Genomic DNA, 57,671 nt, shown 5'->3' with positions numbered 1-57,671 from the left:
TCATCGGCGGCGACGGTCTCGCCGTGCACGCCGGGGCAGTCGGTGGTCTCGGCCAGGACCTTTCCGGACTCGCGCTCCAGGACCTGGACGGTGTTGCGGCCCTCTTCGGTTCCCTGCGTGGTGAGCAGGCTGCCGTCGGTCAGCTCCAGAGCCACGCCGTGGTGCGCGTTCTCGGTGGAGGTCTCCACGGCCACTCGGACAGGGTGCAGGATGGACCCCATGACTGAATCGCGTCCTGCCCCGTCCGGAACCGATGCCGACGGCGGGGTCAAGGCTGTTCTGCACTGGTATCTGCGGAGGTCGCGGCAGACCCTGCGGTGGAAGCTGGAGGGTCTGACCGAGCGGCAGCTGCGGATGCCGATGACCCCCACGGGCACCAACCTGCTCGGAGTGCTCAAGCACGTGGCCTCGGTGGAGGTCGGCTATTTCACCGAGTGCATGGGGCGACCTACGTCGATCGAGGTGCCCTGGTTCGCCGATGACGCCGAGCCGAACGGGGACATGTATGCCACCGCAGAGGAGTCGCTTGAGCAGGTTCTGGCCTTCGCCGACCGGTGTGCCGCTGAAGCGGATGAGGCGATCGAGGCGCTGGACCTGGATGCATCGGGTCGTGTCCCGTGGTGGTCTCAGCCGGACGTCACGCTGGGCCGTCTGCTGACGCACATGGTGGACGAGTACGCGCGGCACCTGGGGCACGTGGACATCGTTCGAGAGCTCCTCGACGGCCAGGCTGGACTCATGCCGGGGAACTCGAACCTGCCCAGCGGCCACGATTCCGATGATGAGCGGTGGTGGTCCGACTTCACGGGCCGACTGCGTCAGATCGCCGAGCAGTTCTGAGGTCCTGTGGTGAGTGATGGTGCGGTGATCAAGGTCTCCGCCGTGGTGGTGCGGCGCGCGGACGGACAGGTGCTCACGGTGCGCAAGGCCGGGACGGTGATGTTCATGTTCCCCGGCGGCAAGCACGACGACGGCGAGTCACCTCTGCAGACGGCTCGCCGTGAGCTGGTGGAGGAGACGGGCCTGGCGGTGGCGCTCGAGGAGCTGGATCACCTGGGGGCCTGGGACACGGCCGCGGCCAACGAACCCGGCCGCCTGCTGCACTCCGAAGTGTTCATGGTGCGCCAGCCGCTCACCGAGAGTGAGCGCCCTGTCCCCGCCGCCGAGATCGAGCAGCTGACCTGGATGGATCCGCGCAATCCCGTGGCCCCGGCCGGGTTCAGCATCGCTCCTCTGCTGCTGGAGGTCTTCGAGGACCTGTCTTCTGCCTCCCGCTGACCACGCTCAGGGTCTGAAGACCCTGTTGCGCTGGGGTGTCTGGTGGGGGTCGAGCCAGGGCTCAGGGGTGAACCAGGGGCGGCCCTGATCCATGGTGATGCTCCAGGCGCCGGCGTGAACGGCGTGATGGTGGTGGGAGCAGAGCAGGGCCCCGTTCGCCAGGGAGGTGGGGCCGTCATGGATCCACTCCTGGACGTGGTGGGCTTCGCACCAGGGGGCGGGGATGCGGCACCCCGGTGCGGTGCAGCCGCCGTCGCGGGCGATGATCGCCTGCCGCAGGGGCCCGGTGAAGAACCGCTCGGCCATCCCCACGTCCAGGACCTCTCCCTCGCCGCCGAAGACGACGGGGAGGAGGTCGGCGTCGCAGGCCAGTGCCCGGATGTGGGTGGGGTGGATGGGTCCGAGGAAGGTGGCCTCACTGATCCCACTGGCCTGTCCTGTGCGCAGCACGGTGGTGGGGGCGGGAAGGTCTGGCGGTGGTGAGCCAGGCGGTGAGATCCCGGGCAGGTCGGCCTGGCCTGGCGGACTGATGGTTCCGGGAGAGTCGGATCTCGGCGCTGCCGGGTGTGGACCCACTGATGCGTGGGTGGCCTGCACCTGACCGAGCAGCTGCTGGTAGTCGATGTGGACCATCACCTGCGGGCGGGTGCCTCCGGTGTTGGGCAGCCCGTTGCCGCTGGTCATGCGCAGCGCCCCCTGGAGCGCGGAGATGAGTCCGTTCATCTGCTTCTGGGCCACGCTGCGTGGATCGGTGGGCAGCTGGTGGATCTCACCGGGGTTCTCCGCATCGGGGTCCGGGTCCATGGCCGCTGCCGTGAAGAGGTCCTCGACCGGATCGAAGGGACCACGAGCCCGGGGGTTGGCGGCCGCTTCGGCCACGGTGGTGATGATCTCATGCTCCAGGTCGTCGGCGGTGATCAGCCAACGGTGCAGTCCCTGCCGCTGGCCTTGGTAGAACAGCCCTCGCCGGTGGTCGTAGTCACCGTCCACCGGCTCGTCTCCGTCTGGGTTGAGCACGGACTCGGCCAGCCGAGCCCAGCGGGCGCAGACCCTGCGCACGCCGTCCGGGTCCAGGGTGCGGGCCTCTCCGGTCAGCATCGCTTCACCTTCGGCCAGCACAGTCTCGATCAGCTCCGGTCCGGCTGGTCCCGCCTCGGCCAGGCCGCGGACCTTCTCCATGATCGAGGTGATGTGGTCCGCCGAGGCCCAGGCCACCGTCTGTTCTGCCGTAGCCCCTGCGAGCACAGGGTAGGTCGGTTCGGTGGCGGGCTGCCCCAGCGCGGCCGGAGCTGCAGTGAGATGCCCGGCCCGGCTCAAGCGGGTGCGGGCGGCCTTCAGCTCGATGTTCAGGCTCTGACGCAGGTAGTCCGCTGGGCAGCGGAAGGCGGTCATCCCGGCTGGCATGCCCAGCACCCGGGGCCGGATCGACTGATCGAGGTAGGCGCGTTCGGCATGGCCGGCCAGCTGCACCTGCACCCGGGTCACCGCTCGGCTGATCCGTTCCACGTGCTGGTTGGCCTCCGGCAGGGACGGGGTGGTCACGGGCTCCAGCGGCACGAGTGCAGGCGATGCCTCGGGCTCAGGTGGCGGCAGGTGGGCGCCCCAGTCCGCTCCCGGGTGCTCGGGCACGGTGAGCTGGCGGAACTGATCCACGGCCTCCGGGGCCTCCAGGCGACGGCCCAGCTCGACCAGCGCCGTCTGCGCGCGGTCCATCAGCTCGTGCAGGGACAGCTCCGACAGTGGGCTCGCTGACTCGATGCTGCGCACGGGGATGACGGCCAGGGGCGCGCGGGAGCCTGAGTCGGTCAGCTGTGCCGTCATCCTCACCACCTCTTCCGTGTGAACACCTGTCCGCTGTTCGAAGATATGTTCGACTATTTCCATTCGACCACGAACCACGGACGGGATAAAGGGCCGGCCGAAATCTGTGGACAGCCACCCGAGACAGGTCACCTGTGCAGGAGTCGACCCCGGGGAATCCACAGGGTGGGGACGGTTTCCGGTGCTCGGCTGGTTCTCCGCCGACGCTCGGTCAGCCACGGATCTTCCCTCTGCCGTCCACCCACCCCACGACCCGCCGGAACGCCACGGGACCAGGAACAATCCACCCCCTCCCGAGGTTGACCACCACCGTGAGATCTCTGGCGCGCATCCTGTCCTTCACCCGCGAACTGACCCCGCTCTACGTGGGGATCGTCGTCGCGGCGGTGATCACGTCTCTGCTCACCCTGGCCGTCCCGTTCATCACCGGCGCCGCCACGGATCAGATCGTCGCCGGGCTCAACGGCAGCCAGACCGTGGACACCACCATCGAGGCCGTCCTCTGGCTGGCCGGGGCCTTCCTGGTGGTCGAGCTGATCTCCACCCTGGTCAGCTCCGTGGGCGGCTACTGGGGCGATGTCATGGCAGCCCGGATGCGCACCATCCTCTCCACCCGCTACTTCGCCCAGCTGCTCGCCCTGCCCCAGCGCTACTTCGACAACGAGCTCACCGGCAAGATCACCTCACGACTGAACCGCTCCATCACCGAGCTGACCCAGTTCCTGAACTTCTTCGCCAACAACGCCTTCACCATGCTGATCACCACGGTGGCAGTCCTGGTCATCTCGGCGATCTACTGGTGGCCCCTGGCGGCGCTGCTGGCCACCATCTTCCCCATCTACATGTGGCTCACCGCCAAGACCTCCGTGCGCTGGCAGGCATTGGAGAAGGAGAAGAACCACGAGGTGGACGTGGCCGCGGGCCGCTTCGCCGAGGTCGTGGCCCAGATGCCGGTGGTGAAGTCCTTCGTCCAGGAGCCGCACGAGCACGCCGGATTCAGCCGGCACTACCACCGCATCATCGGCGTCACCCGCACCCAGTCCCGCTACTGGCACGGGATGGACGCCTGGCGCCGCGCGGCCCTGAACCTGGTGTTCTTCGGCCTGTACGCCCTGATCTTCATCCGCACAGCCACCGGCGAGTTCTCCGTGGGAGACATGGTCATGCTCATCCAACTCATGGCCATGGCCCGCCAGCCGGTCACCTCCATGAGCTACCTCGTGGACGCCTCCCAGCGCGCCATCGCCGGGTCCACCGACTACTTCGAGGTGATGGACCAGCGTCACGACCGCCAGCCCGATCCCCGCATCCTCGCCGCCATCGGTCCGGTGGAACAGACCAACACCACCACCCCGACGACGGCCGCCTCGCCTGACGCATCCGGCTCACCGGAGGCCTCGCCTCACCCGGCCCCCGCCTCCGGCGAGGAGAACGCGTCGGTGCGTGCCGTCGTCGGGAAGCCCTCCTCACCGCGGGCCGAGCTGGAGGTGAGTGATCTGCGCGCGCTGCGGGCCAGCGCAGTGGCCGGGCAGGACGGGCCGGGCAGTCAGGAGGCCGTCCCGGCGGTGGCGTTCCGGGACGTGACGTTCGGGTACGAGGATGGTCCAGACGTGCTGCGGGGCATCTCCTTCCACGTGGGGCAGGGCGAGAAGGTGGCGCTGGTGGGCGAGTCGGGCGGCGGCAAGTCCACGTTGGCCAGCCTGTTGATGGGACTGTATCCGGTGCACTCCGGGGCCGTGGAGGTGTTCGGGGCGGATGTGGACGAGCTGCCCGTCCCGGTCCTGCGTGCAGGAGTGGCCGCCGTGTTCCAGGACCCCTCACTGTTCTCCGGCACCATCCGCGAGAACATCGCCTACGCCCGTCCGGACGCCACGGACGAACAGGTCCGTGCCGCCGCTCGGGTGGCCAACGCGGACCGGTTCGTGGAGCGACTGGAGCAGGGCTACGACTCCCTGATCGGCGAGCGCGGACTGAAGCTCTCCGGCGGCCAGAAGCAGCGGATCGCGGTGGCCCGTGCGGTGCTCAAGGACGCCCCGGTGCTGATCCTGGACGAGGCCACCAGCTCCCTGGACACCCGGTCTGAGCGGCTGGTGCAGGCCGCGCTGGACCAGCTGATGGTGGGCAGGGCCAGCCTGATCGTGGCGCACCGGCTCTCCACCATCGCCGCAGTGGACCGGATCGTCACCCTGCGCGACGGCCAGGTGGATGAGATCGGCGCCCCGGCCGAGCTGGCGGTCTCCGGCGGGATCTACGCGGAGCTGCTGGCCCTGCAGAACCAGGGGACCGAGGCGGCGAAGAAGGCCCTGCAGCAGTACGGGATCGCCGGCTGAGAGCAGTCCGAGGACAGACGGAATCCGGCCGAGTCGCCCGTTCTGGTCGACCCGGCCGGTGTCTTCGGCGGTTGCCCGCATCAGCCCGCCAGGGCCTGCTTCCAGCTGATCCGCTTGCCCGTGCGCAGCACCGAGCGCTCGTACACCCGGGAGGCCAGCCACAGCACCACGGCGGTGGTGGCGAGCAGGATGCCCAGGCTGAGCAGGTGCTCCCACAGCGCGCCCTCACCCAGGTACACGCGCAGCGGCACGGCCACGGGTGCGGAGAACGGGATGAAGGACATGACCCGCAGGATGTCCGGGTTGTTGTTGAACACGATCACCGCGAAGTACGGGAGCATGACCAGCATCATCACCGGAGAGGTGGCCGAGCCGATGTCCTCCGAACGGGACACCAGGGACGCGGCCGCGGCGTACAGGGCGGCGAGCATCACGAAGCCCACGGCGAAGAGCAGCACGAACCACAGGATCGGCATGCCCAGCCCGTCCAGGGGCAGGGTGTCCTCGTTGATCTGCATGCCCAGCAGCGCCGCCGCGGCGAACAGGGCCACCTGACCCAGGGCGATCACCGAGTTGCCGATCACCTTGCCGGCCAGGATCGCCCGGGCCGGCACGGTGGCCAGCAGGATCTCCACGATCCGCGTCTGCTTCTCCTCCACCACCGACTGCGCGATGGTGGCGCCGAACAGGCTCGCCGCCATGAAGAACACCAGTCCGAAGCCCAGCGCGATGAAGTACACCAGCATGGGGTTGGGGGCGTTGGGGTCCAGCAGCTCCACGGCCGGGGACTGCGAGAGCGCCTGCACCAGTCCGGTGGGCACGTCCCGCTCAGCGATCACGGTCAGGCCGGTGGGAGAGTCACCGGAGGGCACGACGGCGGCGCTCGCCTCCCCGGACTCCACGGCGGCTCGCGCTGCCTCGGCAGAGTCGACGGGCATCGCCTCGACGTCGTCGCCCAGGGCGGCCACCTCGGACTGGGAGGCGGTGGTCACGGCCACGGTCTCCGTGGAGGAGAACGCGTCCGAGAGGCGGGGCAGGACCAGCGAGCCCAGCAGGATGCCGCCGAGCATGATGGCGGTGGTGATGATGAACGCCTTGGATGCCAGGCGCACCCGGATCTCGCGTCCGGACACCACCCCGACCGCCTGCCAGAACGGCGTGCGGCGCAGGCCACGGGTGTCGCGCGTGGTGGCGGTGCCGCTCCCGGTGTTCGGCACGTGCGGACTGTTCTGTGTGCTCTGCACTGTCTCGGTGCTCGGTGTCATCACTGGATCGTCTCCTTGAAGATCTCGTGCAGGGTGCGGCTGGTCTGGCCGAAGTGGTGGACGGTGCCGCGGCGCTGGGCCTCGGCGAGGACCTGGTTGGCCTGCTCGGGTGAGCTGGCGGCGAACCGCACGCGGCCGCCGTCGAAGGCCTGGACCCGGACTCCGGTGTCCCGCACCCAGCCGGTGTCCGCATCCACATGCAGCTCCCATTCGGGCTCGGTGGCGCTGGCCAGCAGCTCCTGGCGGGTGCCCTGGGCGTGGACCTGACCGTCGGCCAGGATCACCAGCTCGTCGCAGAGCCGCTCCACCACGTCCAGCTGGTGGGAGGAGAACAGCACGGGTGCGCCGGAGTCGGCCACGTCCCGCAGGACCTCGACGGTGGTGTCCACGGCCACCGGATCCAGTCCGGAGAACGGCTCGTCCAGGATCAGGGCCACGGGGTCGTGCACCAGGGCGGCGGCGATCTGCGCGCGCTGCTGGTTGCCCAGGGAGAGGTCCTCCAGGGGGTCCTTCATCCGCTCGCCCAGGCCCAGCCGCTCCAGCAGGCCCTGGGCGTTGGCGGTGGCCTCCTTCTGGGTCTTGCCGTGCAGGCGGGCCAGGTAGACCAGCTGGTCCAGGATCTGCATCTTGGGGTAGAGGCCGCGCTCCTCCGGCATGTACCCGATGTTCGCGCGGTACCCGGGGGTGATCGGTGCGCCGTCCACCTCCACCGATCCGCTGTCCGGGGTCAGCACGCCCAGGATGATGCGCATGGTGGTGGTCTTGCCGGCGCCGTTGCCGCCCACGAACCCGGTCATGCGTCCGGGGCGGATGTCGAAGGAGATGTCCTTCAGGACCCGGTGGTCCCCGAAGGAGCGGTTCACGTCTCTGAGGCTGATCATGCTTCCACGCTAGGCAGGATCAGGGCCGTGGGCCTCCGGCGTGGGGTGGAACTTCGGCCCAGATCAGGATCGCGTCGATCGTGCTCTCTCTCCACCCTGCGGGGGAGGGACGGGTCCCTGACGGGGCGGTCAGGCCCCGACCAGCCCGTTCTCGTACGCCCAGATCACCGCGTGGATCCGATCTCGGGCGCCCAACTTCATCAGCACATTGGACACGTGGGTCTTCACGGTGGCCTCGCCCACCACCAGGTTCGCGGCGATCTCTGCATTGGACCAGCCCCGTGCCAGCAGCAGCAGGATCTCGCTCTCGCGCCCGGTCAGTGCCCCACCAGGAGGCACCGGCATGCCCGACGGCGGCTCCGTCACCGGTGCCTCGCCGGTCGCCTCAGGCGTGGCCTCACCGGAGGCGCTGTGCTGGGAGGCGACCGTGGGCTGGGAGGTGCGGGAGCCGTCGTCGGGACGCTGTGCAGGAGCGGGTGCGCCCGGGGTGCTGAAGCGGGCCAGGACCCGGCGGGTGACCTGGGGGTCCAGCAGGGCCTCGCCGCTGCCCAGGACCTGGACGGCGCGGATGAGCTCCTCGGCCTCGGCGGTCTTGAGCAGGAAGCCGCTGGCGCCGGCCTGGAGGGTCTGGAAGAGGAAGTCGTCCCGGTCGAAGGTGGTCAGGATCAGGATGGATCCGCCGACCCCCGAGTCCACCAGCTGGCGGGTGGCCTCGATCCCATCCATCACCGGCATCTGCACGTCCATGCAGATCACGTCCGGGTCCAGCTGCGGGGCCAGGGCCAGCGCCTCGGCGCCGTTGGAGGCCTCGCCGACCACCTCCAGGCCCGGCTCGGACTCCAGGATGGTGCGGAAGCCGGTGCGGATCAGCGGCTGGTCGTCCACCAGCAGGATGCGCAGGTGCGGGGCCGAGGTGCTGGTCATGCGGGGTGTCCTTCGGGGGTCGGGGTGGAGGAGTCTGTGGCGGTCCGGCCCAGGGGTGCGGCACCGCGCGCGGGGACGGCGGCGCGGACCAGCCAGCCGCCGTGGTCGTCGCCGGCCAGGCGCGGACGGGGGCCGGCCTCCAGGGTCCCGCCCACCGAGCCCAGCCTCTCGCGCATGCCCTGCACGCCCATCCCGGTTCCGAGGGGGCGTCCGGCGGGCTGGCCGCGGCCGGTGTCGCTGACCTCCACCTCCACCCGGTCCGGGCGTCCGCGCAGCCGCACCTCCACGGCTGCGAGCGGCCCGGCGTGCTTGCGGGCGTTGGTCAGTGCCTCCTGGATCACGCGGTAGACGGTCAGCTCGGCGGCAGGGGAGAGCTCGGGCAGGTCCTCCACGCGGTGCAGGTGGACCTGCTGGCCCCTCTGGCGAGCCTGCCCGATCAGCTCGTCCAGGTCCTCCAGGGTGGGGGTGCGCTCGTCGGAGTCGTCCCCGGAGCGCAGGGTCCGGACCATGGACTGCAGCTCGACGATCGCCTCCCGGGCTGATCCCTCCACCCCCTTGAGCTGCTGTTCTGCAGCATCAGGGTCCCGGGTGATCAGGCGCCGACCGGCCGCGGCCTGGATGCCCATGGCGGTGACGTGGTGGGCCACCACATCGTGCAGCTCCCGGGCGATCCGCATCCGCTCCAGCTCCACAGCGTTGCGCCGCAGCTGGTCCTGCTGGTCGCGGATCTCGGCATGGGCGCGCTCCAGCTCCTCCCGCTCCAGGGCCTGCTGGTACGCGCGGTTGCCGAAAAACCAGGCGGCGGAGAAGTAGGCGATGTTGGTGGCCAGCTGGATGCCCAGCATGGACAGGTACGCGTTGACGCCGCGCTCACCGAACTCCGGGTCATAGAACCCTTGGACAGCCGCGCTCACCAGCCAGGCGGCCATGGCCACGGCGATCACCAGCCGGGTGATGAACGCGCGGCGGCGGTGGGGGTCCCAGGCGCCCACCGCGTAGAAGGTCAGGAAGAGCATCACCTGCGAGGCGTACAGCTCGATCCCCACGAACGTGCCCAGCAGGATGTAGCCGGCCGACATCACCACGGCGGAGGCGGCGGGCCACCGGCGGCGCGTGAGGACGGGCAGGGCCAGCAGGGAACTGCACAGGGCCACCCAGGGGACGTCGAGCTGGAAGATGCCCTCGGTCATGCCGGCCCCGGCCATCAGGTAGGTCATCTCCACGGCGGCCAGGGCCAGGATGACCGTCAGGATCAGGTCCTGACGGAACCAGCTCTCGGGCAGGCTGCGGCGGCGGAGGGCCGCAGGCGTGGACTCCGGCGTCGGTTCAGTCGCTTCGGTGGGCAGATCGGTGACAGCTGACACAGTCCCTGACCCTACCCAGGACCGTGCGCCCGGACCTCCACCGCAGGGCGGAGATGGACCGGGCGAACCCGTCAGGAGGGCAGCTGGACGATCGGGAAGCCGGCGCCCTGGGGGTCCCGGACCACGGCCATCCGACCGTGCGGGGAGTCCACCGGTCCAGCCAGCACCGTGCCGCCCAGCTCCTGGGCCTTCTGCACGGCGGCCTCCAGGTCATCCACTCCGATGTACACGCGCCAGTAGGAGATGGTCCCGGTCGGCAGATAGTTGGTGGCCTCGAGCATGCCGGCGGTGGCCTGCTCCCCGGGGAAGTCCGTGGTGTACCGGGCCGAGAGGTGATCGCCCTGCCACGGGGCCGGCTCCCAGCCGCTGACCTGACGGTAGAAGGAGAGGTGGGTGTCATAGTTCAGGCTCATCAGCTCGAACCACACCGGGGCGCCGTGCCCCGGGCGGGACAGATCCGTGGCCAGCGCCTCGGCGCCGCCGTAGGACTGCCACCAGCCCACCCGGTCGCCGGCCGGGCTGATCGCCACCGCCCGGGCACCCACCTCGCCCACCGGGGTGGGTGCGGTCAGGACCTTGCCGGCCGCAGCCTCCACCGTGGTCATCGTCTCCTGGAGGTCATCCGAGGCGAGGTACACCGTCCAGGTGGGGCGGCCGTCGTCGTGCTGTCCGTTGTGCTGGACCGAGGGCTGGTCTCCCGTGGAGCGCGCCCCGCCCACCACGGCGCCGCCCTCACGCTCGACCACGTGGTAGCCGTCACCGGCCTCGAGATCGCGGAAGCTCCAGCCGAAGAGCTCGCGGTAGAAGTCCTGGTCCGCCGCGACGTCCGGCACCGAGAGGTCGATCCAGACCGGAGAGCCCTCGCGGGGGGCCTGGGCGAGGTCGGTGGTCCCGGAGACCAGGGGTGCTGAGGGGGCGGACTCGGTCATGGCGTGACTCCTGTCATCGGCGGTCGGCGGTCGGCGAAGTGCAGCCTGCTCCCATTGTGTCCACTTCCGTGTCCCAAGTCACAGGTTCAGGTGCGTATGACGGTCCGCCGTCACGCACGAGGGCCGGATGTCCCCGTTCTGAGACATCCGGCCCTCGCAGGCTTCGTGGGAGCGGGTGGGTCAGGCGGTGGCCAGACCCTGGACGGGGGAGAGACGCGTGGCGCGGCGGGCCGGGGCCACGGAGGCCAGCAGCCCGGCGCCCACGGAGACCAGCACGATCACGCCCAGCTCCCACCACGGCACGGTGGGCCAGATGGTCCCGCCCACGATCCCGCCGAGCACGGCCTGACCGCCCATCCAGCCGTACAGCGTGCCCAGCGTGCAGCCCAGCACCGCGGCCACCCCGGCGATCAGCACCGCCTCCAGGGCGAGCATCCCGCGCAGTCCCTTCCGGGTCAGCCCCAGGGCCCGCAGCAGCGAGTTCTCCCGGGTCCGCTCGATCGCCGAGAGGGAGAGCGTGTTGGCCACACCGATCAGCGCGATCAGCACCGAGACCGCCAGCAGCGCGGTGACCACCAGCAGCATGCCGTCGATGATCGAGGTGTACAGCAGGCGCAGGGTCAGCGAGCCGGACACGTTCCCCTGGGAGGTCTCCGCCGCCGTGGTCACCTGGCTGGTGATGTCCTGCGCGGAGTCCAGGGTCAGCCCCTCGCCGGTCTTGACCCACACCTCGTGGGGTGCACCGTCCGCTGTCCGCTCCGCAGTGGAGCCGATCTGGGCCGCATCCTCCACGGTCATCACCGGGGCGATGCCGCCGGAGGTGGAGCGGACGGTCTCCAGCTCCACGCTGCCGGACGGACCGTTCACCGTCAGGGTGTCCGTCTCCACGATCGCCGGCACCAGGATGGTCCCGGGCCGGCCCAGGCGCTGCATCCCGTCACCGTCCAGACCGGCGACGACGGCCCGCAGCTGAGCGGGATCCGCGGCCAGCACGGTGGTCCCGTTCTCGGTGGTCCCGGCTGGGCTGAGCAGGGCGGCATCGGCCACATCCGGCACGGCGGCCACGCGCTCGCGGGCCTGTTCGGCCTGGACCAGGGACTGCGTCTCGTACTGCTCGTCCACCAGGGTGACCTGCAGGTCCACGGGGTACTCGTTGGCCATCATGGTGTCCATCTGGTGCTGGGCGGTGCGTCCGCCGGTCAGCATCATGGCCACCAGTGTGGTCCCGATCAGCAGTGCCGCCGCGGTGGAGGCCGTCCGACCCGGGTTGCGCACGGCGTTGAGGCGGGCCATCACCCCGGGAACACCGGCCGGACGTGCGGCCACACCGGCCACCTTCACGGCGGCGGGCACGAACAGCACCGCCAGCATCAGCACGCCCAGGAAGGACACGGCACCACCGGCCACCGCCACCAGGATGTTCCCGGTGAAGGACCCCCAGACCAGGGCGGCGGCACCGGCCAGCAGGGTCAGTCCCCCCACCACCAGGCGCACGACGCCGGCCCGGTTGCCCAGCGCTGCATCCTCCCGGGGGCGCATGGCCTCCAGGGGAGAGACGCGAGTGGCCAGGGCGGCTGGGGCAAGCGAGGCGAGCACGGTCAGCAGCACGCCCACCCCCACCGAGATCAGCACGGTGCCGGGGTCGATCCCGAAGGTCAGGAAGGAGAAGCCGGGCAGGGCCGAGCCGATGGCGATCAATCCGGCCACGATCCCCGCGGCCAGGGCGAAGCCGATCAGCGAGCCGACCACGCCGATCACTGCAGCCTCCACCAGCACCGAGCCGCGGATCTGGTTCCGGCTGGCCCCCAGGGCGCGCTGCAGGGCCAGGTCGCGAGAGCGCTGGGCCACGAGCACCGAGAAGGTGTTGGAGATGACCAGGGCGGTCACCAGCAGGGCGATCGCCGCGAAGGCCGCCAGCACGTAGACGAAGATGTTCGATCCGGCCATCTGGGCCACGCGGGCCTGGACCTGCTCGTCCGGGGTCTTCACGGTGGCGGCGATGCCCTCCCGGTCCAGGGCGGACTGGACCCGGGTCATCACCGCAGCCGGGTCTGCTCCGTCCTCGACGGCGATCAGCACGTACTCGGCGACGGGCTGGTACGAGATCTCCTCGGTGTCCTCACCAGTCTCGGAGCCGCCCCGGGAGACGGTCTCGATCTGGCGGATCAGCGGGTCGGCCGCACGGATCTGTGAGCTTCCGGCCAGCATTGGGTCCTGGGAGGGCTCGAGCAGGGCTGAGACGCTCACCCGGATGCCGGATTCGGTGTCATCCGGGGAGCCGGCCAGCAGGAACGTGGTGTCTCCCACGGTGAGGCCGTGCTTCTGTGCGGTCGCCTGGTCCAGGGCGATCTCGGTGGCGGAGTCGGCGGCGGGCAGCTCACCCTCCAGGAGCTGCTCCGGGACCAGCTCCGGGTTCTGCGGCAGGGTGGTGACGGCGGCGAAGTCAGCGGACTCCGAAGCGGTGCCACGCCCCTCCAGGGAGCCGGGGCGCTGCAGACCCACGTAGGTCGACACCGGCGCGAAGGCCTCCTGCACGCCGTCCACGTCGGAGAGGAGCCCGGGGCTGGAGGCGGTGCCGGCGGCGGCCGTCATCCGCTGGCCTGTCTCCCACGGGTCCTCAGCGGAGTCGCTGGCGGCCACCACCAGGTCCGAGGTGGAGTAGGTGCTGCCCAGGGAGTTGCGCAGGCTGGCGTTGGAGGAGGAGCCGACCATCAGGGCCGAGGCCAGGAAGGTCACGCCCACGATGATCGCCAGCAGCACCGAGATGTAGCGGCGGGGCTGGTCCCGCAGTTGGGACAGTGCGAGCTTCAGCATGGCTCAGGCCACCCCCAGCTTCGCCAGGGCGGCCAGCACGTTGTCCGGGGTGGGTGAGGTGATCTCGCCGACCAGGCGGCCGTCGTCGAGCAGCACCACTCGGTCCGCGTAGGAGGCGGCGGCCGGGTCATGGGTGACCATGATGATGGTCTGGCCCATCTCCCGGGTGGAGCGGCGCAGCAGGGAGAGCACCTCTGCGCCGGTGGTGGAGTCCAGGTTGCCGGTGGGCTCGTCCCCGAACACCACGTCCGGGCGGGTCAGCAGGGCTCGGGCCACGGCCACGCGCTGCTGCTGTCCGCCGGAGAGCTCATGGGGCTTGTGGGAGAGACGGTCCTTCAGGCCCAGGGTGTCCACGATCGAGTCGAACCAGGCCCGGTCCGGCTTCCTTCCGGCCAGCTCCAGGGGCAGCAGGATGTTCTGCTCGGCGGTGAGGGTGGGGACCAGGTTGAAGGCCTGGAAGACGAAGCCCACGCGGTCCCGGCGCAGTCGGGTCAGGTCGGCATCGCCCAGGCCGGTGATCTCCTGTCCGCCCAGGACGATCTGGCCGGTGTCGGCGGTGTCCAGCCCGGCCAGGCAGTGCATCAGGGTGGACTTGCCGGAGCCGGAGGGGCCCATGATGGCGGTGAACTGACCGGCGGCGAAGTCCACGTCCACGCCGTTCAGCGCCTGGACGGCGGCCTCCCCGCGACCATAGGTCTTGAACAGCCCGCGTGCCGAGACCGCAGGGGCAGACGGTGCAGACGGTGCTGTCGGAGAAGCGGGTGCGGTGGTGGGATCGGTGGTCTGAGAGGCATCCATGCTCCTCAGTGTTCCGCGAGAGGGGGTCTCCGGGGATCGGACCGGGGGCGGGACTCATGGCGAGACACGTCATACCAGGGGATGAACGCCGATAGCATGCCAGTACCCGCCGAGCGGGACGGGCGATGTGCCCCAGATCGAGAGGAGTCGCCGTGGATGTGCTCATGGCGGCCACCCCGATCCTGCTGGCCCTGGTCCTGTACCCCACGCGCCTGCCTGGATGGGTACCGCCCGCCGCCGGTGCGCTGGCCGCGCTGCTGCTGGCCCTGACCTGGTTCGAGACCTCCGGGGCGCAGATCCTGCAGACCGTTGGCACCGGGGCGTGGACGCTCGTGGAGGTGATGGCGATCATCGCCGGCGGCGTGCTCCTCTCCCGGGTGATGGACCGTACGGGGGCCCAGGCCCGATTGGCCGGCTGGCTCTCCTCCGGCGGCGGGCCGACGGTCGCCGCCGCCCTGTTGATGGTCCACGGCGTGGTCCCGTTCATGGAGACGGTCACCGGGTTCGGGGTGTCCGTGATGATCGGGCTGCCCCTGCTGTTGGGCTTCGGGTTCACGCCCTACCGGGCTGCCCTGCTGACCCTGCTGGGCCTGATGATCGGCCCGTGGGGCTCCATGGGACCCGGCACGCTGCTCGCCTCCCAGGACGCCGGGGTCACGCTCCAGGAGATGGGCCTGGCCTCTGGCGTGGTGAACGGGGTGGCGTTTCTGGCTTCGGGCCTGGTGGCCGCCGTGATCGCCGGAGGGGGCACCGCCCACGGTGCCGACGCGGACGGCCGTCCCGTTCCCCTGCGCCGCATCCCACCCGCCGCCGTCCTGACCTGGCTGGGGGCCGGCGTCGTGTCCGCTGTGGTCCTGTGGGGACTGGTGCTGGTGGCCAACCTGGTGCTGGGCACCCCCGTGGCAGGTGCGGTGGCCACACTGGTGGTCTCCCTGCTGTGGCTGCTGGTGCTGCGCCGGGGTCGGCTGCGGCCGGGACCGGGACGGCCGCTGGTGCCGTACCTGGTGCTGATGGGCGGGACGGTGGCCGGCCAGATGCTGAACCGTTCTCTGGAGCTCGGACCTGTGGGCGAGGTCATCAGCTCGCCGGCACTGTGGTCCTTCACCGCGGCCCTGACCGCCGCGTGGCTGCTGCACCTGGCGCGGAACCAGCACAGCGCCGTGCTGCGTGACGCCGGACGGCTGTGGATGCAGGCCGGACTGCCGACCGCCCTGTACATGGTGCTGGGCGTGATGGTCGCCGGCGGCGGACTGGCCGCGGTGATGGGCCAGGCCCTGACCGGACTGGGCCCGGCCTACCTGTTCCTGGCGCCGTTCGTGGGCGGGCTCAGCGGGTACATCACCGCCTCCGGCACCGGGGCCAACGCGATGGTCGGGTCCATCCAGGTGGCCGCGGCGCAGTCCCTGGGCGTCTCACCGCTGTGGCTGATGGCCGTGCAGAACTCCTCGGCCGGCTGGGGGATCATCGCCGGTCCGGCCCGCATCGAACTGGCCTACCGGCTGGCCATGCCGCACCAACGTCCGGAGCACCGTGGCCTGACCGCCACGCGGCGGAACCTGCTGGTGGTACTGCTGCCCACTGTGCTGGTCTCGCTCGTGGTCTACGGACTGATCGCGGTGCTGGTCCTGCCCGCTACGGGGTGACCAGGCCGGAGCGGTAGGCGGTCACTACGGCCTGGACCCGGTCCCGGGCGGCCAGTTTGGCCAGCACTCGTCCTACGTGGGTCTTCACGGTGGCCTCGGAGAGGAACAGCTCCGCGGCGATCTCCTGGTTGGAGTCTCCCCGGGCCATCAGCACCAGCACCTCGCGCTCGCGGGGGGTGAGGGACTCGACGGCGGCCCGCTCAGACTGGCTTCCCGCGTCCTGGGCATTGCTCTGGCGCAGGCGCGGGGCCATGTGGTCCAGCAGGCGGCGCGTGGTGGAGGGGGCGATCACGGCGTCCCCGCGGTGCACCGTGCGCACCGCGCCCAGCAGCACCTCCGGCGGGGCGTCCTTGAGCAGGAACCCGGAAGCGCCGGCCTCGATGGCCTCCATGACGTACTCGTCCAGGTCGAAGGTGGTCAGCACCACGATGCGCGGACCGGCTGGGCGTTCGGACTCCGGATCGGTGGGAGATGACGGCTGCTCGCCCAGCAGGGCCCGGGTGGCGGCGATCCCGTCCATCTCCGGCATGCGCACGTCCATCAGCACCACGTCCGCACTGCGTACGGCGTTCGAGGCCACGGCTGCGCGCCCGTTGTCCGCCTCGGCCACCACCTCCAGGTCCGGCTGGGAGTTGATCAGCATGGCCAGCCCGGACCGGACCAGCTGCTGGTCATCCACCAGGGCCACGCGGATGGGGCTGTCTGCAGGAGTGCTCATGGCTCCATTCAAGCAGGCAGGAGCGATCAGACCTCCTGGTAGGGCAGGGTGGCGAAGACCCGGAAGCCGCCGCCCTGGCGGGGACCGGCCTGCACGGTCCCGCCGAAGATCGCGATCCGCTCCTTCAGCCCGATCAGGCCCTGCTGGGACCCCTGCGTCTCCTGGGAGGCCGCGGCGCCCCGGCCGTCGTCGAGCACCTCGATCTCCAGACCGGACGGAGTCCAGCGCTGCGTGACCCAGGCCCGGGCCCGGGGCCCGCCATGGCGGACCGTGTTGGTCAGGGACTCCTGGATGGCGCGGTAGGCGGCCAGCTCCGAGCCCGCCGGCAGGGCCCGCCGCGGCTGGCCCTCCACAGTGTGCTCCACGTCCAGTCCGGTCAGGCGGATCCCGTCCACCAGCTCCGCCACGTCCGCCAGGCTCGGCTGGGGCCGCAGCTCGGTGGCCTCCGGTCCGCGCAGCACGCCCAGGAGTCGGCGCATCTCGCCCAGGGCCTGCCGACCGGTCCCGGAGATCGTCTCCAGGGTCTGCACGGCCACCTTCGGGTCCGCCGCACCGGCATACCGGCCGCCGTCGGCCTGGGTGATGATGACCTGGAGGGAGTGGGCCACGATGTCATGCATCTCCCGGGCAATGTGGTTGCGTTCGTCCGCGGCGGCCAGCTCCCGTTCCTGGGCGGCCTCCACCTCCAACTGCCGTGCGCGGTCCTCCAGCTGCTGCAGCGCGATCCGCCGGGTGCGGGCGAGGTCGCCGAACGCCCAGGCGGCCAGGGCCACCGCCGAGCACATGATGGACATGATCAGGAACGCGGTGACGTCGCCCGGGGTGGCGCTGATCTGCGTCCCGTCCGGGGCCAGCCACGGCCGGGGCCACAGCCACACCTTGAACCCGTTGGCGAGGGCACCGGCCACCGCCAGCCCGATCCCGGTGAATGAGGCCCACACCGGGCCACGGACCGCCAGGTTGTAGACCGTCATCGGCACGGCCACGAGCGAGCCCAGGAACTCCGGACCCCAGAACAGCTGGATCAGGCACGCTGCAGTGATCAGTCCGGCTGAGAGCAGCGGATTCCACCGGCGGATGGCCCACGGCGCGAGCTGGCCCACCGTGAGCATCATGAGCAGGACCTGCTCCTGCACGAACGTGGGGTGCAGCGGCTCCTCATAGAAGCCGAAGAAGCCGACGTTGCTCACGCTGAACAGGAACAGCAGCACCGCCGTGACCAGGCAGTCCACCAGGACCGGGCGGCGGCGGAACCAGGCGTCCATGCGGCGAAGAGGGTTCACGGTCCACCACCGTAGCCGCGCGAGAGCATCCCGGGCGTCCGTCTCCAGGCTGATCCGTGCCGTGCCGGAGGCGGATCAGGGAGTGAGGGTGCGCAGGATCCGCTCGGCCGGTCCGGTCTGGGCCTGGGCCACCCCGACGCCGGCCCACAGGTTGGTGCCCTCCGGGTCACCGGCCGCGGTGGCCGCCTTCTTCAACGGCCCGGTCAGCACGTTCACCTCGGGATAGGCGGCCGGCGCGTCCGTGTGCGTGCGCATGAACGCGTTCTCCAGGCCCCGTGCCCACCGGCCGGAGAAGGCTTGGGTGAGGGCCGTCGTCGGGAATGCCGTGCCGGCGGCGCTGGCGTCCAGCGCCTGCCGATGCACCGGGTTGGTCCCGGCCTCATCCGCGCGCAGGAACGCGGTCCCGCACTGGGCGGCGACGGCGCCGGCCTCCAGCACGCGGCGCACGTCCTCGGCGGTCATCAGTCCGCCGGCGGCCACCAGGGGGACATCCGTCCCGACGGCGTCACGCACCTGGGCGATCAGCTCCAGCAGAGACGCGGTGGGGGGAGTGGCGGCGGGGTGGTGCGTGGAGCGGTGGCCGCCGGACTCCGGTCCCTGCACGGTGAGCAGATCGGCGCCGTGGTCCAGCGCCGCACGGGCCTCCTCCGGGGTGGTCACGGTGACGCCGAGGGTGCAGTCGGCGGCATGGAGGCGCTCGAAGACCTCGCGGCTGGGCAGCCCGAAGGTGAAGGTGACCAGGGGCCAGGACTCGGCCACGGCGGCATCGAGCTTGGCGTCCCAGTCGTCCATCGCGTCCGGGTCCAGGTCGGTCATCTCTGGGAGCGTGACGCCCGCCTGCTCCGCCGGGGTGAGGAGGCTGGAGCGGAACTGGCGCACCTGCTCAGCGCGCCGTCGTCGGGCGTCTGAATCCGCGGAGCGGTCCTGCGCGGGGATGGCCGTGTTGGCCGGCTCCGGCACGAACAGGTTCACCCCGATCGTGCGCCCCGGGGCGGCCTCACGAGCTGCGCGGAGGTCCTCGGTCAGCCTCTGCGCCGAGACCATGCCCCCGGCCAGGAACCCGACCCCGCCCGCGTTCGCGACCGCAGCGGCGAGTCGCCACGTGGACGGGCCGCCGGCCATGGGAGCGGCCCACACGGGGGCCTCGGAGCGGACCTGCCGCAACTGGCGGTCAGTTATCTGCGTCATGGGGCCTCACATCTGGGAATGAGAGTGGTAACTGACCTCTCGATGAGTGGGGGAGGGGGTGCGGGGTGGGCGTCACAGGATGCCCAGGGCGGCGGCGTTCGGGGAGACGCAGGCCATGGGGTCCACATCTCCGACGAGGGAGGGATGGCGGTTGATCAGCGGCACCGTCCACTTCTCCCCGGGCTCCATGGTCTTCTCCCGTCCCTCCACGTTGAGCGTGATGGGATGGGCCGAGCCCTCGAGCAGCTGCAGGGTGATGCAGTACTGGGTGATCCGCACGCTCAACGGCTGCTGGCGGAACCGGATGGTGAACTGCACTCCCGGCAGCTCCAGCGGCAGCAACGGGTGCAGGCGCAGGGTGTCCCCGCGGGTCTCCACCCCGGCGTAGCAGCGGATGATCATGTCCACCGTGCCGGCCATGGCGCCCAGGTGCACGCCTTCACGGGTGGTGCCGCCCTGGGTGTCGGACAGATCGGCCTCCAGCGCCTCCTCGAACAGCTGCCAGGAGCTGGACCGGTCTGTACGGGCGGCCACCCAGCCGTGCACCAGCCGGGAGAGCGTGGAGCCGTGCGAGGTGCGCTCCAGGTAGTACTCCACCGTGTTGGTGAAGTCCTCCGAGGTGAACGCGTAGCCCATCCGCCCCATGATCTCCTGCAGCTCCTCGGAGGAGAAGAGGTAGGCCAGCATCAGCACGTCGGCCTGCTTGGAGAGTTTGTACCGGTTGGTGGTGTCACCCTCGGACTGCAGGATCAGGTCCAGGCGGCCGATGTTGCCGTACTTCTGCCGGTAGTGGTCCCAGTCGAACTCCTCCAGGTCCTCGTACCCGTCGAACTGGGAGACGATCCGCCCGGACTGGATGGGGATCTTCAGCTTCAGACTGATCCGCTCCCACTGGTCCAGCTCGTCCTCGAACACGTCCAGCCACTCGGTGAGGGGATCATCCCGTCCGTCCATCCAGCGGATCAGCCGCACGGTCTCGGAGAGCACCCAGGAGGTGAGCACGTTGGTGTACGCGTTGTTGCGCAGGCCCGAGCCCGGGGTGTCCGGGGAGCCGTCGTGGTACTCGTCCGGTCCCATCACCCCGTGGATCTCATACCGTCCCGACTCCTCGTTGAAGTGGGTCAGCGACGTGAAGAACCGGCAGACCTCCACCAGCATCTCCGCACCGTAGTCCGAGATGAACGTCAGGTCCTTGGTGGCCTCGATGTAGCGCAGCACCGAGTACGCCACCGCCAGGGAGACGTGCCGCTGGTTGTGCGAGTTGTCCGGCATCCACATCTCCGAGCGCGGGTTCCACAGCTCGGTGGGGGTCTCCTCCCGGCCGTCCGACCCCGACTGCCACGGGTACATGGCACCGGCGTAGCCCTCCGCACGGGCGTTGGCGCGGGCCTCCCCGAGCCGGCGGTACCGGTACATCAGCAGTCCCCGGGTCAGCTCCGGCCGGCGCAGGGTGAGCATGGGGTAGATGAACATCTCATCCCAGAAGATGTGCCCCCGGTAGCCCTCGCCGTGCAGTCCGCGTGCGCCCAGACCGGCATCCAGGTCCCGGCGGGAGCCGAACGAGGTCTGCAGCACGTGGAAGGTGTGGAAGTTCAGCGCCAGCTGGTGGCGGTCTCCCGCACCGGAGGGCAGGGCGAGCTCGTCCGTGGCGCCGGTGGTCCCGCCGGCCGGGGCGACCTGGGCGGGGACCTTCTCCAGCTCCATGGCGAAGCGGTTCCAGTTGATCCCCCACATCTCCTCGTGGAAGGTCAGCAGCTGCCGGAAGGACCCGGCCCGCTCCACGCGCTTGGCCGCGTTGTGCCAGACGGTGGAGGCCGCGTGGTCATGGGTGTTGGCGGTGGCGGCGATCTTCTCCAGCACGACGGGCCGGCCCGGCTCCAGGGTGATGGAGAGGTCGTGTCCCACTACGGCGGGGCCGTGCTCCACGGGGGTGCGGATCGGCTCCGGGGCATTGCCGGGGGCCATGAACCGGGTCCGGGCCACGGTGGCGATGTGAATGTCGGACTGGTTGGTGACGGTCTCCAGCAGCACCGTCTCGCCGTCCAGCTCGCGGGACTGGACCACGTCCAGGTGGTCGGCGGCCAGCTCCCGGTCCGCGGCCACATTCTGGTTGGAGACCCGCCCGTCGATCATCGAGCGCACGGTGGCGGTGCCGGTCCAGTCCTCGGCCTCCACGCTCATCTGCAGCGCGGCCAGATGGTGGCCGGCCATGGACTGGAACTGCCGGGTGTGCACCCGGGTGGTGCGTCCGTGGCTGTCCCGGAAGCGCATGGTCCGGGAGAGCAGTCCGCGGCGCAGGTCCAGCTCCTGCCGGTAGGAGATCAGGTCCGGGTTCTCCGGCAGCAGGGGCTGCCCGCCGGTGGGGGTGACGCGCAGGAACGTCCAGTCCGGGCAGTTGACCATGTGCTCGGTCTCCACCTGGCGGCCCTGCACGGTGGAGGTGAGTCGGTTGAAGACTCCGGCGAGGTAGGTGCCGGGGTAGTGGACGGCGCCGGAGACGGTGCCCGGGACCGAGCCGCGGGTGCCCCAGTAGCCGTTGGCCAGGGTGCACAGTGCCTCGCGGGTGCCCTCGTTCTCCGGGTCGAAGTCCTCCCAGACCAGCACCCAGTCCGGGTCGTGCGGGCGAGTGGTGCGCCGGCCCAGGTTCAGGGTGGCGATGTCCTGGACCACCACGTCGGCACCGGCGTTGCGCAGGCGGTCCGGGTCCTGGGCGCGGTCCACGCCGACCACCAGGCCGAAGCCGCCGTCGTGCGCGGCCCGCACACCGGAGGCGGCGTCCTCGAGCACGATCCCATCCGCCGGGTCCACGCCCAACTCGCGAGCGGCCTCCAGGAACATCTCCGGGTCCGGCTTGCCGGGGATGCCGCGCTCCACGGCGGTGTTCCCGTCCACCACCACGTCGAAGAAGTGGGCCACCCCGCCGGCGTTCAGCACGGCGGAGGAGTTGCGCGAGGAGGTGACCAGGGCGGTGGGGATCCGGTCCTGCTTCAGCTGCTCCAGCAGTTCCAGGGTCTCGGGGAACACCCGCACGCCGTCCCGCTCCAGCACGTCCTCGAAGAAGCCCTGCTTGCGCTCGGCCAGCGCGGAGACGGTCAGCTCTCCGCCCTCCTCCGGCACGCTCAGCCCGCGCGAGGCGAAGAAGGAGCGCACCCCGTCCTCCCGCGGCCGTCCGTCCACGAACTGCAGGTAGTCCGAGCCCAGCTCGAACGGGCGCAGGCATTCCGGCGCTGCGGCCACCGCGTCCGCGTTCTGTGGCAGCGCCCCGACCTCGGCCAGGGCGGAGTCGAAGAGGTCCTTCCATGCCTGGGCGTGCACGCCGGCGGTGTCCGTGACCACGCCGTCCATGTCGAACACCACCGCGCGGAAGTGGCGCAGCGAGTGGCGGCGGGCGGGTCCATCCCAGGGGGCTGGGCGGTTCAGGGGATGCATGGGGGGCGGGTCCTGGTCTTCCTGGTCGGGGTGCTCGGTCGCGGTCGCCCGAGTACGGTTCGAGTCCCATGCTATGCACGGCCGGTCCCCTGGGCGCACGCTGAGCCGCGGCCTGGCCCGGGAGGCCGCTGTGCTGTGAGCGGAATCCCGCTCCAGGATGGATCACCTCCGGGCCAGCTGCACCAGCACCTCGTGGTGGCGGTGGGGCCATAGGCACCGTGAGCCGTGCGGATTCGCTGTCGCAGTCCTTGTCGATGTCCGTGTCTGTGCTGCACAGTCTGTCCAGTTCGGACCCAGATCTCGCCGAATCATGCATCGGAGACGAAGCCAGCGACAGGCTGTGCAGCAGAGATCAGGTGATCGACGATCCGTGCATCAGGGATCCAGGCCGGGCCTCGCTCAGCACCCGGTCACTCCCGATCAGACCAGATCAGCGCCGGGCCAGCTGCACCAGCACCTCGTGGTGGGCGGTCTGCGGGAACATGTCCAGCATCCGCGCCTGCACCGCCCGGTAGGTCGGCATCCGGGCCAGGTCCCGCGCCAGGGTGGTGGCGTTGCAGCTGGAGTAGAGCACGTGGGGGATCCCGGAACGCTCCAGCCAGTCCGCCAGGTCCTCACCGATCCCCCTGCGGGGCGGATTCACGACGACGGCGCCCGGCAGCTCGCCGGGCAGGTCGCCTTCCCTGCCCCCTGGCTCCGCCGGGCGGGGCAGGGAGGCGAGGGAGGCACCCGGGTGCGGGGACGTCGTCGGGACCTGGGTGGCGTCTCCCACAGCGAAGCGGACCCGGTCCGCGAGCCCGAGCTCCTCCGCGGTGACCTGTGCGGCGGCCACGGCGTCGGCACTGGTCTCCAGGCCCCAGACCTCGCGCGGGGTGCCCACCGGCAGCGGTCCGCCGGGGGTGCGGACCTCGGCCAGCTGGAGCCCGAACCCGCCCACTCCGCAGTACAGGTCCCAGACCGAGCGGGCGTCGGTGGTGTCCAGCCAGGCCGAGGCGTGGGCGTAGAGCTCGGCGGCGATCGGGGTGTTGGTCTGGAAGAAGCCCTGCGGGCGCAGGTTCAGCGGCAGGCCGTTCACGCGCATGGTCAGGGTGGGGGCGCCGGCCAGGTGGATCTCCTCGGGTCCCTCCAACAGGGCCTGGTGCTCGGGCAGGATGTTCGCGGTGATGACCCGGGCGGGGACACCGGCGGCGGCGAGGGAGTCCTGCAGCTCGGGCAGGGCGCGGCGCAGCTGGGGGAGGGTGTCCGTGGAGCGCAGCACGAAGCGCACCATCAACTCGGCGTCCGGGGAGACGGTGACGATCACGTGCTTGAGCTCGCCGGTGCGGGAGGCGATGTCATACGGGGGCAGACCAGCGGTGGTGACGGTGCGGGCGATCAGCGGCAGGGCCGTGGCGATCCCGGGCTCGTACAGACCGCAGTCGCGCAGGTCCACGCCGGTGCCGTCGTGGTGCCTGGGGTGTTGGCGGGGGTCCAGGATGCCCAGCAGGGGCCGCTGTGCCGAACCGGTCACCACCATCTTGGCCTTGTTGCGGAACCCGGACTCGGGGCCGGCCAGCGGCTCGTGCCAGTGCACGTCCGGGCCGGTCACGGGGTCCAACAGCTCGCGCAGGACGCGCTGCTGGTCCGCCACCTGGACGGGGTGGGACACACCCATCAGCGGGCAGGAGCGGCATTCGCCGGCATCGAAGTGGGGACACTGCATGGCGGGTCCAGCGTACCGGGGCGGAGTAGGCTCATCTGCGCCTGATCCACACCCCCCCCGATCGTCAGGAGCACTCCGTGACCGCAGCATCCATCCCCTCCGTCCCCACCGTCACCCTGAACGACGGCCACACCATCCCCCAGCTGGGCTTCGGGGTCTTCCAGGTCCCGCCCGCCGAGACCCAGAAGGCCGTGGAGGAGGCGCTCGCCGCCGGGTACCGCCACATCGACACCGCCGCCGCGTACCGCAATGAGGACGGCGTGGGCATGGCACTGGCCGCCACCGGCATCTCGCGGGATGAGGTGTTCATCACCACCAAGCTGCGCAACGGCGAGCAGGGTGTGACCCGGATGGCCCTGGAGAACTCTCTGGCAGCCCTCGGCCTGGACCGCGTGGACCTCTACCTGATCCACTGGCCGGTGCCCTCGCAGAACCTGTACACCGAGGCCTGGGCCGAGCTGGTCGCCGCCCGCAAGGAGGGCCTGGCCACCTCGATCGGCGTCTCCAACTTCCTGCCCGAACACCTGGAGCGCCTGGAGCAGAGCTCTGAGGTGGTGCCGACCGTGAACCAGATCGAGCTGCACCCCTCCTTCCAGCAGCGCGCCACCCAGGAGGCCACCCGCCAGCGCGGGATCGCTGTGGAGGCCTATTCACCCATCGGCCAGGGCGTGGACCTCAAGGAGCAGGTGGTCAAGGGGATCGCCGCGGACCTGGGCGTCACCGCCTCCCAGGTGGTGCTGGCCTGGCACCTGGCCCAGGGGACCATCGTGATCCCCAAGTCCTCCCGGCCGGAGCGGATGGCCGAGAACCTGGGCGCCGTGGACGTGCAGCTCACCGCTGAGCAGATCGAGGCGATCAGCGCCCTGGACACCGACAAGCGCGTGGGCGCCGACCCTGCGACTGCCGCCTTCACCCAGCTCTGAGCATCATCCTCCGTCCGGCCAGGGCCACCGTTCGGCGACGGCCCTGCCCGGACGGTCAGAGCACGACGACGGCCGCGTCACCTCGAGGCGTCTGCCTCACGTGGGGATGTGAGCTGAGTTACAGTGTAGTCGACCCCGGCGCAGTGAAAACCGCGTGGGGGGAGCTGCACCACTGAACCCACACGCACCGCACCCCACTGCACTGATGAGGTCACCATGAATTCTCTGGTCCTGGCCGTCGTCGGGGTCTGTATGATCCTGCTCGGCTACTTCCTGTACTCGAAGTTCCTGTCCCAGAAGGTCTACAAGCTGGACCCGGCTTACACCACGCCAGCACACCGCTTCGAGGACGGCGTGGACTACGTCCCCACGAACAAGTGGGTGCTGTGGGGCCACCACTTCACCTCGGTGGCCGGCGCCGCCCCGATCGTGGGTCCCGCTGTGGCCGTGATCTGGGGCTGGCTGCCCGCCTTCCTATGGGTCACGCTGGGCACCATCTTCTTCGCCGGCATGCATGACCTGGGCGCCATGTGGGCCTCCAATCGGAACAAGGCCCGCTCGATCGGCACCCTCTCCGGGCGCTACATCGGCCGGCACGGACGGAACCTGTTCCTGATCGTCATCTTCCTGCTGCTGCTCATGGTCAATGCCGCCTTCGCCGTGGTGATCTCCAACCTCCTGGTCTCCACCCCCACCGCCGTGATCCCCACCTGGGGTGCGATCGTGGTCGCCCTGCTCATCGGCCAGGCCATCTACCGCCTGAAGTGGAACCTGGTTGCGGTCTCGATCGTGGGCGTGGTGGCCCTGTACGGCCTGATGATCCTGGGCGACATGTACCCGATCGAGCTGCCCGAGACCATCCTGGGCCTGAGCGCCAACGCCTTCTGGATCGTCATCCTCTTCCTCTACGCCGGTGTGGCCTCGCTGCTGCCGGTGTGGATGCTGCTCCAGCCGCGTGACTACATCAACGGCCTGCAGCTGTTCATCGGCCTGGGCATCCTCTACGGCGCGATCATCATCTCCTCGCCCACCATCGTGGCGCCGGCGATCAACGAGAACGTCCCGGACGGCACCCCCGGCATCTTCCCGCTGCTGTTCGTCACCATCGCCTGCGGTGCCATCTCCGGGTTCCACGGGATCGTGGCCTCCGGCACCAGCGCCAAGCAGCTGGCCAAGGAGCCCGACGCCCGCCTGGTGGGCTACTTCGGTGCCGTGGGAGAGGGACTGCTGGCCCTGGGCACGATCATCGCCACCACCGCCGGGTTCCGCACCCTGGCCGAGTGGGAAGAGGTCTACTCCGCGTTCAACGAGGGCGGCGTGGTCGCCTTCGTGCAGGCCGGCGGCTCCATCCTCAACTCCGGTCTGGGCATCCCTGAGTCGCTGTCCGCCACCATCCTGGCGACCATGGCCGTGCTCTTCGCCGCCACCACCATGGACACCGGCGTGCGCCTGCAGCGGTTCGTCGTCGCCGAGATCGGCGAGATCATGGGCTTCAAGCTCAAGACCTGGGTGGCCACGATCATCGTGCTCGTGGTGACCATGGGCCTGGCCTTCGGCGCCGGTGCGGACGGCTCCGGGGGCATGGTCATCTGGCCGCTCTTCGGCACCACCAACCAGCTGATGGCCGCCCTGACGCTGTCCATCATCGCCGTGATGCTCATCCAGCTGCGCCGCCCAGTGTGGCCGGTGCTGATCCCGCTGGTGTTCGTGGCGATCGTCAGCGTCTACGCCCTGATCATCCAGCTCGGCACTTTCTTCACCACCCAGAACTGGCTGCTGCTGGTGCTGGACGTGATCATCCTGGTCTGCGCCCTCTGGGTGATCGTGGAGGCCGTGGCCGCCATGAACCGGGCCCGGAAGGCTCCGGCCATCGAGCTGCCCACCGCTGAGGAGGAGGACGCCGACGACCGACTGAGCGCCTCCAGCTCGAAGCTCTGAACATGCCAGCGAGCCGGACGGGGCACTCACGGTGAGCCGAATGGGTGACTGGTGGGCCGCCGTCGGGAGCAATCTCCAGGAGTTCTACGCCGGGCCCTACCGTGAGACCTTCGCGCGGGCCCGGCGGGACGAGGAGGACCTGTTCATGATGATGGTCTTCTCCGACGCCCTGGGCGTGCCCAACCCCGCCACGTACTACACCGTGGAGCTGCTGCCCGTGGTGTACGAACGGTTCCATGAGTGGCACCGCCGGATGGGCATGGAGCGCTCGCCGCTGGACTCGCTCTCGTGCTGCTGAGGGGTGGTGAATGCTGTGGCGACGGAACGGACAGGGACAGGGACTGAGATGGGACTGACCGGGCTGCTGGGGGAGCGCCGCGTGGTGTTCTTCGGGGGCAAGGGCGGCGTGGGCAAGACCACCGTCTCCTCCGCGTGCGCGCTCGCTCTGGCGCGTGCGGGGCGGTCCGTGCTGGTGGTCTCCACCGATCCGGCGCACAACCTCGGGCATCTGTGGGGAGCCGAGGTGGGTGCCGGGGAGACGCTGCTGTGGGGCGGTGATGCGAATGCTGGTGCTGGTGCTGGGGACGCTGGTGGCGCGGAGGCCGGTGCGGGGTCGGTGACCGGGATGGAGATCGATCCGGACGCTGTGGCGCAGGCGCACCTGAGCACCGTGGGCCGGACCGTGAAGGGCATGATGCCCGAGCACCTGCACCGCGAGGTGGACCGGTACTTCGCCCTGGCCCGGCAGTCGCCCGGGACTCAGGAGGCCGCCCTGCTCGAGCGGATGTCCGAGGTGGTGCTGGACGGGCTGGAGCGCTACAACGCCGTGCTGTTCGACACCGCCCCCACCGGCCACACCGCCCGACTGCTCGAGCTGCCGCAGCTGATGTCCGCGTGGACCGAGGGGCTGCTGAGCCGGCGCACGAAGTCCGAGCGGTTCTCCGATGCCATGCGCGGGCTGGAGGGGCGACGGGCGGATGCTGCGCGGTCCTCCCAGGAGGTGCGGGACGCTGAGATCCGCCGTGTGCTGGAGCGACGGCGGGACCTGTTCGTGCGGATGCGCGAGCTGCTCACCGATGCGCAGCGGACCGCGTTCGTCATGGTGCTGGCCGCCGAGCGGATGCCCGTGCTGGAGACCGTGGAGCTGCACGGACAGCTGCGGGGGATCGGCGTGGACGTGGCCGCAGCCGTGGTCAACCGGCGCTCGCCGACCGACGCCGGGGAGTTCCTGGCCGGACGGTCCACCGCCGAGGGGGAGCACGTGGCCGAACTGCGCCGGCAGGTGCCCGGCGTGCCCCTGGTGCAGCTGCCGCTGCTGCCCGGCGAGGTCACCGGGGCCGCAGCCGTGGGGCGGTTCGCCGCGCTGCTGGACTGAGGTCCGCGATCCGACGAGCGTTTCTCACCCCCGGCCCGGAAACTCCTCGCCCTGTAGGGCGGTGGGAGTCCGGGCCGGGGGTGAAGAACGGCGGGAGGGCGTCAGTACTCCGAATCGGGGCGCAGGTCAGGGCGGTCGAGGCGCTCGGCCAGGCGGGCCAGGGCCGTCTCGGCGGCGTCGGCCAGCACCGAGTCCGGGTCCATCATCAGCTGGTCCAACGTGGGCGCCGCGCGGTCGGACCCCACCTCGCCCAGGGCCCGGGCGGCGGCGGACCGGACGTGGGGGACCGGATCCCCGGTGAGCTGGACGAGAGTGTCCTCGGCTCCCCGCACCCCGTGCACCGCGGTGATCTGCGCGCACAGCACCCGCACGCGCCACTCCTCGTCGGACAGCCCCGCCAGCACGGCGGACTCGGCCACGCCCGCCCGGGACGGCCACACGTGCAGCAGCACCCGGGCGCCCCACACGCGGGACCAGTACGGCATCCACCCGGGCACAGCGCCGATCAGTACGGGGTCCGGATCAGCCGGATCGCCCACCCTCGCCGCACCGGTCAGCAGACGCACGGCCCAGTCCGCCAGCCGCGCCTCACCCAGGGTGTCCGCCGCGGCCCGGATCATCGCCGCATCCCGCTCCGCCCCGGACGCCGGCAGGGTCACGTCCCACTCAGCGCGTTCGCTCACGCGTCTCCACCCTCGCCCTGCTCAGCCGAGCCCGCGCTGGGAGCCGACCGCCCGTCGTCGGGACGGCGCTGTTCCAGCAGGTGGTTCGGCAGGCGGTTGCCCTGCGCCCGGCCGCGGATCTCCAGCAGGTCCCGGGCGTGCTGCCACAGGGCACGGTCCTCATCCGAGACCGGCTCCCAGGCGGGCACGGGCACCGCGTCGCCGTCCTCGTTGCGCGCCACCATCACGGTCAGGCAGTACGTGGTCAGGTGCAGCTCGGCGCCCTTGGGGTCCCCGGAGCGCACGTGCACGGCGATGTGCATCCCCTTGTTCCCGGTGTAGATCAGCCGCGCCTCCACCTCCACCAGGTCCCCGATCAGCAGCGGACGGTAGAAGCGGATGCCGCCGGAGAACACGGCCACGGTGTCCTGCCCGGCGTAGCGCGCGGAGCAGAGGTAGGCGGCGGTGTCGATCCACTCCATCACGATCCCGCCGTGCACCTTCCCGCCCCAGTTCACGTCCGTGGGGGCGGCCAGGAAGCGCAGCACCACCCGTTCGGCGGTCCCGGCCTCCGTGTAGGTCTGGTCCTTCATCGCCTCGTTGATCTCATCGCGCACGGCCACGCGGGACAGCGCCCAGTCACGGGCCAGCTCCTGCTCCAGCGAGCGCGGCACGAACTCCGGCACCGGGGTCGGCTTGCCGTCCGTCCCCACCGCCACGAAGATCACCAGGCAGCGGGCCCGCTCGGTCAGCTCGCCGGTCTTGGGATCGCCGGAACGCACCACGGTGTTGATGTGCATCGAGGTGCTGCCGGTGTACAGGACGGTCCCGGTCACCTCCACCATCTCGCCCACGGTCACCGGGTGGCGGAAGTGGATGTTGCCGACATATGCCGTCACGCAGTAGCTGCCCGACCACGCCGTGGCCGCCGCGAACGCCGCCTTGTCCACCCACTCCAGCACGCGCCCGGCATCCACCGTCCCGGAGTGGCCCTGGTCCGTGGGGGCGGCCAAGAACCGCAGGGTCACCTCGTGCCGGCCCGGTGCCGGCGGGGCGGGGGAGGCTCCGGCGGACACCGGATCCTTCCCGACGACGGCCGGTCCAGGGGCGCTGGCAGGTGCAGTGGAGTGGGGATCAGGGCGCATGGCACCATCTTCGCCGATGCGCGCCCGGAACGGACCCCTGATGTCCGCGGGTGGCATCCGTCACACTGCGTCCGTGCGGGGTGCTACGTTCAAGACATGGCCCGTCGCAGTTCCGTTGCTCTCCAGTTCCGTGCGGAGTCGTACGATCATCCGGACGGCACCGTGGACGGCGGCACCGTGATGACGTGGATCGACAAGGCCGCCTACGCCGCCGCCGCGTCCTGGTCCGGCACGAACGTGGTGACCTCCTATGTGGGGAACATGCACTTCGCCCACCCGGTCCCCGTGGAGACCCGGGTGGTGGTGCAGGCCCGCGTGGTGCACACCGGGACCACCTCCATCCACGTCCAGACCCGCGTGATCCTGCCTGATCTGCCGGGCGGACCTGCCGGCAGCGCGGAGGCGGCCGGCGGCGTGGTGGCCGCGGGAGTGGCGGCCGGCTCCGGCGAGTCGAGCACCGAGCCGGTGGTCTGCACCGAATGCGTCATGGTCTACGTCTCGGTGGACGAGCAGCACCGTCCCCAGCCGGTCACCCCGTGGGAGCCCGCCACGCCCGCCCAGATGGAGCGCGAGCGCCTGGCCAAGATCCGCAGCCACATGCGCCGCGAGGTCGAGGAGCTGATCGCCTCCGCACCCCGGCCTGAGGGCTCCACGGCCGAGCGGATCGTGCTGCGCTTCCTGGCCACCACCAAGGACGTCTACCCCGGGGAGACCATCCAGGGCGGATCCGTGATGCGGTGGATCGACGAGGCCGCCGACGTCTGCGCCTCCCGGTGGTGCGGGGAGTCGGTGGTGGCCGTGTTCGGCGGCGGCGTCCGCTTCTATGAGCCCGTCCGGGTGGGTGACCTCGTGGAGCTGGAGGCACGGCTGGTCCACACCGGACCGCGTTCCATGCACGTCTCCGTCCAGGCGCGCGCGGGGGACCGCCGCAACCCGGTCCCCTCGCTGATCGCCCACGGGCTGGCCGTCATGGTGGCCACCGGGGAGGACGGCCGAGCCCAACAGATCCGCCAGTGGGAGCCCACCACGGAGGCTGATCGGGTGCTGGAGCGCCGTGCGGTGGAGCTGGTGGGCCTGCGCAACCGCTCCGCGCACGAATGGGCCGCCGGCTGAGCTGATGGCAGCACCCTCCGGACCCGCGCGCTTCTCCTGGGACGAGTCGGTCCTGTGCGCCACCTGCGGCGTGGAGCACGAGGACACCGCATCCCACCCGCTGCCCGAGGTCTGCGCCATCTGTGCGGACGACCGCCAGTACGTCCCGCCGGCCGGTCAGGAGTGGACCACGGTGGGCCGACTCCGCGCGGACGGAGCGTCCATCGGCCTGCGGGAGCTTGAACCGGGGCTGTGGTCCCTGCCGGTGTCCGGGGGCGCCGGGATCGGACAGCGCGCCAAGATCCTCACCACCGAGCACGGGAACCTGATGGTGGACGTCCCCGCGTACATCGACCAGGAGGCGGTGGACGCGGTGGCTCGGCTGGGCGGACTGGCCGGGATCCTCGCCTCCCACCCCCACATGTACGGGGTCCAGTCCGAGTGGTCGCTCGCCTTCGGCGGTGCTCCCGTCCACATCTCCGAGCCCGACGTCGGCTGGCTGGCACGGCGCCCGGCCCACCTGAACGTGTGGTCCGGCACGCTGCAGCCGCTGCCCGGGGTGACGGCGTCCCAGCCCGGGGGCCATTTCCCGGGCAGCGCGGTGGTGCACTGGACCGCTGCCGACGGTGCGGGCGTGCTGCTCAACGGGGACACGGTGGGGGTGTCCCGCAGTGGGCGCTGGGCCACGTTCATGCGCTCGTTCCCCAACTACCTGCCGCTCTCCGGGGCGGTGGCCCTGCGGATCGCCGACCACCTGGAGCGGTACCGGTACGCGCGGCTGTACGACAACTTCGGCGCGGTGCTCGGCGCCCCCGGGCGGGGTCAGGACGCCGCGGACGTGGTCCGCCGCTCGGCGCAGCGCCACGCGGACTGGGCCGAGGGCCGCAACGACCACCTCACCTGAGCGGGTGAGGGTCAGGCGCCCCGCTCCGCGAGCGTGGACGGGGCGAGGCCGGGCCTCTTCGGCCAGATCGTGTAGCTGGCGGCATAGAGGACGTCGATCGCGAGGATGACCGCCAGGATGCTGAAGTACCCGGCCAGTGCTGCTGTTCGGCCTGCGTCGCCGACGATCGCGATCATCGCGGCGAGGAGGCCGGCCGCGATCCCGACAGCGAGCAGCGTGCGCAGGACATTGCCCCAGCACGCGCGGGTGTGCTCCCAGCCGGTCAGCCGCACGGGCGGCGGGCCGCTGGCGAAGCGATGCCGGAAGCGGAGGTCGGCCCACTGCACCATCCGCCGACCGTAGGCCACGGACAGTCCGATGTAGACGGCGGCCAGGCCGTGGTGCCAGGATGCGGTGGCCCCGCCGAGCAGGTCCACCGTGACCAGGGCCAGCAGGAGGAGGTCGATCACAGGGACCAGTGCGAGCAGGACAGCGCCCAGACGCGGTCTGTGCAGAAGGTACCGAGCGCACAGCCCGGCGAGGATCGCCACCCAGAAACCGATTTCGCAGGCGATGATGGCGGCAAGAATCATGTGCGCTCCCTCTCAGAGATCCTGTCCCGTCCCGGAGAGTGTACTGGCCGGGGCTTGACCCTGACGTGGCGTGAGGGTGTGCACTGGTGACCATGAAGAGATCAGGACCTGCCCGCCCCGGTGAGGGGCCGCCGTCGGGACCCTCGTCCGTCCGGCGCCCCGTCCACCCGGAGGTGGCGCTGATGACCGTGGGGGAGACCGCCGAGGCCACCGGGGTCACGGTGCGCACGCTGCACCACTACGACAGGATCGGGCTGGTCACGCCGCAGGCGCGCAGCTCCGCCGGGTACCGCCTGTACTCGGACGCGGACCTGGACCGGCTGCAGCAGGTGGTGGCGTACCGCCGTCTGGGGATGTCCCTGGAGGACATCGCCGCCGTGGTGGACGCGGAGCCGGGATCCGGTGGGGCCGGCACGCGCCGGGCGCTGGAGCGGCAGCGGGACCTGATCGAGGAGAGACTGACCGAGCTCACGCGGCTGCTGGCCGCTGTGGACACTGCATTGGAGGCAGACATGAAGGGACATCAACTGAGCCCGGACGAGCAGAAGGAGCTCTTCGGCAACGGCTTCAACGACGACTACGCCGAGGAGGCCCAGGAGCGCTGGGGTGACACGGAGGCGTGGGCGGAGTCGCGCCGCCGGACCAAGGGGTACGGCAAGTCCGAGTGGGAGCAGATCAAGGCGGACACGGACCGGGCCAACGAGCAGATCGCGGCCGCGCTGGACGCCGGACTGCCCGCCGACTCCGAGCAGGCCATGGACGCCGCGGAGGCCGCCCGCCTGGTGATCGACACCTGGTTCTACCCGCTGGACGGGGAGTTCCATCGCTGCCTGGGGGACATGTACGTCCAGGATCCACGGTTCACGAAGACCTACGACGACGTCCGGCCGGGTCTGGCGGCCTACCTGCGGGATGCGATCCACGCGAACGCCGACCGCCTGGCCGCGCGGAACTGACCGGCAGGACCGGTCAGCGGGACGGTCCCACCGCCCCGGAGCGTGGTGCACAATGGTCCTCTGACGTTCACCCGCGGCACCCACGTCCGCCCGTAACGTGTCAGCACGCTGTGCTGTGATCCTCCTGGCGGCATCCCGCCCCGAGCCGAACTGATCTGGAAGCGACCCATGCTCTGGAAACTCGTGCGCGAGCACGCGCGCCCCTACACGGGCCACATCATCGCCGTGCTGGTGCTGCAGCTGGTCTCCACCCTGGCCACGCTGTACCTGCCCAGCCTGAACGCGGACATCATCGACCAGGGCGTGGCCGTGGGGGACACCGACTACATCTGGCGCACCGGCGCCGTGATGCTCGGCGTCGCCCTGGTCCAGGTGATCGCGGCCATCTCCGCCGTCTGGTTCGGCGCCCGGGTGTCCATGGCGATGGGCCGGGACATCCGCCGTTCGGTCTACACCCGCGTGGACCGGTTCTCCGCGGAGGAGGTGGGCCGCTTCGGTGCGCCCACCCTGATCACGCGCGGGACCAATGACGTCCAGCAGGTCCAGATGGTCGTGCTGATGGCACTGAACTTCATGGTCATGGTGCCGATCATGTCCGTGGGCGGGATCATCATGGCCGTGCAGGAGGACGCCGGCCTGTCCTGGCTGGTGTGGGTCTCGGTGCCGATCCTGCTGGTGATCGTGGGGATCATCGTGGGCCTGCTGATGCCCCTGTTCCAGCGGATGCAGGACAACATCGACGCCATCAACGGCGTGATGCGTGAGCAGATCATGGGCATCCGCGTGGTGCGCGCCTTCGTGCGGGAACGCCATGAGGCTGAACGGTTCACGGACGCCAACGCCGCCCTGACGGACACCTCGGTGCGGATCGGCCGGCTGTTCGTGCTGATGGGTCCGATCATCACCATGATCCTGCACCTGGCCACCGCCGCCGTCCTCTGGTTCGGCGGACATCGTGTGGACCAGGAGCTGGTACAGGTGGGTTCCCTGACGGCGTTCATGCAGTACCTGCTGCAGATCCTGATGGCGGTGATGATGGGCACCTTCATGTTCATGATGCTCCCGCGCGCGGTGATCTGCGCCCGGCGCATCATGGAGGTCCTCACCACGCCGGCGTCCCTGATGGAGCCGGCGCACCCGCGCACCCCCGAACACCATGACGGGACCGTGGAGTTCCGCGAGGTCACCTTCTCCTACCCCGGAGCCGAGGCCCCCGTGCTGGACGGCGTGAGCTTCACCGCCCCGGCGGGGAAGACCACCGCGATCATCGGGTCCACGGGCTCGGGCAAGACCACTCTGGTCAACCTGATCCCGCGGCTGTACGACGCCACCTCCGGCGAGGTCCTGGTGGACGGCGTCCCGGTGACGCAGATGGACCGGGCCACCCTGACCCGCGCCGTCGGGCTGGTCCCGCAGAAGCCCTACCTGTTCTCTGGCACCGTGGCGGAGAACCTGCGCTTCGGCCGCCCGGAGGCGAGCGAGGATGAGCTCTGGGCCGCCCTGGACACCGCCCAGGCCACCGACTTCGTCTCCGAGCGCACCACCGGGTCTGGGGAGGACGTCAGGACCGGGCTGGAGTCCGGGATCTCGCAGGGCGGCACCAACGTCTCCGGCGGTCAACGCCAGCGCCTGTGCATCGCCCGTGCGCTCGTGGCTCGGCCGCGCGTCTACCTGTTCGACGACTCCTTCTCCGCACTGGACGTCACCACGGACGCGAAGCTGCGGGCCGCGCTCGGGGAGTACACGCAGGACGCCACCGTGATCATGGTGGCCCAGCGCGTCTCCAGCATCACCGAGGCCGATCAGATCATCGTCCTGGACGAGGGGAAGATCGTCGGCCAGGGCACCCACCACGAGCTGCTGGACAGCTCTGAGACCTACCGGGAGATCGTCGACTCCCAGATCACCGCGGAGGAGCTGGCATGAGCGGCAGGCACGCGAAGACCCGCGGTTCGTCCGCGGCGAAGCTGAAGCGCGGCAGCACCAAGAAGCAGGACATCACGACGACGGACCTCACCGAAGAGGAGATCGCCCAGTTCCAGGAGCAGGGCGTGACGGACGAGTGGGGAGGCGGCGCGCCCCGCAAGGCCAAGGCCTTCTGGCCCTCCGCCAAGCGACTGTTCGCGACCTTCGGGGCAGAGAAGGTGGGGATAATCGCCGTGGTGGCGATGGTCGTCGTCGCGGTGGTCTTCAATGTGTGGGCACCCTCCATCCTGGGGGACGCCATGAACGTGATCTTCGGCGGCGTCCTGTCCGCCCAGATGCCCGCCGACCTCACCCGGGACCAGGTGATCGAGGGGCTGCGCGCCACCGGGAACGGCCAGGCAGCGGACATGCTCTCGGGCATGGCCTTCGTCCCGGGGCAGGGGATCGACTTCGGCGAGCTGGCCCGGTTGATCCTGATCGTGCTGGGCATGTACGTGGTGGCCCAGCTGTTCATGTGGCTGCAGGGCCGGGTGCTCAACGACATCGTGATGCGCGTGGTCTACCGGCTGCGTCAGGACATCGAGGCCAAGGTCAACCGCCTGCCGCTGAGCTACTTCGACACCCGTCAGCGCGGCGACCTGCTCTCGCGCACCACCAATGACGTGGACAACGTGCAGTCGGCCATGCAGCAGGCCTTCGCCACCCTGGTGTACTCGGTGCTGACCATCATCGGCATCATCTTCATGATGTTCTGGCTCTCGTGGCAGCTGGCGCTGATCGCGCTGATCGCCCTGCCGCTGTCCGGCGTGGTGATCGGGATCATCGGCACCAAGTCCCAGAAGCTGTTCACCGCCCAGTGGCGGCACACCGGTCAGCTGAACGGGCACATCGAGGAGTCCTTCACCGGGCATGAACTGGTGACCGTGTTCGGCCGCCAGCAGGACATGGGCGAGCGGTTCGACGAGCGCAACGAGGAGCTCTACCAGGCCTCGTTCAAGGCCCAGTTCTACTCGGGCATGATCATGCCGATCATGCAGTGGGTGAACTACCTGGGCTACGTGGGGATCGCCGTGGTGGGCGGACTGCGCGTGGCCACCGGGCAGATGACCCTGGGCGCGGTGACCGCGTTCATCCAGTACTCCCGCGAGTTCAACCAGCCGCTGGGCCAGGTGGCCGGCATGTCCAACATGCTCATCTCCGGGGTGGCCTCGGCCGAGCGGATCTTCGAGCTGCTGGACGCGGACGAGCAGGAGCCGGACCTCACCGAGGGCGCCGGCCGCAACGAGCTGGCCCAGCCGGTGCGCGGGCGGATCGAGTTCCAGCACGTGGCCTTCTCCTACACCCCGGACAAGCCGCTGATCTCGGACCTGTCCTTGACCGCCGAACCGGGGCAGACCGTGGCGATCGTCGGCCCCACCGGCGCGGGCAAGACCACCCTGGTCAACCTGATCATGCGGTTCTACGAGATCGACTCCGGCCGGATCCTGCTGGACGGGGTGGACACCTCCACCCTGGACCGCGGGGTGCTGCGCGGACAGGTCGGCATGGTGCTGCAGGACGCGGTGCTGTTCGGCGGGACCATCCGCGAGAACATCCGCTACGGCCGGCTGGACGCCACGGACGAGGAGGTCATGGCCGCGGCCCGTGCCACCTACGTGGACCGCTTCGTGCACACCCTGCCGGAGGGGTATGACACGGTGATCGAGGACGAGGGCGCGAACATCTCGGCCGGCGAACGCCAGCTGATCACCATCGCCCGCGCCTTCCTGGCCGATCCCGCCCTGCTCATCCTGGACGAGGCCACCTCCTCGGTGGACACCCGCACGGAGGTGCTGGTCCAGCAGGCCATGGCGGCCCTGCGCACGGACCGTACATCGTTCGTGATCGCCCACCGCCTCTCCACCATCCGGGATGCGGACGTGATCCTGGTGATGGAGCACGGGGACATCGTGGAGCAGGGCTCCCATGAGCAGCTGCTGGCCGCCGGCGGTGCCTACCACCGGCTGTACATGTCCCAGTTCACCCAGGGTGTGGACCTGGATGCCCAGGCCGCAGCGGTGGCCCCGGGCACCGGTCCCATCCCGGTCCAGGCAGGCCCCGACGACGTCACACCGGCTGAGCGCGAGGGCACCGGAGATCCTGGGGTCGCCGCCACGGGCGGTCTCGCCGCGCCGCAGGCACCCGGCCAGGGCTCCGTGGAGCCGGACGTGCCCGGGAGTGGTCGTCCCTGACCGACGGCGGTCACTCGCCGATGGTCACCAGTCCCTGCCGGACGGCGAGGACGAGCGCCTGGACGCGATTGGAGGCTCCCAGCTTGTGCATGACCCGGGCCAGGTTGGCCTTGACGGTGGAGTCGGAGAGGAAGAGCCGCTCGCTCATCTCCTGATTCGTCAGCCCCTCCGCCAGCAGGTCCAGCACGCTCTGCTCGCGGGGTGTCAACGGCTCCGCCAGCGGAGCGGCGGCGGGGCGGCTGGCAGGAGCGGAGGTCTCGTGCTCCGGCAGCGCAGACTCCGTGGCACGGTTCTGCACCACCAGGCGGACCAGCTTCTCGGCGACCACCGGTCCCAGCGCCACCGTTCCGGCGGCGACATCCCGCAGGGCCTGCTTGAGCCGGTCGCCGTCGGTGTCTTTCGTCAGATACCCGCTGGCGCCGTTGGCCAGCGCCGGCGCCAGATACTCCTCGGTCGTCATGGAGGTCACCACCAGGATGCGGGCCTGCGGCGAGGAGCCCATGATCTCGGCCGTGGCCTCCACTCCGCTCAGGCGGGGCATCCGCAGGTCCATGATCACCACATCGGGACGCAGTTCGTCATACTTCTTCACGGCCTCACGGCCGTCGCAGGCCTCGCCCACCACTCGGAACTCCGGATCGGCGTTCAGGATCAGGGTGTAGGCCTGGCGCAGCAACGGCTCGTCGTCGGCGACCAGGACGGTGATCTCATGCATGCCGTCAGGATAACGTCGACCCCGGTGACCATGAGGCCAGAGTCAGTCAGGCCGAAAGGGCAGATCTCACTGCCCGAACGGGCATAGTCCCCACCGGCGGACCGAGTCGACCATGGAGCCATGACGCACATCACCTGCACCGCATCCCGTCTCACCCTTCCGATCCGCCTCGGGGCCGTGGCGGCACTGGTCACCGGGGCCCTGTTCGGCTCGACCGTGCCGGCGATCGCGCACGAGACCGCTGACCCGGCCGAGGTCGCGGTCCTGGTCTCCCCGGCCCGGGCCGCGGACGCGCCGGAGGCGGAGGACCCCGACGTCATCCAGGAGCTGCTCTGCAAGGCCTTCCCCCGTGCCTGTCCGAAGAAGCGGTGAACTGAGAGCCTGCCTCTGAGCATCTCCCCCTGACACGCCTGACACAGGCGGTGTTCCAGGCCCTGCACAGGTCATCATGGACCTAGCAGGCGACGAGGGGGAGGACTCATGGGGGCTGTGATCGAGAGGCTCTGGACACTGATCCAGGAAGAGCCGCCGCGCCCAGGGCGACGATTCGTCGTGGCCACCGTGCTGCTGGCCGTCCTCCTGATCGGCCTGGAAGGGGCTCTGGTGGCCCTGGACATCGCCGGGGGACGACCTGCGTCGGAGATCGGCTGGTCCTACGTCGCCGTGACCGGCCAGCTGGCCGTGGCACTGCTCCTGGTGACCGTGAGCGTTCCGGTCATGGTCTTCTCCAGTCTGATCGTCGGCGCGAGTGCCGCCATGGTCGGATCAGCCCTGCTGCCACTGCTGACCGTCCCCTTCATCACCGCCGCCGCCTTCCTGTACCTGCGGCGTCACAGCATCCTGGTGTTCCTCATCGGCCAGGCCCTGATCCAGGCCGTGACGCTCCTGTTCTTCCCGGAGGCAGGAGTGAGCGTGGTGATCGCGCTCCTGGGGCTGCTCGCCGGCGCCTATCTCGGCCTGGCCTTCCGACGCCAGAATGCCGAGACCCGCAGGGCGGCCAGTGAGCGGTCCGAGGAATGGGAACGGCACGACCGGATGGTCGTCGAGGTGCGGCGCAGCATCGCTCGTGACCTCCACGACCTGGTGGCCCACCACCTGGCGGTGCTCGCCCTGCAGGCCGAGGCGTTGAACCATGTGCGTGACGAGGCGGAGCGGACCCAGATGATCAGCACGCTCGGTGCAGTGGCCCGCCAGGCCCACGCCGAGCTCCGAGGGCTGCTGGACGTGCTGTACATCTCCACCGATGACGGCAACCGGTCTGCGGGCCCCGAGGCCATCGACGGTCTCGAGCTGAGGTCGGTGGGAGACATCGTCGTGGGCATCGAGTCAGCGCGTGAGGCGCTGGAGAAGAGCGGGCGGCCCACCCAGGTGCACTCCTCCGTCCACGACCAGGCCCAGGTCCCCGGTTCGGCGCTCGTCGGCCTCCACAGGATCCTCATCGAGTCGACGGCCAACGTGCTCAAGCATGCCCCCCGCGGCGCGCGCTGCGAGATCTTCCTGACCGTCATGGATCACCACCTCGTGCTCCAGGTGGTCAATGACCTGGACGGCGCACCTCGTGAGGGCTCGGCCACTCCCCGCGGCGACGGTGCATGGCCGGCCACGCGTGGCTACGGGCTGCTGAACATCCGCGAGCGCACGCACCTGGTGGGCGGCACGGCCCATGCAGGCGTTCGGGACGGCCGCTGGTCCGTGGACGTGGAGATCCCCCTCACCCGCTGACCCGGACGTCTTCGGTCGCGGCTCACCCCACCCCCCCGTCGTCCTTAAGGTCATCCCGTATGGCCTTTCCGGTCGGTCCAGGAGTGCCTGAATGGGCGTATTCCCTGTATCTTCTCCCGCCTAGATTGTGAATTGTTGAACGGCGGCGAGCCCCGCTCAGCAAACACATCAAGGCATCGCATTTCAATTCGGATCACCGATCTGGAATGAAACTCTCATCAAAGGAGAATGACATGCAGGCAGGATACCTCTTCGGAAAGTGGATCCAGAGGAAGCTGAAGGAGAACGGGACCAACTGGGTGATCAACTGGATCGCCTCCAAGGTCGGCAAGACGCTGGCCAAGGCCATCGTCTCCCGTGTCGCCACCGTCGGTGCCACCGCAGCGGCCGGCTACCTGGCCACGATCCTCGGAGCCAATGCCGCTCTGGCCGGCCCCGTCGGTGCCATCGTCGGTGCAGCCACAGGGTGGCTGTGACCCAGTCATGAGATCAGGTCATGCAGGCCGGGAGGACTGACCTCGGACGGACCTCCCGGCCTGCGTGACCTGATATCGACTCCACAGAAAGGTCATCAGCTGTGACGCATCTTCTTCGGGTCACCATCGTGGCCCACGGACTCGCCAACGCCTGGCTGGGGTGGCGCTCCATGGACGATAGGATCGCCGGAGCCCTCGGCGATCACTCGTGGGCGGTGATGGGCGCCCTGTTCGTGGTGTACCTGATCCCCACCATTCTGGGGGTGGTCATCGTGACCTTCCTCAGCCGGTTCGCCTTCCGACTGGTGGACCGTCAGGCCTGGATGCCCCGCCAGGTCACCACGCTGTTGACCCCGGTGCTGACGACCGGTTTGGCCGCACACGTCGCCGTCGCCTTCCTGAGGCAGTCCGGCGCCGGCCCGGAGAGCGGACTGATCTTCCTCGTCCCTGCGGCGGTGCTGTGCCTCAGCCTGGCGCGCAGCGGCCGATTCCGCACGCTTCCCGGACTCGTGGCCGCCCTGCCGAGTCTGGTGTGGCTGGGGGCCGATGCCGCCATGGTCTCGTTCGGATATGTCGGATGAGCACCGTGGCACTGTCCGCACCCTCGAGCGTGCGATGGAGCCCCGTGTCCACCCTGGGGGAGGTCATGAAGGCCCACATGGCTCTGGCAGCCTTCACGTTCGTCGTCGGCCTGGCGCTGGTCCATCTGGCCGCCGTCGAGCTGGTGCCGGGCCTGTCCACCCTTCTGCAGGGCAACGGGACGATCCAGATCTCCTCGGACCACCGAGAGTTCGCCTTCATCCTCCGGACGAACCTGCTCTTCTTCCTGCTGGTCAGCGTGCTGCCGGTGGTGAACCTCCTGCTGGTGCTGCCCCAGTTCTTCATGCTCGGAGTGACGACGGGCGCGATGCTGAACCTTCCCTTCACCAGCCAGTTCGACCTGCTCTACCGCCATGCCTCCCTGGAGGCCGTGGCCCTGCTCATGTCGGTGGCCCTGAGCTACCGCATGCTCTTCGCCCTGCGGCGATTCACCGACAGCCCACAGCGCGACCTGCCCGTCCTGGGCCGGGACCTGCGCCGGCTGCTGCCGGGCTATCTGCTCATCCTGGCCATCACCCTGGTGGCGGCCATTCTGGAAGGAACCGCCGTTGTTGGAGTTTGATGATCTGAGCTTCCGCTTCCGTGACTACCTGTTCAAGGACTACTCAGACCGGATCGTGGAGAACCGGGTGGGCATCGTCGGGCGCAACGGCACCGGGAAGACCACCCTGTTGAAACTCGTGGACGGTCGGCTTGAGCCTGAGCACGGCGCTCTGAGGGTCAGCGGCGAGACCTACCTGGTCGACTACGACCTCGGGCGCTTCAAGCACTTCCACGCCCGCGACCTGCTGAGCCTGTGCTCGGTCCTGGAGTCCTTCGACACCCGGCGGGCGCTGGAATACGTGGAGCAGCTGGGCATGACGGACTACCTGGACGTGCCGGTGGGGGAGCTCTCCAAGGGGACGGCGAAGAAGGTCTCCCTCGTGATGGGACTGTGCTCTCGGGCGGAGATCCTCCTGCTGGACGAGCCGTTCGAGGGGCTGGACCGCCAGTCCAACGACTACCTGACCGCCCTGCTGAAGACCGAGGACCGCCGGTGCATCGTGGTCAGCCACGATCTGGAGGAGCTGGAGCGCTCCGTGGAGGCCGTCTACGCGGTGACCGGTCGCCGACTCGAGAGGGCAGTGTCATGAGGTTCGCGCTGGCCCTGGCCCAGACCACCCGGCGGCGCCGACCTCGGCGCCGCGGGCGCGAGATCCTCGGTGGGCTGATCCTCGGTGCCGTCCTGGTGGCCGGCATGATCCTGTTCCCGGAGTGGCTGATCCTGCTCGGCTGCGCCTATGTGGGCCTGGTGCACGTCATGTGTCTGTGGGACACCGACGTGTTCCTGCGCATGGACGACCTGCGACGTTTCGGGCTGGAGCGGTTCGGCCTGCAGACCCGGCTGGCCTATCTGGGCCACTACGCGGCATCGGACTGGCTGCTGTCCCACGCGATCGGACTGAGCCTGTTCACCGTGACCGCCCTGGTGTTGGACGAGGCGCAGCTGCTGGCCCTCGTCGCCGGACTCTACGTGATGGCTCTGATGCCGCTGCCCTCCGTGGTCCGGTTCGGTGCGCGCGCACCCGCCCGAGCCGTCCAGGTCTACATCGTCCTGCTGCTCGCCGCTCTGGTCGGCCTGGGCGTGATCGTCGTCCAAGCACCTGACCTGCTGATGGACTCGCCGATGCGGGTGGCCGGGATCCTGGTCCTAGCGGGCGCGCTGCAGACCCTGGCCATGGACGCGATCGCGGTCCGCTCCTCCGGCTCGGGCCTGAGCAGCTCGGATGCCCGTCGGATGCTCGGCTGGCTGGTGAACCGGAAGCCGCTGCTGTACAAGGACCTGATGCTGCTGTGGCGTCCGGCCGTCGGCACACTGCTGTCCTCCGCGGCACTGTTCGCCCTGTTGATGATCTCCACGCCCGCGGCCTGGGCGGTGCCACTGGCTGTGGTCTGCCTGCAGGAGAACGTCTTCATGTCCAAGGACCGCCAGGGGTACCGGATTCTGCAGGACGATCACTTCGGCATGCACATCCTGCACGCTGACCGGACCCGTCTGCGTCGTCACCTGCTGCGCGTCCTGGCGATCCATCCGGTCCTGGCGTGGAGCATCGTCCTGGTCATCGGCCTGCTCACAGCAGCCCCCCTCATCCACCTGCTCCTGGCCGCCCTGGTCATGGTGGCGGTGCACATCGTCGATGTGCCCCGACTGCTCGCAGACATGGGCCGGCTGGGCTGGTGGAGGGTCACGGTGCGCTACACCCTGACCGTGTCCTTCACCCTGGGTGTGGCGATCGGGGGAGCCGCGGTCAGTGCCGTGACCGTGCTCATCATCCTGGTGACGATGCTCTACGCTCCCTCGTTCCGCGCCGCCGCGGCCCTGCACCGCCCGCACTCCAGGACTGCACCCCTTCGGTCAGCCCACTCTGACCGAATGGACGTAGTGCCTGTCCCCGAGGCGGCCCTACGGTGAATCCATCGACACCGCAGCCGTGACTGCACGACCCACCAATCACCACTCACACTCAAGGAGACATGACATGGCCGACTCAGCCACCCTGCGCATCCTGGACGGCGTCGTCCGCCCCGGCGACACGGTGCACGCACTGGACCGCCTGAAGAAGCGCTCAGGCCTGATGAACGTCGTCGACCTGTTCACCTTCGGCATCTTCACCGACGCCGAGCGGTTCTCGAACCTGGATCGGCGCTGGATGCTGGTCACCCAGGACCGGCAGGCCACCCTCGTCGGCGTCCAGGACGGCCGGGTCGTGGAGACCCGTCCGGTCCCGGACTGGGATCCCTCTCGGCTGAAGCTGTTCAAGACCTTCGAGGTCGGTGACTATCGCTTCCGGGTGATGCACCCGCTGAGCTGACCGCTCAGGTGCGTGGCCGTCGTCGAGGCCTTCCCGCCTTCTCCGCCGCGGTCTGGTGACGTGATGACGACACCGGACCGCGGCGGAGCTGTGTGAGGGCCACACTGGAGGGCGTGACACCCAGTACCGCACCGATCCCCATCGTCCACCCGGCTGTCTCAGCTGATCGGGTCCCGGGCCGACGCCTGCCGCGGCTGCGCCGTGTCCCGGCACCGCGCAGCCCCCGGGCCACCGGCGTGATGCTGGTGATCGGCTCCTGCCTCTCGCTGCAGTTCGGGGCGGCGCTGGCCACCCAGCTCTTCCCGGTGTTCGGCAGCTGGGGCACCACGGTGATCCGATTGGGGGCGGCCTCGATCCTCCTGCTGGCCGTGTTCCGCCCCAAGGTGTGGCAGTGGACCCGTCAGCAGTGGCTGGCCGTGACGCTGTTCGGGCTGACCCTGGCCGGGATGAACGGGTTCTTCTACGCGGCCATTGAACGGATCCCGCTGGGGATCGCCGTGTCCATCGAGTTCCTGGGTCCGCTGGCCCTGGCCGCCGCCCTGTCTCGCCGCTGGAGAGACGCGCTGTGGATCGGACTGGCCCTGGCCGGCGTCGGGCTCTTCTTCGTGGACGACCTGCTGGGCACCTCCCGGCTGGACCCGCTGGGAGTGGCGTTCGTGCTGATCGCCGGACTGTTCTGGGCGCTGTACATCCTGGCCGGGCACCGGGTCAGCGCCACCGTTCCGGGCACCGGCGGCCTGGCGGCGGCGGTGACAGTAGGGACCCTGGCGGTGTTGCCGTTCGGGGCCTCCGGGTTCGTGGGAGTGGAGTGGGACGGGCGGCTGCTGCTGCTCTGCCTGGGCGCGGCGCTGCTGGCCTCGGTGATCCCGTACTCCATGGAGTTCGCGGCGCTGAGGCGGCTGCCCCGGCCGGTGTTCGGACTGCTCCTGAGTCTGGAGCCGGTGATCGCGACCATCGCCGGGTGGATGCTGCTGGGTCAGGGGGTCAGCGCCCTGGCGATCGGTGCTGTGGTCCTGGTGGTGTGCGCCAGCGCCGGCTCCACCGCCACGGCCTCCGACCCCCAGCCCGGCTCCCCCTCCCCCTCATGATCACGTGCACGCTCGAGGTCGAGACTCGCCGAGGAAGTCCACATACGTCGTACACGTGATCGGCTGGTGGTGGGCGGGTGGCGGTTCAGGCGGTGCAGAACTCCCACTGGTGTCCGTCCGGGTCCACGATCTCTCGGACGTGCATGCCGGCCTGGCCCATCTCGGTGCGGATCTCCTCGGTCAGCTCGACCTCGGTGGCACCGGCCTTCAGGGCGGTCTCGGCCACCCGATCCACCTCCTCGCGGGTGCCCACGGTCAGGGCCAACAGTGCGGCCGAGGTGGCCAAGGTGTCCGCGCGGGGCCGACCGCCGGTGAAGTTCTCATAGTGCTGGGGCGTGAGGTACATGGCGTAGGTGGAGTCGGTCAGGATCACGCACAGACACATGTCCGTGGCGGTGTACTCCTCGTTGATGTCCGCCCCGAGCGCGGTCCAGAAGGTGCGCATCCGCTCGAGGTCGGAGCTGCACAGGTTGATGAAGACGGGCTGCTGGAACAGTGACATGGCCGGAACGTTACTCCGGCGATCCGCCGCGCAACAGACCACGTGAACGCTGGAGGTCGAGACTCGCCGGGCGGATCGACATCCGTCGTACACGCTATCCCCAGCAGGCGGGGGTCACGGCGATGAGGTCCGGCCCAGACTCGGTGCCTACGATGGAGCGCATGACCACGGACCCGCAGCAGCCGCACGCCCAGCAGCCCGCGCCGTCGAATGGCGGCTCGTACGGTCAGCAGGTCCCTCCGCCCTACGGCCAGCCTCCGCAGCCGTACGGGCAGCCCCCGCAGCCCTACGGGCAGCCTCAGCACCACGGCACCCCGGACCGGTACCCCGCGAACCAGCCGTACCAGGTGCCCGCGCACATTCCGCCGGGCTGGCCCGGCCGGCAGAACCGGCGGCAGATCCGCTCCGAGGCCGGCCCGTTCCGCTGGATGGACCTGGTCACGGTGCTGGCGTACATCGCCCTGATGATCGTCGGACTGGCCTCGCTGATCCTGTTCATCCCCACCGTCCAGGAGATGTTCCGGGACGCCGAGGGCACCCTGGACCAGACCACCGCCGGGTTCGCGGTCAACCTGACGGCCTACGTGATCCTCACAGTGCTGGCCCTGATCGCCTGCTGGCGCCCGTTCGTGCAGTCCCTGCAGACCTTCCGCACTCAGACCTGGCTGAAGATCGGGCTGATCCCGGGGGGCTGGCTGGCCACCATCGCGGTCAACGCGCTGATCGTGACCCTGGCCGGGGAGCCGATCAAGAGCGAGAACCAGCTGGGCATCGAGGCGATGACGCTCTCCGTCCCGTTCCCCCTGATGGCCCTGGTGGCCGTGGTGATGGGGCCGTTCGTGGAGGAGTACCTGTTCCGGCACCTGATGATCGGCAAGCTCTCCCGCCACCTGAACGTCTGGGTCTGCGTGGTGATCTCGATCTTCACCTTCGCCCTGCTGCACTTCGTGGCCACCGGGTTCAACTTCAACCCGGTGGAGGTGCTGCCGTACCTGACCCTGGCCACCGTGATCACCTTGGCCTATGTGTTCACGGGGATGTCCCTGGCGTACGCGTACATCCTGCACGTGTTCAACAACCTGATCGCCCTGACCGTGGCCTACACGCTGCTGCCGCTGGTCAGCTGAGCGCCGGAACCGAACCGACACTGTGAGCACCTCCGCCCCGGACAGTCGTCCGCTCTCCCGCCAGATCCTGGCCCTGGCCGTCCCCGCCTTCGGGGCGCTGCTGGCCGAACCGCTGTTCCTGCTCGCCGACACCGCGATCGTCGGGCACCTGGGGACCGCCGAGCTGGCCGGTGTGGGCGTGGGCACCACGGTGCTGCACACTGCCACGGGACTGCTGATCTTCCTGGCCTACTCCACCACGCCCGCGGTGGCCCGGTACCTGGGGGCGGGGAACTTGGGTGCGGCCATGGCCAGAGGGCGCGACGGCGTCTGGCTGGGTCTGCTGATCGGCCTCGCCCTCGCGGTGGTCGGGTGGGTGACGGCTCCCGCGCTGACCGGACTGATCGGTGCCGAGGGCGCTGTGCAGGATCACGCTGTGGCGTACCTGCAGTGGTCCATGCCCGGTCTGCCCGCCCTGCTGGGGGTGCTGGCGGCCACCGGCGTGCTGCGCGGACTGCAGGACACCAGGACCCCGCTGATCGTGGCCGGTGCCGGGTTCGGGATCAACATCGCCCTGAACTTCGCCCTGGTCTACGGGCTGGGGCTGGGCGTGGCCGGTTCGGCGATCGGCACCAGCCTCGTCCAATGGGGGATGCTCGTGACCTACCTGGCCGTGCTGCTGCCCCGGTTCCGTGCCGCTGGGACGCACCTGGCGCCGTCGGGAACCGGAATGCGGGCCACCGCCCAGGTGGGATCCTGGCTGCTGCTGCGCACCGCGAGCCTGCGGGCCGCCATCCTGGTGACCGTGATCGCCGCCACCGGGCTGGGCACCGCCACCCTGGCCGCGCACCAGCTGGTGTTCACGCTGTACTCCACCCTCGCCTTCGCCCTGGACGCGCTGGCGATCGCCGCCCAGGCGCTGATCGGCAAGGAATTGGGCGCCGGCCGGACCCAGGTGGCACGGGAGCTGACCCGGACCATGGAACGGTGGGGCGTGTGGTTCGGGGTGATCACCGGGGCGCTGCTGGCCGCCCTGGCCTGGGTGCTGCCGCCGCTGTTCACGCCCGAGCCGGCCGTGCAGGCCGCGGCCACCGCCGGACTGCTGGTGCTGGCCGTGTCCCAGCCGATCGGCGGGTACGTCTTCGTCCTGGACGGCGTGCTGATCGGAGCCGGCGATGCCCGCTATCTGGCGCTGGCCGGCGTCGTGAACCTGGTGGTCTACCTGCCCGCGCTGGCCGGGCTGGTGTGGGTGGCCAGCGGGGGACTGGGCTGGACCCAGGACTGGTCAGACCCGGGTCAGGCCCCCACTGCAGGCGTGCAGCTGGCCCTGCTGTGGGCCGGGTTCGCCGGGGTGTACCTGGGGGCGCGCGCCGTGACGCTGGGCTGGCGGGCCCGCTCGGATGCCTGGATGCGCGCCGGCGCGGAGTGAGCGCCCGGCGGCGAGCGGCCTAGACTGGATCGGTGCCTGCCGTGAAGACCCCCGTTGAGACCGCCGTCGCCGTCTGGAAGCCCGTGCTGATCCGTGCCCTGGTGGCCGCGATCTTCGGGATCTCCACCATCTTCCTGCGGGACCCGGAGGTCTCGCTGCTGAAGTACGGCGTGGCCGCCTACCTGGTGTTCTCCGGCACGGCCATGTGGGAGTACCTGCGGCGTGAGCCCGTCCCCGAGGCCATGCGCGGCCCGCTGTCCATGGCGGCCGCCGCCTGGATGGTCGGGGCCATCGTGCTGCTGTTCCTCTCGGACACCGTGGCGATCGCCTGGGTGGCCGCCGCCACGCTGCTGCTGGGTGGGATCGCCGAGCTGGTGGCCTGGGCCCGGCACCGCCGCGAGTTCATCCCCGCGCGCGACCAGCTCTACACCGGCCTGATCGGGGTGGGCACCGCTGTGGGTCTGGCCCTGTTCAACCACCTGGATCCGCACGGCCTGCTGGGCATCATCGGTGGCGGGGCCATCATCATCGCGGTGGTCATGGCGATCTCCGGATTCGGCTTCCGGCACGACGCCGGCTCCGAGGCGGACAGTGCGGCCTCGGGTGGATTCCCGGGCGGGGCGCCGAAGGACTGACACTCCGGATCGGCGCACTGTGGACCTCGTCTCGCGTCAGCGCCGATCAGCCGGACCGCCTCGTTCTCTACACGGCGTAGAATGACCGGGTGCGTCCTGCGCACACCGCATCCCTGACTGGATCCTCCTGTGAGGACCTCCAGCCCCCCGAACCGTCAGGAGCAGCACCTGTGAGCTCGTCCACCTCCGGCCCGAACCGGGGCACGTCTGGCCGTCCCGCCCGTCCGGCCGGTGACCGCAGCAGCCGCGACCTGCCGGAGGTGAAGAACAGCTTCCTGGCCTCCATCAAGGGTCCGCTGGTGTTCTCCCTGGTGTTGGGCCTGGTGGGCGGAGTGGTGGCGATGATGACCGCATCCGGCGGCACCGAGAACCCCATCCGCGTGGACATCGGGCTGATCGCCTTCGGTGTGTTCTTCATGACCTCCCTGGTGGTGGTGGCCATGCTGCAGCTGGCCTCCAAGGAGAACCCCGAGCACCTCTCCCAGGGTTCGGGCATCCACCGTTCCTCTGAGGAGCTGCACCGCGATCAGGTCGCCCGGCGCAAGCTCGAGCTCGCCGAGGAGCAGCGCCGCCAGGCTCAGGCAGGACGGGACGGCGGTGGCGAACAGCCTGGCACCTCGGCCTCCTCGGACCACCCCACCCGCTGACCTGAGCCCCGCCGGCTGAGCCGAGTCAGCGCCTCAGAACCCCAGCTCGGCAGCCGATTGCTTTAGTGTCTGCGCCGAATGCTGCAGCCGCCGCAGCTCCTGTGCGGACAGGTTGATCTCCAGCACCTCGCGCACCCCGCCCCGGCCCACCACGGACGGCACGGACAGGGCCACATCGGAGATCCCGTACTGCCCGTCCAGCACCGTGGACACCGGCAGCACCGCGTTCTGTGAACCCAGCACCGCCTCCACGATCCGCACCGCAGAGACCCCGATCGCGTAGTTCGTGGCGCCCTTGCCCTGGATCACGGTGTACGCGGCGTTGACCACCTGATCGGCCAGCGCATCCAGACCGTCCTCGGTGAACACCTTCCGGCCCTCGCGCCGCCAGTCCAGGATCGGCACCGGGCCAATGGTCGCCGAGGACCACACCGGGAACTCGGTGTCCCCGTGCTCACCCAGGATGTAGGCGTGCACGGACTGCCGCGAGACCCCGGCCTGCTGGGCGAGCAGCCACCGCAGCCGTGAGGTGTCCAGGGTGGTGCCGCTGGCCATCACGCGTCCGGCGGGCAGTCCGGAGATGCGCTGCGCGGCCAGGGTCAGCACATCGCAGGGGTTGGAGACCAGGATGTACACGGCGTCCGGCGCCTGCTCCTGCACCACGGGCATCAGCTGCTCGAGGATGCGCACATTCGTGGCGGCCAGGTCCAGCCGCGTCTCACCCGGGTGCTGCTTGGCGCCAGCAGTGATGACCACGACGTCGGCCCCCTCCATCACCGCAGGATCGTCGCCCCCGGTGATCGAGGAGGACCCGGTGTAGAGGGTGCCGTGGGCCAGGTCCAGCACCTCGGCCTCCACCTTGGGCCGGTCGATGTCATACAGGGCCACGTGCCGGGCCACCCCGCGCAGCAGGGCGGCATAGGCGGTGGAGGTCCCCACCGCACCGGCCCCGACGACGGCCAGCCTGCTCGAGCGTCCAGCGGCGGCGGGTGCTGGTGTGGGGGAGTGATCGGTGGACGAGGGGAGGCTGTGCACGTCAGGTGTGGTCACGGCACCAGCCTACGGGCTGCCCGCCCCTCCGGATCACGTGCGCGCCAACTCGGTTTCGGCTCGGCGCGCCGCACGATCTTCTGCGCACGTGATCCGAAAGGGGAGGATCAGTAGTGGAAGGTGTCGGACGGGGCGGGGGCGTGGTCGTCGTCGTCCTCGTGCAGCCAGCGGACCCCGAAGGCCTCGGCCAGGGTCAGGATCTTGGTGGCGCGGGCCTTGCGGGGCAGGTCGGAGCCGTTGCGGATGACGCCGCCGTCGGCCTCGAAGTCGTCGAGGAACTCGTGGGCCCAGGTGATCTCGTCCTGGGAGGGGCTCAGACCCTCGTTGATCGCCCCGCACTGCTCCGGGGTCAGGCAGAGCTTGCCGGTCATGCCGAACTCGGCGGTCACGGCGGTGGCCTCGGCCAGCTTCACACCGGTGGTGCCCACGGTGGGGCCGTCGATCGCGCCGGGCAGCCCGGTGGCCTTGGCGGCGATGGTGAACTTGCTGCGGGCGTAGGCCAGGGCGGCGGGGGACTCCCCGAACCCGGTGTCGCGGCGGAAGTCGCCGATGCCGAACGCCAGGCGGTAGGTGCCCTTGGCGGCGGCGATCGAGTTGATGCGCTGCAGCCCGCGGGCGGTCTCCACCAGCGCCACCACAGGGATGCCGGGCAGGCGGGCGGCGGTCTCGTTGACGTGGTCGGTGGACTCGACCATGGCCAGCACCACGCCGGCCAGACCGCCCTGGGCCAGGGGTCCGCCCACGGACTGGGGCAGGGTCTGGGCGAGCGCGGCGACGTCGTCCTCCCACCACTTGGTGCCGTAGCCGTTCAGCCGGACCCAGGCGCTGTGCCCGCCGTTGAGCCACTGCACGGCGTGGTCACGCGCGGCGTCCTTGTCCTTGGGGGCCACCGCATCCTCGATGTCCAGGATCACGATGTCCGCCTCGGACTCCTCAGCCGCGGCGAACCGCTCCGGCTGCACAGCGTTGACCAGCAGCCAGGACCGGGCCAGGACCGGGTCGATCTTCTGCCCGGGAGAGGTGCTGAACTGCTGGGGCGCGGACGGGGTCAGGGGAGTGCTCACGGCGGGGTCCTCGGGTGGCTGGAGAGGGTGGAGATAGTGCGCTTCGAGCCTATCCGCCAAGGCGGCCCGGACCCGCTGTGGGCTACTTCTTGACGTCCGGCGCCAGCCGCTCCAGCAGCTCCACATCGGCGGAGCCCTTGAGCTGCTTGCGCAGTTTCTTGAACTTCTTGACCACCTTCTTGCGGTCCTTCTTGGACAGCTCCGGGTCCTGCAGGCGTGCGGAGAGCTTGCGGATCTTCTTGGAGATTCCCGACGACGGCGACTCCCCGGAGTCCTTCGCCGCGCCGGAGGAGGGGGCCGGGTCAGTGGTGGCGGGTGCTGCGCTGGGGGTGGTGGCTGTGGAGGTCGGTGCCTCGCCGGCGGCCTGACGTTCCCGGTAGGCGCGCACGTGGGTGCGGTTGGCGCAGTTGGCCTCGTCGCAGAACTGTTTGGACTGGTTGCGGGTGGCGTCCACCACCGCGTTGGCGCAGTCCGTCCCGGCGCAGACCTTGAGCCGGTGCAGCTCTCCGGCCACGGCTGTCTCGGCCACCGCCATCACCAGCTCCCGGGCGAAGCGGTCGGCCGCCGGCCCGGTGGACTCGCCGAGCACCCACCGAGCCGCCGCTCGGGCACCTGCCGGTGTGGCGTCGTCGGGCCCTGCCTGTGTGGACTCCTCTGGCTGCTCCAGCTGCAGCCGCACCGGCCCGAGGGACTCGACCAGGGCGTTGAGATGGTCCTGCACCACAGCGGGCTGGACGCCGGCGGCCACCTGGCCCCACAGGGCGGTGAGGTCCTCGCGCAGGGTGTGGATCTGCTGCAGGGTCTGGGTGGTGGCTGAGGCGAGCTGCCGCTCGGGGAACTGCCGGGAGAGGGACGCCGCCGTGTCCAGCTGATCGGGGCGGTACTGACCGCCGCGCGGGCCGGCGGCGGTGTTGATCAGTCGGGTGGCCTCGTGGAGCTGTGCGGCGAGGTGTGGGGCGAGCATGGCGGCCTCCCTGGAAGCGCGGTGGTGTAGTCATCACTGTAGTCCTGCATGCTCCTGATCAACCAGGGCGCGGCGTCGGCACGCCGTCGTCCAGCGAGGTTTCGTCATATGGAACCGAGGACTCGGCGGTAACAGTGGCCTGCGGTATTTTGAACCCCAGCATCTGCCGCCCGGTACACCTGGGCACCACCGGCAGCGTCGCCGCGTGGATCCTGCAGGACGCCGCTGTGCGTCACCGACCGTGAGGAAGTCTTGATGGGCACCGATCACCAGTCCACCGCCACGAAGTCCGCCGGCCACGTCATCGTGGACACGCTGGAGGCCCACGGGGTGCAGCGGGTCTACACCGTGCCTGGCGAGAGCTACCTGGATGTGCTGGACGGCCTGCACAACTCCTCGATCGAGAACGTGATCTGCCGTCACGAGGGCGGGGCCGCGTACATGGCCGAGGCCGACGGCAAGATGAACCCGGTGCCGGGCATCGCCATGGTCACCCGTGGGCCCGGTGCGGCCAACGCCCATGTGGGTCTGCACACCGCCTGGCAGGACTCCACCGCCATGGTGCTGTTCGTGGGACTGATCCCGTTCGAGCACCGGGACAAGGAAGCCTTCCAGGAGTTCGACCCGCACGCCTGGTTCGACTCCGGCGCCAAGCGCGTGATGGTCCTGGACCACGCCAGCCGCGCCTCCGAGGTGGTGGCCGAGGCCATGTTCGCCGCTTCCTCCGGACGCCCTGGACCGGTGATCGTGGGTCTGCCCGAGGACGTCATCAAGGAGCAGATCGACTCCACCGTCCACCCGCAGATCCCGGTGGCCCCCGGCGGCATGACCGTGAACGACTGGAAGGCGCTGAACGAGGCGCTGCTGGAGTCGGAGAAGCCACTGTTCATCACCGGTGGCAACGACTGGACCCGTGAGGGCGCTGAGACCTTCACCAAGTGGCTGGAGGACCACCACATCCCCGCCGCTGCCGAGTGGCGCACCGAGGGCACTGTGCCCTTCAGCTCTCCCTCCTACGTGGGGCCGATCGGCTACGGCCGCCCCAAGCCCACCTACGACCTGCTCGAGGAGACCGACCTGATCGTCTTCGTGGGCACCGTCCCGGGCGATGTGGTCACGGACGGGTTCAAGATCCGGCAGAACTGGGACAAGAAGAACTTCCTGGTTACCATCGACCCCTCCCTGCGCGGACGTTCCGGTCCGGTGTCCTACCAGATCGTGGCGAAGCCGGACGTGTTCGTGCGGGATCTGGTGCGCATGGACATGCCGGTCAAGGACTCCTGGAAGGAGTGGACCGCGAAGATGCGCGGAGAGCAGGTGAAGTTCGCCGAGCTGCCCTCCGCCGAGCCCGCCGAGGGCCAGGCCCGGATGGACACCCTGATGGCGAACCTGATCCCGGCCCTGCCGCACGACTCGATGATCACCCTGGGTGCCGGCGAGCACACCAACTGGGCGCACCGGTACTTCCCCACGGAGTCCTACGCGTCCATGATCTCCGCGCGCAACGGCTCCATGGGCTACTCGGTGCCCTCGGCCGTGGCCGCCTCGCTGAACTACCCGGACCGCGTGGTGGTGACCATCGCCGGTGACGGCGAGTTCCTGATGAACGGCCAGGAGCTGGCCACCGCCACCCAGTACGGGGCCACTCCGCTCGTGGTGGTCATGGACAACCAGGAGTACGGCACCATCCGCACCCACCAGGAGCGCGACTACCCCGGACGGGTCTCCGGCACACAGCTGAAGAACCCGGATTTCGCCAAGATGGCCGAGGCCTTCGGCGGGTTCGGCGTGCGCGTGGAGCAGGACGCCGATGTCCCCGCCGCCGTGGAGAAGGCCCTCAAGGCCATCGACGAGGACGGCACGTTCGCGCTCATCCACCTGATCGTGGACCAGCGGGTCAAGGCCTACTGAGCAGGAGAGCCCTCCGCGCCTCGCAGGGCAGGCCGCCGGTAGTGACGTGGGCCACGCCTGGGGTTACTGTGGATGCACCGCCACAGCCAGGAGGTTGCGCCATGACGTCCCCGTCCACGGAATCCACCCGCACTGCAGTAGATGCCACGGATCGTTCCACCGGCACGGTCGATTTCAGCTCGGTGCTGGACGCCCGCCCTGAGATCGACGGGGAGGCCGTGTCCCGCGTCGGCATGACCCAGGCCGCACTGGACCTGATCGGCTCGCTCCAGCAGGTCCACGGCCCGCTGATGTTCCACCAGTCCGGCGGCTGCTGTGATGGATCCTCGCCGATGTGCTTCCCCGCCGGTGACTTCAAGACCGGGGGAGCGGACATCCTGCTGGGGACGTTCGTCCTGCCCGAAGGTACGGAGCTGCCGTTCTGGATGAGCCGCGAGCAGTTCGACTACTGGAAGCACACCCACCTGACCCTGGACGTGGTCGACGGCCGTGGCTCGGGCTTCTCGGTGGAGGCGCCAGAAGGCAAGCGCTTCCTCATCCGGTCCCGCCTGATGGACGCGCGGTGACCCTGTCCCTGTCCGGGCACTTGTCCGGCGCGGCCTATCAGCGCGTCGTCGAGCGGGCGCGGGGCGAGCTGGCGGGGCCGGATCACCGCGGGATGCTCGGTCAGATCCGTGCCGAGGTCGCCGAGTCCTGGCGTCGTTCGTTGGTGGTGCACGGTGGCCTCGGAAAGCCCCTGGAGCCTCGTCTGGTCACGGACTCGGATCTGCGGGAGGTGCGCCAGGGCCACCCGCTGGCGCCGGTGCTGCCCATCATCCGCCGGCTCCTCGTGGAGCCCGCCGCGGATGCCAATCTGATCGTCGCGGTGGGGAACGCGGAGGGGCACCTGCTGTGGGTCGAGGGCGATGACCAGGCCCGCCGGCGCGCCGACGCCATGGGTTTCGTCCCGGGCGCTGACTGGTCCGAGGCCTCCATGGGCACCTCTGCCCCCGGGACGGCGCTCTACTCCGGCCGGCCCGTGCAGGTGAGCCGGGCCGAGCACTTCAATCCCGTGGTGCATCCCTGGAGCTGCTCGGCGGTTCCCCTGCGCGACCCGGCTGACGGCCGCATCGTCGGGGTGATCGACCTGACCGGTGGGGACGAGGCCATCTCCCCGCTGGCCCTGCCCCTGCTGAAGGCCGCCGCCGAGGCGGTGCATTCGGCCTGGCAGGAACGCCTTCTCCCGTCGCCCGTGCCGGCCCCGGTCCGCGGGAGCATCCTGCACGTCACCGGTGGCCTTCCGCCGCGGTTGGCGGGCTCGGACGGTGCGTGGCGGGAGATCCCCGGCAAGCACGCCGAGATCCTGACGCTGCTCACCTGGCATGGAGCCGGGTTGGACGGCGCCGAGCTGGAAGAGCTCGTCTACGGCTACGACGCCGGCACCACCCTCCGTGCCGAGGTGCACCGGCTCCGGCGAGCCCTCGAGGCCGGCGTGCCTGGGGTGACGCTCCGGGCTCGGCCCTATCGGTTGGAGGGCGCGCTGGCCACGGACGCTGTGCTGGCGCGGGAGGCCCTGCGCCGGGGTGAGGTGAGCGCCGCGTTGGGCCATGCCGCAGGGTCGGTGCTGCCCCGGTCCGCGGCGCCCGGCATCGTCGAGATCCGCCATCAGTTGAACCTCGCCCTGCGGGAGGCGGTGCTGGAGGACGCCGAAATCGAGGACCTGTGGACCTACCTGGCGCGCCCCGAGGCGGTCGGTGACCTCGAGTTGTGGATGACAGCCCTGAAGATGCTGCCCGTGGACTCCCCGCGCCGGGCCCTGGCGGTCTCCACCGTGGAACGTCTCGAGGCTGAGGCGCGCTGAGGGCCCGAGTGTAGGGCCGCGCGGAGGTGCAACGTGGATGCAACGTAAATGTGACTAAGATCACAGCATCAGTCCATCCATCCCCGCATTCCAGGAGCTGACATGACCATCTACGCCAACCCGGGAACCGACGGTTCCGCGGTGACCTTCAAGCCCCGCTATGAGCACTACATCGGTGGTGAGTGGGTGGCTCCCGTCAAGGGCCAGTACTTCGAGAACCCCAGCCCGGTCACCGGCAAGTCCTTCACCGAGGTCGGGCGCGGCACGCCGGAGGACATCGAGGCCGCCCTGGACGCCGCCCACGCCGCAGCCCCGGCCTGGGGCAGGACATCGCCGGCCGAGCGGGCGGCGATCCTCAACAAGATCGCCGACCGTATGGAGCAGAACCTCGAGATGCTGGCCGTCGCCGAGACGTGGGACAACGGCAAGGCCGTGCGGGAGACCCTGAACGCGGACATCCCGCTCGCGATCGACCACTTCCGCTACTTCGCAGGCACCATCCGGGCGCAGGAGGGCTCTCTGTCCCAGCTCGACGAGGATACGGTGGCGTACCACTACCACGAGCCCCTCGGCGTGGTGGGCCAGATCATCCCGTGGAACTTCCCCATCCTCATGGCCACGTGGAAGCTCGCCCCGGCCCTGGCGGCCGGCAACGCCGTGGTGCTCAAGCCCGCGGAGCAGACCCCGGCCTCGATTCTGGTGCTGGCCGAACTGATCGGCGACCTGCTGCCGGCCGGCGTGCTGAACATCGTCAACGGCTTCGGGCTCGAGGCCGGCAAGCCGCTGGCGTCCAACAAGCGGATCCGCAAGATCGCCTTCACCGGTGAGACCACCACGGGCCGGCTGATCATGCAGTACGCCTCCGAGAACCTCATCCCGGTGACGCTCGAACTGGGCGGCAAGTCCCCGAACATCTTCTTCGAGGACGTCATGGCCGCGGATGACGCGTACTGGGACAAGGCGCAGGAGGGCTTCACCA

The 57,671-nt window shown here is 70.0% G+C and carries 52 protein-coding genes (2 of these 52 running past the window's edge); 30 read left to right on the top strand and 22 right to left on the bottom strand.

Features of this window, described 5'->3' with window-relative positions; genetic code table 11:
• Positions 1-221: the 5' end (the start) of a hypothetical protein gene (locus BM355_RS11005; RefSeq protein ID WP_091698444.1), read on the bottom strand. 748 nt of this gene lie to the left of the window's left edge; only the first 221 of its 969 coding nucleotides appear in the window; the start codon lies at positions 219-221; the stop codon falls past the left edge of the window.
• On the opposite strand from BM355_RS11005, the gene BM355_RS11000 reads away from it, so the two are divergent.
• Positions 220-840, top strand: coding sequence for a DinB family protein (locus BM355_RS11000; protein WP_091698441.1), 621 nt, complete (start codon positions 220-222; stop codon positions 838-840). The two genes, BM355_RS11005 and BM355_RS11000, sit on opposite strands and share 2 nt — an antisense overlap.
• A gap of 9 nt (positions 841-849) precedes the next feature.
• The gene (locus tag BM355_RS10995; protein ID WP_245760758.1) at positions 850-1,278 is read left to right on the top strand and encodes an NUDIX hydrolase; all 429 of its coding nucleotides are present in this window, start codon (positions 850-852) and stop codon (positions 1,276-1,278) included.
• A 6-nt stretch (positions 1,279-1,284) separates the two neighbouring features.
• Here BM355_RS10995 and BM355_RS10990 read toward each other — a convergent pair whose 3' ends face one another.
• Complete coding sequence (locus BM355_RS10990; RefSeq protein ID WP_091698437.1) at positions 1,285-3,099, bottom strand: HNH endonuclease signature motif containing protein; 1,815 nt, start codon at positions 3,097-3,099, stop codon at positions 1,285-1,287.
• Between the two features lie 311 nt (positions 3,100-3,410).
• On the opposite strand from BM355_RS10990, the gene BM355_RS10985 reads away from it, so the two are divergent.
• A complete protein-coding gene (locus BM355_RS10985; protein ID WP_091698557.1) occupies positions 3,411-5,429 on the top strand; it encodes an ABC transporter ATP-binding protein in 2,019 nt (672 codons plus the stop codon).
• An 80-nt stretch (positions 5,430-5,509) separates the two neighbouring features.
• Here the strand turns inward: BM355_RS10985 and BM355_RS10980 are convergent, their stop codons facing one another.
• The 7 genes from BM355_RS10980 to BM355_RS10950 all read right to left on the bottom strand — a co-directional run bounded on the left by BM355_RS10980 (position 5,510) and on the right by BM355_RS10950 (position 14,404).
• Positions 5,510-6,646 carry an ABC transporter permease gene (locus BM355_RS10980; RefSeq protein WP_245760756.1) on the bottom strand — a complete coding sequence of 379 codons (1,137 nt, stop codon included), beginning with the start codon at positions 6,644-6,646 and terminating at the stop codon, positions 5,510-5,512.
• A 47-nt stretch (positions 6,647-6,693) separates the two neighbouring features.
• Positions 6,694-7,575 carry an ABC transporter ATP-binding protein gene (locus tag BM355_RS10975; protein WP_091698432.1) on the bottom strand — a complete coding sequence of 294 codons (882 nt, stop codon included), beginning with the start codon at positions 7,573-7,575 and terminating at the stop codon, positions 6,694-6,696.
• A 129-nt stretch (positions 7,576-7,704) separates the two neighbouring features.
• On the bottom strand, positions 7,705-8,499 hold the full coding sequence (locus BM355_RS10970; RefSeq protein ID WP_091698429.1) for a response regulator: 795 nt from the start codon (positions 8,497-8,499) through the stop codon (positions 7,705-7,707).
• On the bottom strand, positions 8,496-9,863 hold the full coding sequence (locus BM355_RS10965) for a sensor histidine kinase (protein ID WP_091698427.1): 1,368 nt from the start codon (positions 9,861-9,863) through the stop codon (positions 8,496-8,498). Before BM355_RS10965 ends, BM355_RS10970 begins: the two co-directional genes overlap by 4 nt.
• A gap of 71 nt (positions 9,864-9,934) precedes the next feature.
• Entirely contained in the window at positions 9,935-10,792 is an 858-nt protein-coding gene (locus tag BM355_RS10960; RefSeq protein WP_091698425.1) for a VOC family protein, read from the bottom strand.
• A 180-nt stretch (positions 10,793-10,972) separates the two neighbouring features.
• Complete coding sequence (locus BM355_RS10955) at positions 10,973-13,606, bottom strand: ABC transporter permease (protein ID WP_091698423.1); 2,634 nt, start codon at positions 13,604-13,606, stop codon at positions 10,973-10,975.
• A gap of 3 nt (positions 13,607-13,609) precedes the next feature.
• On the bottom strand, positions 13,610-14,404 hold the full coding sequence (locus BM355_RS10950; RefSeq protein ID WP_091698421.1) for an ABC transporter ATP-binding protein: 795 nt from the start codon (positions 14,402-14,404) through the stop codon (positions 13,610-13,612).
• 152 nt (positions 14,405-14,556) lie between these two features.
• Here BM355_RS10950 and BM355_RS10945 point away from each other — a divergent pair, with 152 nt between their 5' ends.
• Positions 14,557-16,047, top strand: a complete 1,491-nt coding sequence (locus BM355_RS10945) for an L-lactate permease (protein ID WP_091698419.1) — start codon at positions 14,557-14,559, stop codon at positions 16,045-16,047.
• Here BM355_RS10945 and BM355_RS10940 read toward each other — a convergent pair.
• From BM355_RS10940 to BM355_RS10920, 5 genes are all read right to left on the bottom strand, one after another.
• A complete protein-coding gene (locus tag BM355_RS10940; protein WP_091698417.1) occupies positions 16,037-16,765 on the bottom strand; it encodes a response regulator in 729 nt (242 codons plus the stop codon). The genes BM355_RS10945 and BM355_RS10940 overlap by 11 nt on opposite strands.
• 26 nt (positions 16,766-16,791) lie before the next feature.
• On the bottom strand, positions 16,792-18,030 hold the full coding sequence (locus BM355_RS10935) for a sensor histidine kinase (RefSeq protein ID WP_091698414.1): 1,239 nt from the start codon (positions 18,028-18,030) through the stop codon (positions 16,792-16,794).
• Between the two features lie 93 nt (positions 18,031-18,123).
• Entirely contained in the window at positions 18,124-19,236 is a 1,113-nt protein-coding gene (locus BM355_RS10930) for a nitronate monooxygenase (protein WP_091698411.1), read from the bottom strand.
• Between the two features lie 72 nt (positions 19,237-19,308).
• Positions 19,309-22,665: a beta-phosphoglucomutase family hydrolase gene (locus tag BM355_RS10925; protein ID WP_091698409.1), complete on the bottom strand. Its 3,357-nt coding sequence runs from the start codon at positions 22,663-22,665 to the stop codon at positions 19,309-19,311.
• A gap of 430 nt (positions 22,666-23,095) precedes the next feature.
• A complete protein-coding gene (locus tag BM355_RS10920; RefSeq protein ID WP_091698407.1) occupies positions 23,096-24,367 on the bottom strand; it encodes a methyltransferase domain-containing protein in 1,272 nt (423 codons plus the stop codon).
• 77 nt (positions 24,368-24,444) lie between these two features.
• On the opposite strand from BM355_RS10920, the gene BM355_RS10915 reads away from it, so the two are divergent.
• From BM355_RS10915 to BM355_RS10900, 4 genes are all read left to right on the top strand, one after another.
• Positions 24,445-25,290, top strand: coding sequence for an aldo/keto reductase (locus tag BM355_RS10915; protein ID WP_245760755.1), 846 nt, complete (start codon positions 24,445-24,447; stop codon positions 25,288-25,290).
• Positions 25,291-25,506: 216 nt separating this feature from the next.
• A complete protein-coding gene (locus BM355_RS10910) occupies positions 25,507-27,228 on the top strand; it encodes a carbon starvation CstA family protein (protein ID WP_091698405.1) in 1,722 nt (573 codons plus the stop codon).
• Positions 27,229-27,268: 40 nt separating this feature from the next.
• Positions 27,269-27,526 carry a cory-CC-star protein gene (locus tag BM355_RS10905; RefSeq protein ID WP_091698403.1) on the top strand — a complete coding sequence of 86 codons (258 nt, stop codon included), beginning with the start codon at positions 27,269-27,271 and terminating at the stop codon, positions 27,524-27,526.
• Positions 27,527-27,574: 48 nt separating this feature from the next.
• Positions 27,575-28,603, top strand: coding sequence for an ArsA family ATPase (locus BM355_RS10900; protein WP_091698400.1), 1,029 nt, complete (start codon positions 27,575-27,577; stop codon positions 28,601-28,603).
• Positions 28,604-28,704: 101 nt separating this feature from the next.
• On the opposite strand, the gene BM355_RS10895 is transcribed toward BM355_RS10900, so the two are convergent.
• Together BM355_RS10895 and BM355_RS10890 are read right to left on the bottom strand one after the other, a co-directional pair.
• Entirely contained in the window at positions 28,705-29,286 is a 582-nt protein-coding gene (locus BM355_RS10895) for a HEAT repeat domain-containing protein (RefSeq protein WP_091698398.1), read from the bottom strand.
• Positions 29,283-30,410: an acyl-CoA thioesterase gene (locus BM355_RS10890; protein ID WP_091698396.1), complete on the bottom strand. Its 1,128-nt coding sequence runs from the start codon at positions 30,408-30,410 to the stop codon at positions 29,283-29,285. The genes BM355_RS10895 and BM355_RS10890 overlap by 4 nt, the downstream gene beginning before the upstream one ends.
• Positions 30,411-30,506: 96 nt before the next feature.
• Between BM355_RS10890 and BM355_RS10885 the strand changes: the two genes are divergently transcribed.
• Both BM355_RS10885 and BM355_RS10880 read left to right on the top strand, forming a co-directional pair.
• A complete protein-coding gene (locus BM355_RS10885) occupies positions 30,507-31,523 on the top strand; it encodes an acyl-CoA thioesterase (protein ID WP_091698394.1) in 1,017 nt (338 codons plus the stop codon).
• A 4-nt stretch (positions 31,524-31,527) separates the two neighbouring features.
• Positions 31,528-32,406 (top strand): MBL fold metallo-hydrolase, encoded by an 879-nt coding sequence (locus BM355_RS10880; RefSeq protein WP_091698549.1) that lies wholly within the window; start codon positions 31,528-31,530, stop codon positions 32,404-32,406.
• Between the two features lie 11 nt (positions 32,407-32,417).
• Here the strand turns inward: BM355_RS10880 and BM355_RS10875 are convergent, their stop codons facing one another.
• Entirely contained in the window at positions 32,418-32,978 is a 561-nt protein-coding gene (locus BM355_RS10875; RefSeq protein ID WP_091698391.1) for a hypothetical protein, read from the bottom strand.
• Positions 32,979-33,070: 92 nt separating this feature from the next.
• Here BM355_RS10875 and BM355_RS10870 point away from each other — a divergent pair, with 92 nt between their 5' ends.
• The 3 genes from BM355_RS10870 (at position 33,071) to BM355_RS10860 (ending at position 38,091) form a co-directional block, all read left to right on the top strand.
• On the top strand, positions 33,071-33,934 hold the full coding sequence (locus BM355_RS10870) for a MerR family transcriptional regulator (RefSeq protein ID WP_342715289.1): 864 nt from the start codon (positions 33,071-33,073) through the stop codon (positions 33,932-33,934).
• 168 nt (positions 33,935-34,102) lie between these two features.
• Positions 34,103-35,860: an ABC transporter ATP-binding protein gene (locus BM355_RS10865; RefSeq protein ID WP_091698385.1), complete on the top strand. Its 1,758-nt coding sequence runs from the start codon at positions 34,103-34,105 to the stop codon at positions 35,858-35,860.
• On the top strand, positions 35,857-38,091 hold the full coding sequence (locus BM355_RS10860) for an ABC transporter ATP-binding protein (protein ID WP_091698383.1): 2,235 nt from the start codon (positions 35,857-35,859) through the stop codon (positions 38,089-38,091). The genes BM355_RS10865 and BM355_RS10860 overlap by 4 nt, the downstream gene beginning before the upstream one ends.
• Positions 38,092-38,101: 10 nt before the next feature.
• On the opposite strand, the gene BM355_RS10855 is transcribed toward BM355_RS10860, so the two are convergent.
• Entirely contained in the window at positions 38,102-38,806 is a 705-nt protein-coding gene (locus BM355_RS10855; protein WP_091698381.1) for a response regulator, read from the bottom strand.
• A gap of 120 nt (positions 38,807-38,926) precedes the next feature.
• On the opposite strand from BM355_RS10855, the gene BM355_RS10850 reads away from it, so the two are divergent.
• The 9 genes from BM355_RS10850 (at position 38,927) to BM355_RS10810 (ending at position 45,544) form a co-directional block, all read left to right on the top strand.
• Positions 38,927-39,178: a hypothetical protein gene (locus BM355_RS10850; protein WP_091698379.1), complete on the top strand. Its 252-nt coding sequence runs from the start codon at positions 38,927-38,929 to the stop codon at positions 39,176-39,178.
• Between the two features lie 108 nt (positions 39,179-39,286).
• A complete protein-coding gene (locus BM355_RS10845; RefSeq protein ID WP_091698377.1) occupies positions 39,287-40,528 on the top strand; it encodes a sensor histidine kinase in 1,242 nt (413 codons plus the stop codon).
• Between the two features lie 233 nt (positions 40,529-40,761).
• Entirely contained in the window at positions 40,762-41,004 is a 243-nt protein-coding gene (locus BM355_RS10840) for a hypothetical protein (protein ID WP_091698375.1), read from the top strand.
• A 101-nt stretch (positions 41,005-41,105) separates the two neighbouring features.
• Positions 41,106-41,585 (top strand): hypothetical protein, encoded by a 480-nt coding sequence (locus BM355_RS10835; protein ID WP_091698373.1) that lies wholly within the window; start codon positions 41,106-41,108, stop codon positions 41,583-41,585.
• Complete coding sequence (locus tag BM355_RS10830) at positions 41,582-42,166, top strand: hypothetical protein (RefSeq protein ID WP_143109485.1); 585 nt, start codon at positions 41,582-41,584, stop codon at positions 42,164-42,166. Before BM355_RS10835 ends, BM355_RS10830 begins: the two co-directional genes overlap by 4 nt.
• Complete coding sequence (locus BM355_RS10825) at positions 42,156-42,737, top strand: ATP-binding cassette domain-containing protein (protein WP_177227931.1); 582 nt, start codon at positions 42,156-42,158, stop codon at positions 42,735-42,737. Before BM355_RS10830 ends, BM355_RS10825 begins: the two co-directional genes overlap by 11 nt.
• Complete coding sequence (locus BM355_RS10820; RefSeq protein WP_091698364.1) at positions 42,734-44,056, top strand: hypothetical protein; 1,323 nt, start codon at positions 42,734-42,736, stop codon at positions 44,054-44,056. The genes BM355_RS10825 and BM355_RS10820 overlap by 4 nt, the downstream gene beginning before the upstream one ends.
• Before the next feature lie 67 nt (positions 44,057-44,123).
• A complete protein-coding gene (locus BM355_RS10815; RefSeq protein ID WP_091698362.1) occupies positions 44,124-44,456 on the top strand; it encodes a hypothetical protein in 333 nt (110 codons plus the stop codon).
• Positions 44,457-44,569: 113 nt separating this feature from the next.
• The gene (locus BM355_RS10810) at positions 44,570-45,544 is read left to right on the top strand and encodes an EamA family transporter (protein ID WP_245760754.1); all 975 of its coding nucleotides are present in this window, start codon (positions 44,570-44,572) and stop codon (positions 45,542-45,544) included.
• 85 nt (positions 45,545-45,629) lie between these two features.
• Here BM355_RS10810 and BM355_RS10805 read toward each other — a convergent pair whose 3' ends face one another.
• On the bottom strand, positions 45,630-46,046 hold the full coding sequence (locus BM355_RS10805; protein WP_091698360.1) for a VOC family protein: 417 nt from the start codon (positions 46,044-46,046) through the stop codon (positions 45,630-45,632).
• A gap of 161 nt (positions 46,047-46,207) precedes the next feature.
• Here BM355_RS10805 and BM355_RS10800 point away from each other — a divergent pair, with 161 nt between their 5' ends.
• The 4 genes from BM355_RS10800 to BM355_RS10785 all read left to right on the top strand — a co-directional run bounded on the left by BM355_RS10800 (position 46,208) and on the right by BM355_RS10785 (position 49,863).
• Positions 46,208-47,173, top strand: coding sequence for a CPBP family intramembrane glutamic endopeptidase (locus tag BM355_RS10800; RefSeq protein WP_177227930.1), 966 nt, complete (start codon positions 46,208-46,210; stop codon positions 47,171-47,173).
• A gap of 22 nt (positions 47,174-47,195) precedes the next feature.
• A complete protein-coding gene (locus BM355_RS10795; protein ID WP_091698355.1) occupies positions 47,196-48,581 on the top strand; it encodes an MATE family efflux transporter in 1,386 nt (461 codons plus the stop codon).
• Positions 48,582-48,613: 32 nt separating this feature from the next.
• Positions 48,614-49,216, top strand: a complete 603-nt coding sequence (locus BM355_RS10790) for a hypothetical protein (protein WP_091698352.1) — start codon at positions 48,614-48,616, stop codon at positions 49,214-49,216.
• Between the two features lie 170 nt (positions 49,217-49,386).
• The gene (locus BM355_RS10785; protein WP_245760753.1) at positions 49,387-49,863 is read left to right on the top strand and encodes a hypothetical protein; all 477 of its coding nucleotides are present in this window, start codon (positions 49,387-49,389) and stop codon (positions 49,861-49,863) included.
• A gap of 33 nt (positions 49,864-49,896) precedes the next feature.
• On the opposite strand, the gene BM355_RS10780 is transcribed toward BM355_RS10785, so the two are convergent.
• The 3 genes from BM355_RS10780 to BM355_RS10770 form a co-directional block, all read right to left on the bottom strand.
• Positions 49,897-50,826, bottom strand: coding sequence for an L-lactate dehydrogenase (locus BM355_RS10780; protein WP_245760771.1), 930 nt, complete (start codon positions 50,824-50,826; stop codon positions 49,897-49,899).
• A gap of 194 nt (positions 50,827-51,020) precedes the next feature.
• Positions 51,021-51,977, bottom strand: coding sequence for an HpcH/HpaI aldolase/citrate lyase family protein (locus BM355_RS10775; protein ID WP_374785975.1), 957 nt, complete (start codon positions 51,975-51,977; stop codon positions 51,021-51,023).
• An 82-nt stretch (positions 51,978-52,059) separates the two neighbouring features.
• Entirely contained in the window at positions 52,060-52,941 is an 882-nt protein-coding gene (locus BM355_RS10770) for a CGNR zinc finger domain-containing protein (RefSeq protein WP_091698348.1), read from the bottom strand.
• Positions 52,942-53,196: 255 nt separating this feature from the next.
• Between BM355_RS10770 and BM355_RS10765 the strand changes: the two genes are divergently transcribed.
• The 4 genes from BM355_RS10765 to adh all read left to right on the top strand — a co-directional run.
• The gene (locus tag BM355_RS10765) at positions 53,197-54,852 is read left to right on the top strand and encodes a thiamine pyrophosphate-dependent enzyme (RefSeq protein ID WP_091698346.1); all 1,656 of its coding nucleotides are present in this window, start codon (positions 53,197-53,199) and stop codon (positions 54,850-54,852) included.
• Positions 54,853-55,085: 233 nt separating this feature from the next.
• Positions 55,086-55,418, top strand: a complete 333-nt coding sequence (locus tag BM355_RS10760; protein ID WP_236558200.1) for a DUF779 domain-containing protein — start codon at positions 55,086-55,088, stop codon at positions 55,416-55,418.
• Positions 55,415-56,692: a helix-turn-helix domain-containing protein gene (locus BM355_RS10755; protein WP_245760752.1), complete on the top strand. Its 1,278-nt coding sequence runs from the start codon at positions 55,415-55,417 to the stop codon at positions 56,690-56,692. Before BM355_RS10760 ends, BM355_RS10755 begins: the two co-directional genes overlap by 4 nt.
• 102 nt (positions 56,693-56,794) lie before the next feature.
• Positions 56,795-57,671, top strand: the 5' portion of a protein-coding gene (gene adh, locus BM355_RS10750) for an aldehyde dehydrogenase (protein WP_091698341.1). The gene runs 647 nt beyond the window's last position; 877 of the gene's 1,524 nt are visible here — the first part of the coding sequence; its start codon is at positions 56,795-56,797; the stop codon falls past the right edge of the window.

The sequence above is a fragment of the Micrococcus terreus genome, from assembly GCF_900116905.1.
Lineage (GTDB): Bacteria > Actinomycetota > Actinomycetes > Actinomycetales > Micrococcaceae > Citricoccus > Citricoccus terreus.
This window is presented reverse-complemented; position numbering and strand designations above follow the sequence as displayed.

Excerpts from the sequence above, each read along its gene's own strand:
- BM355_RS11000 (WP_091698441.1), top strand. The coding sequence starts at position 220 with ATGACTGAATCGCGTCCTGCCCCGTCCGGAACCGATGCCGACGGCGGG.
- BM355_RS10990 (WP_091698437.1), bottom strand. The coding sequence starts at position 3,099 with ATGACGGCACAGCTGACCGACTCAGGCTCCCGCGCGCCCCTGGCCGTC.
- BM355_RS10975 (WP_091698432.1), bottom strand. The coding sequence starts at position 7,575 with ATGATCAGCCTCAGAGACGTGAACCGCTCCTTCGGGGACCACCGGGTC.
- BM355_RS10970 (WP_091698429.1), bottom strand. The coding sequence starts at position 8,499 with ATGACCAGCACCTCGGCCCCGCACCTGCGCATCCTGCTGGTGGACGAC.
- BM355_RS10960 (WP_091698425.1), bottom strand. The coding sequence starts at position 10,792 with ATGACCGAGTCCGCCCCCTCAGCACCCCTGGTCTCCGGGACCACCGAC.
- BM355_RS10955 (WP_091698423.1), bottom strand. The coding sequence starts at position 13,606 with ATGCTGAAGCTCGCACTGTCCCAACTGCGGGACCAGCCCCGCCGCTAC.
- BM355_RS10950 (WP_091698421.1), bottom strand. The coding sequence starts at position 14,404 with ATGGATGCCTCTCAGACCACCGATCCCACCACCGCACCCGCTTCTCCG.
- BM355_RS10940 (WP_091698417.1), bottom strand. The coding sequence starts at position 16,765 with ATGAGCACTCCTGCAGACAGCCCCATCCGCGTGGCCCTGGTGGATGAC.
- BM355_RS10935 (WP_091698414.1), bottom strand. The coding sequence starts at position 18,030 with ATGGACGCCTGGTTCCGCCGCCGCCCGGTCCTGGTGGACTGCCTGGTC.
- BM355_RS10930 (WP_091698411.1), bottom strand. The coding sequence starts at position 19,236 with ATGACGCAGATAACTGACCGCCAGTTGCGGCAGGTCCGCTCCGAGGCC.
- BM355_RS10925 (WP_091698409.1), bottom strand. The coding sequence starts at position 22,665 with ATGCATCCCCTGAACCGCCCAGCCCCCTGGGATGGACCCGCCCGCCGC.
- BM355_RS10920 (WP_091698407.1), bottom strand. The coding sequence starts at position 24,367 with ATGCAGTGTCCCCACTTCGATGCCGGCGAATGCCGCTCCTGCCCGCTG.
- BM355_RS10910 (WP_091698405.1), top strand. The coding sequence starts at position 25,507 with ATGAATTCTCTGGTCCTGGCCGTCGTCGGGGTCTGTATGATCCTGCTC.
- BM355_RS10905 (WP_091698403.1), top strand. The coding sequence starts at position 27,269 with ATGGGTGACTGGTGGGCCGCCGTCGGGAGCAATCTCCAGGAGTTCTAC.
- BM355_RS10900 (WP_091698400.1), top strand. The coding sequence starts at position 27,575 with ATGGGACTGACCGGGCTGCTGGGGGAGCGCCGCGTGGTGTTCTTCGGG.
- BM355_RS10890 (WP_091698396.1), bottom strand. The coding sequence starts at position 30,410 with ATGCGCCCTGATCCCCACTCCACTGCACCTGCCAGCGCCCCTGGACCG.
- BM355_RS10885 (WP_091698394.1), top strand. The coding sequence starts at position 30,507 with ATGGCCCGTCGCAGTTCCGTTGCTCTCCAGTTCCGTGCGGAGTCGTAC.
- BM355_RS10880 (WP_091698549.1), top strand. The coding sequence starts at position 31,528 with ATGGCAGCACCCTCCGGACCCGCGCGCTTCTCCTGGGACGAGTCGGTC.
- BM355_RS10875 (WP_091698391.1), bottom strand. The coding sequence starts at position 32,978 with ATGATTCTTGCCGCCATCATCGCCTGCGAAATCGGTTTCTGGGTGGCG.
- BM355_RS10870 (WP_342715289.1), top strand. The coding sequence starts at position 33,071 with ATGAAGAGATCAGGACCTGCCCGCCCCGGTGAGGGGCCGCCGTCGGGA.
- BM355_RS10865 (WP_091698385.1), top strand. The coding sequence starts at position 34,103 with ATGCTCTGGAAACTCGTGCGCGAGCACGCGCGCCCCTACACGGGCCAC.
- BM355_RS10860 (WP_091698383.1), top strand. The coding sequence starts at position 35,857 with ATGAGCGGCAGGCACGCGAAGACCCGCGGTTCGTCCGCGGCGAAGCTG.
- BM355_RS10855 (WP_091698381.1), bottom strand. The coding sequence starts at position 38,806 with ATGCATGAGATCACCGTCCTGGTCGCCGACGACGAGCCGTTGCTGCGC.
- BM355_RS10850 (WP_091698379.1), top strand. The coding sequence starts at position 38,927 with ATGACGCACATCACCTGCACCGCATCCCGTCTCACCCTTCCGATCCGC.
- BM355_RS10845 (WP_091698377.1), top strand. The coding sequence starts at position 39,287 with ATGGGGGCTGTGATCGAGAGGCTCTGGACACTGATCCAGGAAGAGCCG.
- BM355_RS10840 (WP_091698375.1), top strand. The coding sequence starts at position 40,762 with ATGCAGGCAGGATACCTCTTCGGAAAGTGGATCCAGAGGAAGCTGAAG.
- BM355_RS10830 (WP_143109485.1), top strand. The coding sequence starts at position 41,582 with ATGAGCACCGTGGCACTGTCCGCACCCTCGAGCGTGCGATGGAGCCCC.
- BM355_RS10820 (WP_091698364.1), top strand. The coding sequence starts at position 42,734 with ATGAGGTTCGCGCTGGCCCTGGCCCAGACCACCCGGCGGCGCCGACCT.
- BM355_RS10815 (WP_091698362.1), top strand. The coding sequence starts at position 44,124 with ATGGCCGACTCAGCCACCCTGCGCATCCTGGACGGCGTCGTCCGCCCC.
- BM355_RS10805 (WP_091698360.1), bottom strand. The coding sequence starts at position 46,046 with ATGTCACTGTTCCAGCAGCCCGTCTTCATCAACCTGTGCAGCTCCGAC.
- BM355_RS10800 (WP_177227930.1), top strand. The coding sequence starts at position 46,208 with ATGACCACGGACCCGCAGCAGCCGCACGCCCAGCAGCCCGCGCCGTCG.
- BM355_RS10770 (WP_091698348.1), bottom strand. The coding sequence starts at position 52,941 with ATGCTCGCCCCACACCTCGCCGCACAGCTCCACGAGGCCACCCGACTG.
- BM355_RS10765 (WP_091698346.1), top strand. The coding sequence starts at position 53,197 with ATGGGCACCGATCACCAGTCCACCGCCACGAAGTCCGCCGGCCACGTC.
- BM355_RS10760 (WP_236558200.1), top strand. The coding sequence starts at position 55,086 with ATGACCCAGGCCGCACTGGACCTGATCGGCTCGCTCCAGCAGGTCCAC.